Source organism: Sphingopyxis fribergensis (assembly GCF_000803645.1).
Classification (GTDB): Bacteria; Pseudomonadota; Alphaproteobacteria; order Sphingomonadales; family Sphingomonadaceae; genus Sphingopyxis; species Sphingopyxis fribergensis.
On sequence record NZ_CP009122.1, the window covers coordinates 448213 to 504785 of the forward strand.

Here is a 56573-nt window from a genome sequence, read left to right on the forward strand (position 1 = left end):
GGTGAACGGCTGGATATTGGCGCCGTTACGGCTGCCGCGATCGCGGAAATAGGTGTAGAACCCTTCGACATAGGCTTCGAGAGACGGCGACGCCTGCCACTGCAGCGCGCCGTTGAGCTGGTGGCGCTCGATATAGCCTTGCTGCGGGAAATTCTGGAGGATGCCGGGGATGACATAACCCGGCGTGTTGAATGGCGCCGTGTTGGTGCTGCGCCGCTGGAACAGCACTGTCGTTGCGCGATAATAATCCGACTTCGAATAGGTGCCGTTGATCAGCGCGCCGATTTCGCCGATCCCGGTGTCCCAGCGATCGGTCGCGAGCAGGCTGAACTGCGGATTGATCTTGTCGACGCGGTCGCCGTAATTGGCGCGCCCGCCCAGCACGACGGTCGGATCCTTGAAATTGAACGGACGGTTGAGCTGAAGGTCGATGACCCCCGCGAGCCCGCCTTCGGTCAGGTCGGCGGTCTGGGATTTGAAGACGTTGACGCGCGACAAGGCTTCGGCCGGCATGTCCTGCAAATCGAAATTGCGGCCGACCGTCGAAAACACCTCGCGTCCGTTCACGGTGGTCAGCACGTCGGGAAGGCCCCTCACGCGAACGTCGCCCAACTCGTTGTTGCGGTTGGTCGACACCTGCACACCGGGCACGCGCTGGAGCGCCGCTGCGGTCGTGGGGTCGGGAAGCTTGCCGATGTCCTGTGCGACGATCGCGTCGACTACCTGCACCGAATCGCGCTTGATATCGGCCGCGCGTTCAAGTGAACGGCGGATGCCCGTCACGACGATGGCCTCATCGGTATCCTGCGGCGCTTCTGCGGCCGACGCGCTCTGCGCCGGGCCGGTCGGATCTGCGGATTGCGCCCAAGCCGCCTGGCTCGCGACGATCGCGGACGCCGCGACGGACAGACCGATTTGCCTCTTCATGCCTTCCACTCCCACCTGTTCGGGCTCCAGGCATTTTTGCCCCGTTGGCCTCGTGGGAAGACGATGATTGGATGCTGTCACGAAGTCAATATATATATGATATATACGACTGCTGAATATTGGCCGTCGGCTTTCCGGCCACCGTTGTTCCGATGTCGCGCTTCATCGTGCCTCGGCGAGGACCTTCGATAGCTGGATGGGGTCGGCCTTTCAGCTTCGGTAGCGTCCTGTGCCGAACAGATGATGGAACCCGCCGGCCGGTCGGTACCATGCGCCGCGTGTCGTCTGGCGTCGCGTCCAGTGAAGCGGTCAGGTGGCCCATTCGGCAGGATCGGATTCCTCGCCGATCAGCGCGAGCCCGTGGGCGATCGAGGTCAGTTCGCCGCCGGTTGCGATGCGTTCTTCGCCGAAGCGGCGGTCGAACAGCGCGCGGATTGCAGGGATCAGCGACGAGCCGCCGGTCAGGAAGACGCGATCGATCTTTGCCGGCGTGACAGACGCCCGCGCGAGGGCCTGGTCCATCGCCGCCTCGATGCGGCGAAGATCGTCGGCAATCCATTGCTCGAAATCGGCGCGGCGCACTTCGGCGCCGATTTCGATGCCGCCGCCGGTGAAATGAAATGGCGCGTGCTTGCTGCTCGACAGCGCGCGCTTGAGCTTGCCCACGGCATCATAGAGCGGAAATCCCTGCTCATGTTCGATCAGCGCGATCATGCGGCCGATCAGATCGGGGCGCTCGGCATCGCGTTTCAGCCGTCGGATTTCGTCGAGGGTGCGCCGGTTGCGCATCATGGCCAGCCGCGACCAGTCGCCGAAATCGGCGAAATAGCCGCCCGGAATCTCCAACAGCTTATCGAACGAACGATATCGGCTTCCTTTGCCGAGCAAAGGCAACACCAGCCGGTCGACGATGCGATAGTCGAAACGGTCGCCCGCGATGCCGATCCCCGATGAGGCAAGCGGCACACAGCGGCGCGGCGCACCCGGTTCGGCGACACGGACGATCGAAAAGTCGGTCGTCCCACCGCCGAAATCGGCGACGAGGATCGTCGTGGGCTCAGTCAGGCGCGAGGCATAGCTGTGCGCGGCGCCGAGCGTTTCGTGGACATAATAGATTTCGGTACCGAAGGCCGCGAGCATCGCGTCATAGCGCTGGCGCGCGAGTTCGGGATCGGGCCGCGCGCCCGCATATTCGACCGGCCGGCCGACGATGATGCGGCGCGGCCGTTCGTCGAGCGCACCGCCGGCGTGGGCGACAAGTCGCTGAAGGAACAGCCGCCCCATATCTTCGAAGCGGAACGGCTTGTTGAATATCATAGCGCGCTCGAACAACGGGCTCGCGGCGACGCTCTTGAACGACTGGATGAAGCGGCTGTCGAGCGGCGATTGCAGATATTCGTCGATCGCCCATGGGCCCGCTTCGTGCGCAATACCGTTCCAGCCGCGCTCCTCTTCCCAGAAGCAGAGCGCCGAGCGGAACACCGCATCGCCCGCGTCGCCGAATGTGACGAGCCGGGTGCCGCCCTGCCCATCGGCTAGCGCGACGACGCTATTCGTCGTGCCGAAATCGAGCCCGAGCGCGCTCGCGGCCGCCTTGTCCATGACATGCTCCTGTGCTGGGGATCCCCGGTGGGGGCGGCGCCTATTGCACGGCAGGGCGGGCGGAGCAAGTTTGGGCAGGGCTCTTAGGCTTCGGGACCCCAGGCGCGATAGAAGGTGTCGACCGCGGAGTCGATTTCGTCCTGCAAGCGGCTGAGGTCGCGGCTTTCGGGAAGATTGAGGACTGCAAATTGATAAAGGCCCGACTGGAGCAGGCCAGAAAATTGCTGCATCGCGCGCATCGGATCGCCCATCCTGATCTCGCCGCGCACCATCTTTTCGGCGACCCAATCGGCCATGCGTGCCTTCCCGCGGCGCGGGCCGCGGTCATAGAAGGTCTCGGCGAGATGCGGGAAGCGATCGGCTTCACCGACGACGAGACGATAGAGCGACAGCAAGGGCTTCGCGGTCAGCTTGGTCATCAATATGTTGCCGAACCGGCGGAGGACGTCGGTCACGGGCTCGTCGAGCGGCAGCTCGATCGTCAGCGCGTCGCCATATTGTTCGACGATGCCGTCGACGACCGCGGCGAACAGATCCTCCTTCGACGGGAAATAGGTCCACAGCGTCGTTTTTGATCCGCCGACCTTGCTGGCGATCGACGACATTGTCGTCCCGGCATAGCCGTTGGCGAAGAACAACTCGCGCGCGGCATCGACAAAGGCTTTGCGGCGCATCGCCGTCGCATCGTCCAAGGCTGCCGTACTATCTGGTATCATTTCGATTGACAACGCATTCTCCGGGGCTCATTGGCGCATGATACCAGCTAGTATCGTGGGAAGCCATGCCCCGTTTGATTTTTGCCACAACCGCTGTTTTCGGCCTGCTCGCGGGCTGCGCAACCGTCCCCGACGTCGGGCCGAAGCCGGTTCCGGCGGCGGCCGAGTCGCTTGAATCGCGCACGACTTTCGTCGGGGCAGAGGGCCAATGGCCCGCCGAAGGCTGGTGGCGAGGCTTCGGCGATGCCCAGCTCGATACGCTGATCGCCGAGGGGCTGAAGGGCTCGCCCGGCGTCGTGATCGCCGCCGCGCGTGTCCGCGCCGCCGATGCGGTGGCACAGCAGGCGGGGGCCGCGCTGCTGCCGCGTGTCGGCGCCGAAGGCAGCGTCGGGGGAACCCAGCAGAGCAAGAATATGGGCATCCCGCCCGATTTCGTGCCCGATGGCATCCGAGACACCGGCCACATCGCCGCGACCTTCAGCTTCGATCTCGACCTATGGGGCCGTAACCGCGCGGCGCTCGCGGCGGCGACATCTGAGGCCGAGGCGGCGCGCGTCGACGAGGCGCAGGCGCGGCTGATGCTCACGACCGGGATCGCGTCGGCCTACGCCGATCTGGCGGGCTATTATCATGCGCGCGACGTCGCCAATGACGCGGTGCGCGTCCGCACCGCGAGCGCCGACCTGTCGGGCGAACGGGCGCGGGCGGGCATCGAGAATCAGGCGAGCCAGCGGCAGGCCGAAAGCCGCGCCGCGTCGGCGCGCGCCGACGTCGTCGCGCTCGAGGAAGCGATCGCGACGACGCGCAACCGGCTCGCCGCCCTCATCGGTGCCGGCCCCGATCGCGGCCTGTCGATCGCGCGCCCGCAGATGGCACGGCCGTTGCTCGGTCTGCCCGCAAATGCAGGAATCGACCTGATCGGCCGCCGGCCCGATATCGTCGCGGCGCGGCTGCGCTCCGAGGCTGCCGCCAAACGTATCGACGTCGCGCGCGCCGATTTTTACCCGAATATCAGCTTGTCGGCGCTCGTCGGGCTCCAGTCGCTCGGCCTGTCGAACCTGTTCAAATCGGGGTCCGAATATGGCAGTGGCGGCGCTGCGATCAGCCTCCCGATCTTCGAGGGTGGGCGGCTGCAAGGGCGTTATCGCGGATCGCGCGCTGACTATGATGTCGCGGTCGCAACCTATGACCGCACGCTGATCGGCGCACTGCGCGATGTCGCCGACATCGTCGCGCAACGCGCCGCGACCGAACGCCAGCTTGTCGGGCGGCGCGAGGCACTGACCGCCGCGGCCCAAGCTTCGAAGCTCGCCCGGCTGCGCTACCGTGCCGGGCTCTCGAACCAGATCGTCCAGCTCACCGCCGAGGACAGCATGGTCGCATTGAGCCGCGCCGTCGCCGACCTCGAAACGCGCCAGATGACACTCGATATCGCCCTGATCCGCGCGCTCGGCGGCGGATACCGGGCGAGCAATATGACAGGAGACGAATGATGGCCGACGAAACGGCTGCTGCCGAAACTGGCGCTCCCGAAGCAACTCCCGAAGCCAACGGCGCCAAGCGCAAGAAGCTGCTGCGCATCCTCGCGATCGTCGTGGTGACGGTCGCGGTCCTGTGGGGCCTCTGGTATTTCCTGACGCAGGCGGGGCGCGTCCACACCGACAACGCCTATGTCGGCGCCGACTCGGCGCAGGTCACCGCGCTGGTTTCCGGTCCCGTCAAAGAAGTCCGCGTCAGCGGCACGCAGGCGGTGAAGAAGGGCGACATCCTCGTCATCCTCGACGACGCCGACCAGCGCATCGCGGTCGCCGATGCCGAAGCCGCGCTGCGCCTAGCGCGCCAGCGTTACGGACAGGCGAGCGCGACCGCCGACGCCGCCCGCGCCCGCGTTTCGGCGCGCGGCGCCGACATCGCGCAAGCGCGTGCCCGGCTGCGCGACGCCAATGCGACGGTCGAGCGCGCCCGCGCCGAACTCGCGCGGCGCGAAAGCATTGCGGGCACCGGCGCCGTGTCGGGCGAAGAGCTGACCTCGGCGCGCGCAGCGCTCGCGTCGGCTTCGGCAGCGCGCGACCTTGCCGCCGCCGGCATCGCCTCGGCCGAAGCGACGCGCGGATCGGCGAGCGGCGATCTTGGCGCCGCCGAAGCCGTCGTGCGCGGCACGACGGTCGACACCGCCCCCGACGTCGCGGCCGCCGAGGCGCGGCTCGAAAAGGCGAAGCTCGACCTTGCGCGCACCGTGCTGCGCGCGCCCGTCGACGGCATCGTCACCAATCGGCAGGTGCAGGTCGGCCAGCGGATCGCCGCGGGCGCGCCGATCATGATACTCGTCCCGATCAGCACCGCCTATGTCGACGCCAATTTCAAGGAAAGCCAGTTTGAGGACATCCGCATCGGCCAGCCGGTCGAGCTGGTGTCCGACTATTATGGCGGCGACGTCGTCTTTCGCGGCAAGGTCGTCGGCGTCGCCGGCGGAACCGGCGCAGCCTTCTCGCTGATCCCCGCGCAGAATGCGACGGGCAATTGGGTCAAGGTCGTCCAGCGTCTGCCGGTGCGCATCGCGCTCGACCCGAAGCAGCTCAAGGAGCATCCGCTGCGCGTCGGGCTGTCGATGGAAGCCACGATCGACACGCGCGGCAACTGACCCATGGCCAGCGCCGCTCTCCCTCCATCCGCTATCTCGGCAGAACCGCAGCCACTGACCGGTGTTCGGCTGATCGTGGCGGCCTTCGCGCTCGCGCTCGCCAATTTCGTCGTCGTGCTCGATACCACGATCGCGAATGTGTCGGTGCCGCATATCGCGGGCGGGCTTGCGGTGTCGCCCACCCAGGGAACATGGGTGATCACCAGCTACGCGGTCGCCGACGCGATCAGCGTGCCGCTCACCGGCTGGCTCGCGATGCGCTTCGGCACGGTGCGCTGGTTCATGATCTCGATCATCGGCTTCGGCATCTTCTCCTTCCTCTGCGGCGTATCGCGCACGCTCGATGCGCTGGTGCTTTTCCGCGTGCTGCAGGGCCTCGCCGGCGGCCCGCTGATGCCGCTGTCGCAGATCCTGCTGCTGCGCATCTTTCCCAAGGAAAAGGCTGGGATCGGCCTCGCGATCTGGGCGATGACGACGACCACCGCGCCGATCCTCGGGCCGATCCTCGGCGGCACGATCAGCGACAACTGGACCTGGCCGTGGATCTTTTTCATCAACCTGCCCGTCGTTGCAATCTGCGCCTTTGGCGTGTTCACGTTGCTGACGCCGTTGGAGACGAAGCGCGCCAAGGCGCGGATCGACGTCATCGGCCTGATCCTGCTCGTCGTCTCGGTCGGCGCGTTCCAGATCATGCTCGACACCGGACGCGAGCATGACTGGTTCGGATCGGTGTGGATCATCGGGCTCGCGGTCGTCGCCGCGATCAGCTTTGCCGCCTTCGTAATCTGGGAACTGACCGAAGCCAATCCCGTGGTCAACCTGCGCATCTTCCGCTTTCGCGGCTTCACCTTCGCGACGATGGCGATCTCGCTCGGCTTCGGCGCCTTTTTTGCGCAGGTCGTGCTGACGCCCCTCTGGTTGCAGCAAGTCGCCGGCTATACCGCGACCGAGACAGGCTTCATCGTCGCCTGGCTGGGCGTCTTCGCGGTGCTGTTGTCGCCCGTCGCCGCGGGGCTGATTACGAAAATCGACGTCCGCATCACCATCTGCGCCGGGATCCTCTGGATGGCCTTCATGTCGATCCTGCGCGCGAGCTGGAACGCCGATGTCGGCTATTGGACGCTGGCGATGCCCCATATCCTGCAGGGGATCGGCATGCCGTTCTTCTTTGTGGGGCTCACCGCGCTTGCGCTGAGTTCGGTGCCGCCGCATCTGCAGACCTCGGCGGCCGGTTTGATGAGTTTCCTGCGTACCTTATGCGGAGCGATCGGCACCGCGGTGGCAACGACAGCGTGGGACGATGCCAGCCGGACCTCGCGATCCGAACTGGTGTCGGCGCTCAACAATCCCGAAGCGGCGATGACTTCGCTGCAAAGCGCCGGCCTCACGCTCGAACAGGCGCGCGCCGCGATCGAACGGCTGGTCGAGGTGCAGGCCTCGACATTGGGGGTGCTGCACTTGTTTCTCGCGTCGGGCGTGGTCTTCGTGATCGCCGCGATCTCGGTATGGTTCGCGCCGCGCCCGAAACAGATTTCGATGGGCGGCGGGCACTAGCCTTATTTGGCGAAGAGTTGTCCGAGGTCGGCGAACGCCTTGAACTCGAGCGCGTTGCCGGCGGGATCGCGGAAGAACATCGTCGACTGTTCGCCCGGCTGACCCGGAAAGCGCGTGTGCGGTTCGATCACGAACTCGGTGCCTGCGGCATTGAGTCGCTCGGCGAGCGCCCGCCATTCGGCGGGCGGCAGCACGACGCCGAAATGCGGCACCGGCACCGCATGGCCATCGACCGGATTATGCGCGGCGGCGGCGGGCGAAGAGTCGACGCGGTGCGCAACGATCTGATGCCCATAAAGGTTGAAGTCGATCCAGTCGGGATCGCTGCGTCCTTCGGGGCAGCCCAGGACGGTGCCGTAAAAATGTCGCGCGGCGTCCAGATCGTCGACGGGAAAGGCGATGTGAAAGGGGGCAAGACCGGTCATGCACCCTATTTGCCGTACCTGCGCGCGGAATGCCAGTCCGGGACTTGGGTTGTGCGCCGCAACATGCTAGGCGCGCGGCCATGCTGACGATCAACGGAATCACTGTACGCCTTGGCGGGCGCGCCATCCTCGAACGCGCCACCGCGAGCCTGCCGGCGAAAAGCCGCGTCGGGCTGATCGGGCGCAACGGCGCGGGCAAATCGACACTGATGAAGGTGATGATCGGCCAGCTCGAAGCCGACGAGGGCAGCATCGACATGCCGCGCAAGACGCGCGTCGGCTATATCGCGCAGGAAGCGCCGAACGGCACCGCGACGCCTTTCGATACCGTGCTCGCCGCCGATACCGAGCGGGCCGAATTGCTCGCCGCATCGGAGACCGAACAGGACCCCGACAAGCTTGGCGACATTCACGAGCGGCTGATCGCGATCGACGCCTATACCGCTCCCGCGCGCGCCGCGCGCATCCTGATCGGGCTGGGTTTCGACGAGGAAATGCAGGCTCAGCCGCTCGACAGCTTCTCGGGCGGGTGGAAGATGCGGGTCGCGCTCGCGGCGCTGCTGTTCTCTGAGCCCGACCTGCTGCTGCTCGACGAACCATCGAACCACCTTGACCTCGAAGCGACCTTGTGGCTCGAAAATTTCCTGCGCGCCTATCCGGGGCAGCTCGTCGTCATCAGCCACGAGCGCGACCTGCTCAACAATGTCGTCGACAATATCCTGCATCTTGAGGGCGGCAAGGTGATGCTCTATGCGGGCGGCTATGACGCGTTCGAACGCCAGCGCGCCGAACGCGCGGCGCAGCTCGCCGCGGCCAAGGCGTCGCAAGATGCACAGCGCGCCAAACTCCAGGACTATGTCGCGCGCAACAGCGCGCGCGCCTCGACCGCGAAACAGGCGCAGTCGCGCGCCAAGATGCTCGCGCGGATGCAGCCGATCGCCGCCCTCGCCGAGGACCAGACGCTCGCATTCGATTTTCCGAGCCCCGACGAACTCAAGCCGCCGCTGATCACGCTTGATTTGGCGAGCGTAGGTTACGCCGATAAGCCTGTGCTCCAGCGGCTCAACCTCCGCATCGATCCCGACGACCGGATCGCGCTGCTCGGCCGGAACGGCAATGGCAAGACGACGCTCGCACGCCTGCTCGCGGCGCAGCTCGCGCCGATGGCGGGTGCGATGGCAGCATCGGGCAAGATGCGCGTCGGCTATTTCACCCAATATCAGGTCGAGGAACTCGACGGCAGCGACACCCCGCTCGCGCATATGACGCGCGTGATGGAGGGCAAGACGCAGGGCGCCGTCCGTGCGCAACTCGGTCGCTTCGGCTTTTCGGGCAACAAGGCGGTGACGCAGGTCGCGAAACTGTCGGGCGGCGAACGCGCGCGGCTCGCGCTCGCGCTTATCACGCGCGACGCGCCGCATCTCCTCATCCTCGACGAACCGACGAACCATTTGGACGTCGATGCGCGCGAGGCTCTGGTGCAGGCGCTCAACGGCTTCGAGGGCGCGGTGGTTCTCGTCAGCCACGACCGCCACATGCTCGAACTCACTGCCGACCGGCTCGTGCTCGTCGATGACGGCACCGCGCGCGAATATGACGGCAGCATGGACGACTATGTCGACATGATCCTGGGCAAAGGGCCGCAGAAGGACCGCGTGTCGAAAGCCGACAAGAAGGAAGATCGCAAGGCCGCCGCCGCGGCGCGCGAGGCCGCCGCGAAGATCAAGAAGGACGTCTCGGACGCCGAGGCAGATCTCGCCAAATATGAGGTCGTCCTGTCCGCCATCGACCGCGCGATGTTCGACCCGCAGGGCGCCGCGAGCGAATACAAAGGCCTGACGATGAGCGAGCTGTCGCAGCGCCGCGGCAAGATCGTCGCCGCGCAGGAAGCCGCCGAAGCACGCTGGGTGGCAGCGAGCGAAGCGCTGGAGGCGTTTGAGAAAGCGGCGGCCTAGATTATCGGTCCTAGCTTCGTCACCCCGGACTTGATCCGGGGTCCAGACCTCCAAAGCGGCCAAGGATGCCGGATCAAGTCCGGCATGACCAAGTTGTTGTGGGCTCACCCGCATTGACTCCCACACTCCATTCCATCATAATAGTTTCAATTGAAACTAGATGGGAATGCGACATGGCCGACCTTTTCGATAATCCGCTGGGCCTCGACGGCTTTGAATTCGTCGAATTTTCGGCGCCCGAAAAGGGCATTCTCGAACCCGTGTTCGCAGCGATGGGCTTCACGCAAATCGCGCACCACCGTTCGAAGGACGTCCAGCTGTGGCGCCAGGGTGGGATCAACCTGATCGCCAATTACGAACCCAAATCGCCCGCAGCCTATTTCGCCGCCGAGCACGGCCCGTCGGCGTGCGGCATGGGCTGGCGCGTCCGCGACGCCGCGAAAGCCTATAGCGAAGCCATCGAGCGCGGCGCCGAGCCGGTCGAGGTAAATCCCGGCCCGATGGAGCTGCGGCTGCCCGCGATCCGCGGTATCGGCGGCTCGATCATCTACCTGATCGACCGTTACGGCGACGACCTCAGCATTTACGACATCGATTTCGTTTATGAGGATGGCGTCGATCGCCACCCGGTCGGCGCGGGGATGCAGCTGATCGATCACCTGACGCACAATGTCTATGGCGGCCGCATGGCGCATTGGGCAGCCTTTTATGAGCGGATCGCGGGTTTCCGCGAGATCCGCTATTTCGACATCAAGGGCGAATATACCGGCCTGACTTCGAAAGCGATGACCGCCCCCGACGGCAAGATCCGCATCCCGCTCAACGAAGAGGGCGCGGGCGGCAAGGGCCAGATCGAGGAATATCTGCGCGCCTATAATGGCGAGGGCATCCAGCATATCGCGTTCAGCTGCGACGATCTCTACGCCGCGTGGGACAAGCTCAAGGCACTCGGCAACCCCTTCGCCCCCGCACCGCCGGCGACCTATTATGAGATGCTCGAAGAGCGCCTCCCGGGCCATGGCGAGTCGGTCGAGGGCCTCCAGTCGCGCGGCATCCTGCTCGACGGTTCGACCACCGAAGGCGACCCGCGCCTGCTGCTCCAGATTTTCGGCCAGACCGTCATCGGCCCCGTCTTCTTCGAGTTCATCCAGCGCAAGAAGGATGAAGGCTTCGGCGAGGGCAATTTTACGGCGCTGTTCAAATCGATGGAAATGGACCAGATTCGCCGCGGAGCCTTGGAAATCAAAGAGAACGCTTGACCCCTTCACCGTTCGCCCTGAGCTTGTCGAAGGGCTGTCTTTTTCTTTGCGCGAGGGAAGAAGAACGGTGCTTCGACAAGCTCAGCACGAACGGAGTTTGGTAGAATGACCAGCCAATCCCCCATCAAACTCGGCGGCGTCCACCACGCCGCCTATCGCTGCAAGGATGCGAAGGAAACGGTCGATTGGTACGAGCGCATGCTCGGCATGACCTACACCACCGCCTTTGCCGAGGATCATGTGCCGTCGACCGGCGAATATGACCCCTATATGCACGTCTTCCTCGAGGCGGGCAACGGCAACATCCTCGCCTTTTTCGAGCTGCCGAACCAGCCCGTCATGGGCCGCGACGAGAATACCCCGGCGTGGGTCCAGCATCTCGCATTCAAGGTCGGCAGCTTCGACGAGCTCGTCGCGGCGAAGGCGCATCTGGAAAGCGAGGGCGTCGACGTGCTCGGCCCAACGCACCACGGCATCTTCAAGTCGATCTATTTCTTCGACCCCAACGGCCACCGCGTCGAACTGGCGTGCGACATCGGCACGGCGGCGCAATATGCCGAGCTGAAGCGCGTCGCGCCGCTGATGCTCGAAGAATGGAGCCAGACCAAAAAGGCCCCGCGCCACGCCGACTGGCTTCATACCGCGGCGAACGAGTAAAAGGCTGCGTGCCCCTGCGAAGGCAGGGGCCCATCTCCCGCCGTCAACTTTTTAAACCACCGTAGCTGAGAGCGTATAGCTCCGGTGATGGACCCCTGCCTTCGCAGGGGCACAAGTGGCTTGATTATTTCCTGTCGAGCCCGATGCTCTCCAGCGTCGCGCCGCTGCACTTATCGGCTTCCTTGCTCTTGCCGTCACCCGACAGCGCGCCGATCGCTAGGAAGCCCGCGACCACCGCGACCAGAAACGCGGCGGTGACCCAGATCAGATATTTGTCGATAAACGCCTTGATCGGTGCCCCGAACAGCCGGAACAAAATGCCGACGAGCATGAAGGAAAAGGCCCGGCTGGCAAGGCTCGCCCACAGGAAGGTCCAGAAATTCATGTGGATGAAGCCGGCGGTGATCGTCAGCAGCTTGAACGGGATTGGGGTCGCCCCCTTGATCAGGATGATCTCGGCGCCGAATTCGCGAAGATAGCAGGCGGCCGGCGGGAAGGCATCGGTAAGCCCGAGCACGCCGAGCAGCCACAGCCCGACGCTCTCGTACAGGAAGAAGCCGATTCCATAACCGAGCATCCCGCCCAATACCGAGGCGAGGGTGCAAATGATCGCATAGCGCACCGCCTTCTTCGGATTGGCCAAGCACATCAGCCCCAGCATCGGGTGCGGCGGGATCGGGAAAAAGCTTGCTTCGACGAAGGACACCAGCGCCAGCCAGAACTCGGCGTGCGGATGCGCGGATTTCTCCATGGTCCAGTTATACAGATTCTGGATCATGGATTTGTTACGCGGTGTGGCGGTCATGCTGGTCCTTGCGGTGGCGACGTCGACCTCCCTATGCCGCTCACGTCACGCGAAGTCGAGCCGAAGCCGGTCATGCCGTGATCAAAACGCCGAAGCCGCTCGCGAACGGCTCCGGCGTTGCTCCCATCAGAGACGGGAGCAAGGGACATCATCGTGTCCGCGCCATCCGCGGACCAGCGGGTTCAGCGCCGCGAGATCATGATCGCGCTGGCCAGCGTCAACGGCGCGCCGGTCCGTTGCGCCGCGACAATCTCCTTGCCGGCTTCGCGGCCCCTCGAAAGCGCACTCCGGAAGCAATGGCCGGTGGCTATTTCGCGCACGGTCGATTCGAATTCGGGGCGGACGTCGCACACCGAGCGCGCTGCGGCGCGCAGGCGGCTGTCGAGCCGCGCCCAGCCGGCATCGGTGTCGAGATTGAGGTCGGCATAGCTGACTTTTACGACCTCGATTTCACCTGCCGGTGCGGTCGCGACGATGGGCTGGGAAAAGGCGGGGGCTGCGCCGAGCAGCAACAGGGGAAGAGCCATGAAGATACGCATCGAATTACTCCCTTTCATCATGTTCCAGCCGAACGGCAGGCTGGGATGTGATGGGAGTAGCGGCGGCACATGCGGGCCGCCGTGATAAGAGCGTCAATTCTGTATTAAAAATACGTCAAAATACATAATGTTGAAATTTATTGTTCGTTGATCCGTCAAAAAGATGTTATTTCGGTCTTCGGGAAAAACATACGGCCGCTATCCCTCGACTCAGGAGGTCGCGCCGTGAATTCTGTATTCACCAAAAACGAGCGGTGGCCGGTCGCCGCCGCGATGCCGGTAGTACGGCTCCTCGGCGACTTCGCTGTCGAGCCGTCCGGCCTGTTCCCCACCGGCCGCAAAGCGCGCGCCCTTCTGGCCCGGCTCGTCCTTGCCGACGCACCGCTGGCGCGCGACCGGCTGAGCGCGCTGCTGTGGAGCCGCCGCCCCGACGCGCAGGCGCATGCCAGCCTGCGGCAATGTCTCGTCGAGCTGAAGCCCTGGACGCGCGCGATGCCGCCGTTGCTGCACGCCGATCGCGAAACCATCGCGCTCGATCGCACGCAAGTCGCCGACGATATTTCGCTACTTCACGCCGCCTGCGCGGTCGACGACGTCGCGGTGGTCCTGGACCGGCTGCCGGCCCATGACGTCGGGTTGCTGGCCGATCTCGACGGCATCGACGAGGCGTGGGACGACTGGCTGGCGGTCGAACGCACGCGTCAGGGCGAAGCGATCGTTCGCGAGGTGCTCGCCATGGCCGAAAGGCGGCTGCAGGCGGGCGATGCCGAACAGGCTCTCGCAGTGGCGGACAAGGTGACACGCTTCGATCCCTGCAGCGAACATGCCGCGCGGCTGGTGATGAGCGCGCGCTGGGCGGTGGGCGACAGCGATGGCGTCCGTCATGCCTGGCAGCGGATCGAAGATGCGCTCGCGCGCGGAATCGACGGCAGGCCTTCGGTCGAAACCGCCGAGCTGTATAAGCGCCTGTCTATCGGGCCCTGTCCGCTCGATCGTCACGCAGCCGCCGCGCCTTCCATGGCGGCCAGTCCAGCCGCCAGCCTGTCGCCGCGGCGCGCACTGTTCCTCGGCATAGCCGCGCTGGCCCTCGCGCTGACGGGCGCCGATGCGCCGCGGTCGCGATCTGCCGTTGCGGCCTTCGACGCGCCGATGGTCCGCGTCGAACCGATCGAGTTGCGGGGGAGCGATCCGGCCGAGGACCGTTTTGCCGATGCGCTGGCGGGCGATTTCGCGCGCTTTGCCAAGGCGTCGGGGGGTGCGGTCCGCGTCCTTGACGGGAAAGTGCCGGGACGCGTGGGCGATTTTGTCGTCCGTGTTGCGATCGAACGCGACGGCGGCCAGTTCATCAGCGAGTCGCGGATCGTGGACAGTTTGAACGGGGCGATCCTGTGGTCCAGCCGGTTCGCTGCGCCCGTCGACGATCTCAGCCGGCTGCGCGAACGGACCGCGCTCGCAGTGGCAGGGTTGGTCAATTGCGCCTTGACGCTGAACGGCCGGAACGACCTGTTGGCCGCCGATGCTGATCGGCGATCGCTGATCTTTGCGATCTGCGATGCGGATACGGCGTTTGACGGCCCCCGCGCGATCCGGTTGATGGAGGAGCTCGTTCGGCGCTGGCCGGGCGATGCTGACACGCTGGGATTGTTGGCGCAGGCCCGCGTCAAACATCTCTCGCACGATATGGATGCCGCCAAATTGCGGGTCGAGAGCGCGAGGGCGGTCGAAACGGCGCGCCGCGCGCTTGCGATCGATCCCGACAATGCCCCCGCCCTGACGGCCTTGTCGCAGACGAGCGGCGGCGAATTGTTCATGGTCGAGGCGCTGCCGCTGCTCGATCGCGCACTTGCGATCGACCCCGAATATCCGGCCGCATTGATGACGAGCGCGGTCGGGCTGTTCCAGGCCGGCTATGTTCATGCCGGTGTAGAACTGGCGGAACGAGCGGCACGCGCCGACCCGACGTCGATCTACAAGGCCTTGGGGGTCGTCCGGCGTTATGCGGCGGCGGGACAGATGCGCGAGGCGATGGAGCGGTTCGCAGAAGTGGAGGCGATCTGGCCGGGGCATCCCGACCTGGCCGAGCATCGCCAACGTCTCGCGGTTGAACTCGGCCGGGACGAGGCCGCCGAAGTCTATCGCATCGCGGCGCCCGAGGAGCAGCGCGAATTCGACATGCTGCTCGTCCATCAATTCGCCGACCCGTCGATCGGATCGCGCGAGGTCGACGCCGCCGCCGAAGCCGAGTTCGCGCGCTATCCGTCGATCGCCTACTTGATGGCCGCGCATTTTACCCGGCTCGGCGACCTGCCCAGGGCGCGCTCATGGTTGGCGCGCGCGCCGATCCGCAAAACTGACGGCCAATGGTCGCTTCTCTATTGGCCTTCGGTCGCCCCGCTCCGCCGCGACCCTCAGTTTTTTGCCAAGCTGGCGCGGATCGGGCTCGTTGATTTCTGGCGGCGCCAGGATCGCTGGCCCGATTTCTGCAACGAGCCCGGACTTCGGTACGACTGCAAAAGCGAGGCCGAACGGCTGGTCCGTCTCGGCCGCGCTGTCAGTGGCGGAAGTGTCGCATCCCGGTGAAGACCATCGCGAGGTTCGCTTCATTCGCTGCCGCGATCACCTCGTCGTCGCGGATCGATCCGCCCGGCTGGATCACACAGGTCGCGCCCGCCTCGACCGCCGCCAGCAGGCCGTCGGCGAAGGGGAAGAAGGCGTCGCTGGCGACTGCGCTCCCGACGGTGCGCGGCTGCGTCCAGCCGTGGTTCTCGGCAGCTTCGCGCGCCTTCACCGCGGCGATGCGCGCGCTGTCGCGGCGGTTCATCTGGCCGGCGCCGATGCCCGCGGTCGAACCGCCCTTGGCATAGACGATCGCGTTCGATTTCACATGCTTGGCGACCGTCCACGCGAACAGTGCGTCGGTCAGTTCTTCCTCGGTCGGCGCGCGGTCGGTCACGACCTTCAGGTCGGCGCGGGTGATGCGGCCATTGTCGCGGCTCTGCGCGAGCCAGCCGCCGGCGATCGTCTTCATCACCAGGCCGCCGCGCGCCGGATCGGGCAGCTCGCCGGTCAGCAGCAGGCGCAGGTTCTTCTTCTTCGCGAACACCGCGCGCGCATCGGCGTCGGCGTCGGGGGCACAGACGACTTCGGTAAAGATGCCGCTGATGAGTTCCGCCGTCGCGCCGTCGAGCGGCCGGTTGACCGCGATGATGCCGCCGAAGGCCGAGACATCGTCGCACTTTAGCGCCGCGTCATAGGCTTCGGCGATCGTCGCCGCGCTCGCGACGCCGCAGGGGTTGGCGTGCTTGACGATGACGCAGGTCGGATCGGCCTCGCGGAATTCGGACACCAGTTCCAGCGCGGCATCGGCGTCGTTGATATTGTTGTAGGAGAGTTCCTTGCCCTGCACCTGTTCAGCCTGCGCAATCCCGCGCGACGCGGGGCCGGCGGGCAGGTAGAGCGCTGCCTTCTGGTGCGGATTCTCGCCATAGCGCAGCTCGGTCGCCAGCTTCGCGGTCAGCGGCAGCGTGTCGGGGAACAGCTTGCCCTGGTCGGCAAAGGCGAACCAGCTTGCGATCATGCTGTCATAGGTCGCGGTGTGCGCGAAGGCGGTTGCGGCGAGGCGCTTGCGCAACGCCAGCGTGGTCGCGCCGCCATTGGCGTCCATCTCCGCGATCACCGCCGCATAATCCTCGGGCTCGGTGACGATGCCGACGAAGGCATGATTCTTCGCCGACGAGCGCACCATCGCCGGGCCGCCGATGTCGATATTCTCGATGATCTCATCACGCGCCGCGCCCTTGGCGACCGTCGCGGCGAAGGGGTAGAGGTTGACGACCACCAAATCGATCGCGCCAATGGCATGTTCCGCCATTGACGCGACATGCGCCGCATCGTCGCGCACCGCGAGGATGCCGCCGTGCACGGTCGGGTGCAGCGTCTTGACGCGGCCGTCCATCATCTCGGGAAAGCCCGTGAGGTCGGAGACGTCGAGGACCGTGTGCCCCGCTTCGCGTAGCGCCTTTGCGGTGCCGCCGGTCGATACCAGTTCGACGCCGTGGCGGACGAGCGCGGCGGCAAGCTCGGCGAGCCCCGCCTTGTCGCTGACGGACAGAAGGGCGCGGCGGACGGGAATCAGGTCGGTCATGGAGGAGGGCCTCGGCTGGCGATGGGATGACGCGGCCCCCCTAGGCGGGTGCGCGCGCTATCGCAAGCGGCGTCGAACCTTAAAAGCGCGGTGCACCCGCGAAGGCGGGTGCCCATCACCGGCCTGTGCAAAATAGAGCCGGCCGGAGATGTGTCCCCGCCTTCGCGGGGACACGATGCTCCAAATTTGCGCTCTATCTAAAGCCCCAGCGCCGCCGCGATCTGGTCCCAGCGCACCAGCTTGAAATTCTGCGCCTGCGCACCGTTGTCGCCGTCCTGCGCGAGGAAGAGGCCGTCGGGCCAGGCTGCGCCGAAATTGCCTGCGACGGCTTCGATCCCATCGGTCTCGCTGGTTGCACCGAAGGCGCCGGCGGCAACGGCAAAGCGTCCGACATAATCCATCGAGGGCAGCTTGAAGACTGCATAGGCATTGTCACCCTGGCTCGATACGAGCAGATAACGCTGGCCCTTGTGATCGATCGTCGCAAGGCCCTCGACATCGGCGACGAGGCGCTGGTTGTCGACCGGCGCGACCATGCGCGCGGTCGCGGTCTTGCCGTTCGGTTTCAATTCCCAGACGCCGGCATTTTCCTCGCCGACATAGAGCGTGTCGCCATCGAAGACGCAGCCTTCGGACTGGGTCGGGATCTTATATTCCCACTCGATGGCGAAGCTCGGCGTGCCGTCGACGGTCAGCGTGCCGACGCGCACCGTGCCGTCCTTGACGATCAGCGCCGCGGTGATTGGTTCGCCCGGCGCGGTCTTCTTGAGGCAGAGACCATAGGCCTCGCCAGTGCCCGCCGCCGCGCGGCCGAGTGCGACGATCGCCGGCTTGTCGGCGTCGAGGCGGAACACCGCGAGGTGCGCGTTCACCCCGTCGTTGCGATCGCTCGCGACGATGATGTTGCCCGCGACGTCGACATTGTTGACGAGGCCCGCCTGGGTAAAGGTGATATCCTTGCCGGTCAGGTCATAGACGTGCAGCCCGGCCTTCTTGTCGGTCGCGACGATCAGCGCGCGGTTCGGATTGGCGGGATCGATCCAGATTGCCGGATCGTCGGCGGCGTCGGCGCGGTTGGTGCCGACGGGCTGCGTTTCGCCGCTGGCGGTGACCTGCGTCGGCGGCAGGCCGGTGATGACCGGCTCGCTGGCCGCGCAGCCGGAAAGCATTGCGGCGAGTGCCGCAGCGGTGAGCAGTTTCGAAATGCGGTTCATCATTACCCCTTTTGACCTCTATTTGCCCCGGGCGACGCAACGCCCGCCATCGGGGCCGATTTCGCCCGAACAGCGCCTGGCGGCAATCGTCGGTTCGTCGATCTCGCTGAGCCTGTTGCCCTGCGCCGTTCGATCGAGATCGAAGCCGTCGTAGAGTTTGCCCGAGGCGGTAAATGTCCGGAATTTGATCCGCCGCGGCTCGACATCGACGATCTGATAGAGTTCGGTCGCCTCGGCGACCTTGTCGGGCTGCGTCGCCGCGCGGTCGTTGAGCGCATACATTTTCGACCCCGTCACCGACACGAGATAGACCGGGCCCTGCACCTTGCCGTCGGCGCGCGCCTTGGCGCTCGCCTCGCGCCCCGCGTCCGACGTCAGCCGGCTGTAACAATGGTCGTGGCCCTGCAGCACCAGATCGACCTTACGCTTTTCGAACACCGGCTTCCACGCCGCCTTGATTTCCTGGGTGTCGTTAGGCCGCGCGCAGGTGAACACGGGTTGGTGGAACAAGACGACGTTCCAGTTCGCCTTCGACGACGCGAGCGTCGCGTCGAGCCAGTCGGTTTGTGCCTTCATTGTCCCGAGGTCGATCGCGGCGGTGCCGTCGAGGACGATGAAACGCACGCCCTGATAATCGGTGTAATAGGTCGTCGCCTTGACCGGATCGGCACCGTTGGAGGGGAGTGCAAACTGCGCGGGCCAATAGGGACCGAGCTTGCGGCTTTCGCTGCCGTCCGCCTTCAGCACATCGACATATTCATGGTTGCCCGTCGCGGGCACCTGCGGGACGATCGCATAATTATAGCTGCCGGCCTGGTTCCACTCGCCCCATTCGTCATCATGGTCGAGGTCGTCGCGCTGGGCGACGAGATCGCCGGCATGGACGACAAGCCGGATATCGCCATTGGCGTGGAACGCCTGACGGATCACGCGGCTGGCGTAAGTGAGAATGCCATTCTGGATGTCGCCGAGGTAGAGGAAGCGGAAAGGCTTGGCCTCTGCCGCAGCGGTGCGGAACTGATACCATTCGCTCCAGCCCGCCGCACCCTTGACGCGATAGGCATAGACGGTGTCGGGGGCGAGGCCGGTGAAGCGGATCTGGTGATAGAGCGCCGGGCCATAGCTGCTGGCGACCGGCATCGCTTTGCCGGTGACCAGCACCGCCTTTTCCTCCAGCGTCGGCCCATCGACCGACACCGCGAGCTGGGCCTGGGACTCGGCCTGCGCGGTGTCGGTGCGATAGGCGACCGCCATCTCGCGCGCCGGGTCGGCCCCGGGCGAAAGGACAATGCGGTCGGGCAGATTTTTCGGCGCGTAGGGAAGGCCGGGCGAACGCGGGATGGGGCCGCTTTCTGCCTGTGCGTGCGCCGCAAGCGTGCCCGAAAGGGCCAGCCCTGCTGCCAACGGCAGCAGGGCGATCCGGTAACGCATCAGAACTTCACCCGCGCGCCGAACTTCATCGTCCATTTATATTGCTCGAACTGGAGAAGGTTTTGGCGGGCGCCAACATTGTTATAGGCGTAATATTTGGCGTTGTTGATGTTTACCCATTCGTAGAAGACCTGAACCTGCTTGGTGACATCATATTTGGCCGACAGGTCGAGCTGGAAGTGATTGTCGATGATCCGGTCTTCTTCCGCCGTATCGCCCAGCTCGTCGAGATATTTCGACCGATAAGTGCCGGCGAGGCGCAGCGAGATGGGGCCTTTTTCATAACCGAGCGCCGCATTGAACGTATGTTTCGACGCCGCCGGCAGGTTGATCTTCCGCAGGTCGGTGATGTCGCCGTCGGTCGGCACGTCGCCGGTCGCGTCGGTATAGGTGTAGTTCGCGTTCACAAGGAACCCGTCGAGCGGCGAAGGCAGGAAGCGCAGCGCCTGCGTATAACTGAGTTCGAGGCCCCAAATCTTGGCGCTGTCGCCGTTGATCGGGATCGTCGCCTCGTCGAACGCGATGCCATTATATTCGCCCGCATCCTCCAAATTGGTATCGACGATGAAATTCTTGATGTCCTTGTAGAAGATACCCGCGGACAGCGCGCCATTGTTCGGCAGATAATATTCGACCCCCGCGTCGAAATTCCACGCTTCATAGGGCTTGAGATCGGGGTTGCCGAATTCGCCTTCGCGCTCGCCGTCTTCATTCTGCTCGATGCTGAACCGCGGCGCCAGCTTCGACAGCTTGGGACGAACCAGGCTCTTCGATGTTGCGGCGCGCAGCACGAGGTTCTGCTGCGGCTCCCAGCGGATCGTCAGGCTCGGCAGCCAGTCGCCATAGCTGCGCTTGAACTGGTTGGGCACGATGCTGTCGACCGTGTCATCGTCGGCGATCGAACCATCGGACAATTCTCCATCCTCGGTCACGACCGTCACGGTATTGGCGCGGATGTCGTTCTTGGTGTGCTCGTAGCGCACGCCGCCGATGACGCGCAGCGTATCGCTGTCCCAGCGGCCGAGTAGATAGCCGGCCATGACGTCTTCGCTGACCGAATAATCTTCGACGTTCGAATCGAAGATCGAGTCGAATTCGTTGAGTTCAAAGCCGTCGCGGTTCGCGTTGAAAAAGGCGCGCACGCTCTTTTTGTCGGGAACCGGCGAAATATCGGTGAGCCGATAGGTCTGGGAACCCACGAAGTCCGCGAGCGTCAGATCGTCCATTTCCCAATATTGCGTTTCGAGGTTGTAGCTCTTGTCGCGCCAGCGGCCCTTGGCGCCGGCCTGGACGGTGAAAGTGCCATTGCTCATCGCGAATTCGCGCGCGAGGTCGAGCTTTGCGCCCCATTCCTCGTCCTGCGCGTCCGACAGGCCGGTGACCTGGATGCTGTCGAGTTCATAGGCGTCGGGGTCGGAGAAATCGGCAATCGCGCCGGCATCGCCGCCGACCGTGTAGAGCGGCCGCCGCGGATCGGCGAAATCGAGGCCGAGGAGCAGGCCATTGTCTTCAAAGCTCTGTTCGAAATTGGCGGGGTCGATGGACCCGTTCTCGCGCTCGGTCGACTTGGCGTAGCTGACCGAATATTTCGCGTGCCAGCCATCGCTGTCGGTCTCGCCGCCCAGCGTGAGGCTGCGGATACGCTGACGCTCGAAACGATCCTTGAGCGACCGCTGGACCTGCAATTCGCCGTCGGCGTCGCTGTAGACCAGGTCGGCGCCGTCGCCGGTGACCTCGCCCGCATCCTCGAGCTTGAGGCTCGTTTCGCGGCGATATTCCTGGTCGTCGAACTGGCTGTAGAGGCCGCGCGCATAGAGCTTGGTCGACGAACCAAGACGGAAATCGAAGTTCAAATTCGCCGAGAGACGCTTCCGTTCGACGTCATAGTCGCGGTAGTTGACCTCTTCGGTCGTGATCTGGCCGTCGTCTTCATTCCACCCGTCGGCTTCGACATTATCGGTTTCGAACTTGCGCTGATAATAGGAAATGCCGCCCGACACGCCGACATTGTCGCCAAGGCGCTGCGCGAAATCGATGCTGCCTTTGGGCGTCAGCTTTTCCGAATAATCATTGTAGCTGCCCTCGATCTTCGCGGTCAGCAAATTCTTGCGGCGTTCGAACGCGCTCGTCGTGTGGATCTCGATCGATGCGCCGATCGTATCGGCGTCCATGTCGGGGGTCAGCGATTTCTTGACCTCGATCGATTCGATGCTGTCGCTCGAAATCACGTCGAGCGCGACCGAGCGGACGTCGCTTTCGGGGGCGGGCAGGCGGACGCCGTTGACCGACGTCGCGTTGAGTTCGGGGTCGAGACCGCGGACCGAAACGAAGCGGCCCTCGCCCTGGTCGTTCAGGATGTTCACGCCGGGCAGGCGGCGCAGCGATTCGGCGACATTCTGGTCAGGGAACTGGCCCACTGCGTCGCGCGTCAGCACGCTTTCGACGCCGTCGGCGGCCTTTTGGCGTGACAGCGCGCTTGCCTGGTTCGCCGACTGGCCGATGACGAGGATGCTGTCGTCGGTGCCGAGGATGACCTTTGCGGTCACATTGCCGCTTTCGGGCACGGTGATCGTCTGGGTGCGCGGTTCGGCACCGACATAGCGGGCTTCGAGCGTATAGGTACCGGCGGGAACGTCGGCGAACCGGAAGGTGCCGTCGCGGTCGGCCTCAGCCACGCGGTTCAGCTCGACGATGCGCAGCTGAGCGCCCTGGAGCGCACGGGTGTCGGTGGCGTCGGTCACCGTGCCGGTGAGGTCGCCGGCATAGGCCGCGGTCGGAACGGCGGCGGCGAGCGAGAGGCAGGTGCCGATCAGGATGCGCGAACGGACGGTACGAAGTCGGTGCATGGAAGTCCCCCGAGGAGTGCGAGAAAATCGCCGGGTCCTCTTGGCTCCCGGCGAGTCGAGGGCGCACTGGCAGCGGTCTGTGACCGCTGTGTTACGGAGGTGTCACACTATTGAAACAGAAGGAAAACGGTGTCGGTCAAGCCCAAGGGATTGCACCGGAACTTGTGTCGAAACTGTAATCGTAAATTTTTCTGACGATCGAGCCGTCGCGGCCATCAGCCGATATGCTTGAAAATCCACCCGATGCTCGCCCCGCCCGCAGGCGTGGTGCCGGTGACGACGAGTTGTTCGGTCGGGTGCGGGCGGCCCTCGCCGTCGACCCACAGGCTCTGCTCGATGTCGAGCCCGCCCTCGGAGGTGCGGAACTGCCATAGCGGGCCGCCGCCCACGCGCAGCAGCGCGCCCAATTTGTCGGCGGTCAGGCTCGCCGAGATATGCGGGCCGAGGTGGAAACGCAGCGCAAAGCCCTTGTCGCCCTTGCGCCGCGTGCGCGGGGCGGGAAGCAACATGTCCTCGCCGCGCAGCTCGCGCCCGTTGGGTGACAGAATCAGCAGGCGGCGGTGGATCAGCCCGTGGCGCCGCGCATAGCCGTCGTGGCTCATCTCCAGCCGACTTCCCTGCGGCGTCTCGCGTCGGTCGAGCTCGACCTCGGTCACACCCTTGCCCAGCGATCCGTTCGACAGGATGGCGGTCGAATTGCTGTCGGCGAGGATCAAAGTCGAATGCGCGGCGGTGGTGCGGAGCCCGCGCGCGAGATCGGCGGGGATCGTCGCGCCGGCCAGCGCGGCGCCGCCGCAATTGACGACGATCCGCTCGGCGCCATCGCTGAGTTCGAAGGCGAGGGTCGACGCGCAGCCCGCTTCGGTCACCCGGGCGATCGGCGGCGGTGCGGCGTCGGCGAGCAGCACGACCTTGTTCGCGACGAGCCGTTGATAGCCCCAGTCGCGCGCCTGCTTGAGCGGCCGCGTGCGCACGCCGCTGGCATCGACGATCGCCTGCACATAAGCGGCCGACGTCGCGCCGCTGCCCTGCCAGCTGCCCATGCCGCCGTCGCTGTGGATGAGGCCGAGTAGCGCCGGAACCGCGCGCGCCAGGACTTCCTGGATGAAGGGCGGCACCTCCATGCGGCGCATGTCGTATATTTTAACGAGCATCGACAGCGCCATGACGGCGTCGAGCTGTGCCTGCGGCGAGCGCGAGATATTGCCGCCGTCGGCGTAGAAGCTGGTTTCGAGGACTTTGCGGAGGCCGGCTTCGCCGAAGACCTGCCGCGGCTCGCCGCCGGGCATCAGCAGCGACGCGGCGACGATGCCGACCCATGCGACCATCTGGCCGGTGCCGGGGCGCGTCTTGTCGGCGACGCGGTCGAGGTGGCGCGCCGCGCGCGCGAGGTGGTTGAGCACCGCCGAGCGATAGACAAGGTCGCTCGACGACAGGATCAGCGGCGCGTGGCTCGCCCAGAACAGGATGCGCCACGCCGTATTGTCGGCTTTCCATGCGGGTTCGTTGACCGTCTCGCCATGCGTGCCGAGCCAGTGGCGGACGACGGCCTCGGCGATCGGGGTGCTGTCGGCGCGCGAGCCGGTCGCGGCGAGGTCGCGCAGCCAGGCAAAGCTGTGCAGATAGTCGGCAAAGGTCGGCGCGACATTGAGCGCGGCGAAGTCGAGCTCGCCGAGCGGCAGCTTTAACCCGCGGTGCAGGAAATGGCCCGCGCGGATCGCGGTGCCGGCGCGCGCGTCGCCCGGAACGGGATCGGTCGGAACACCTAGCAGCTTGAGCGGGAAGCGTCCCTTCAGCCGCAATGCGTGGAGCGGCGTGCGCCAGGTCAGCCGCGTGATCGCGTTGGCGACCCGGTCGCCGAGCGAGAGGCCCTTGTCGGCAGGGAGACGGATCAGGCGCTTGCCGGGCTCGATCGTGTCGTCGAGCGTCGCGGCATCGTCACCGGGATCGAGCGGCGGGTCGGCAGGGGCAGCGGTCAACGGTCTCCCCTTCATCGATCAGGCGCCGCGCAGCCGCCGGATATTGTCGGCGTAAGCGTCGGGTCCGCCCTTGAAGGTCGCGGTGCCCGCAACGAGCACATCGGCGCCCGCAGCGATCGCCAGCGGGGCGGTGCCCGCGTCGATGCCGCCATCGACCTCCAGCCGGATATCGCGGCCGGTCTTGTCGATCATCTTGCGGACCGCCTCGATCTTGCGCAGCTGGCTGGTGATGAAGCTCTGACCGCCGAAACCCGGATTGACGCTCATGATCAGCACCAGGTCGATGTCGTCGATCAGATAGTCGAGCATCTTCGCCGGCGTCGCCGGGTTGAGCGACACGCCCGCCTGTTTGCCCAGCGACTTGATGTGCTGGACGGTGCGGTGGATATGCGGCCCGGCTTCGGGATGGACGGTGATGATGTCGGCGCCCGCTGCGGCAAAGGCGTCGAGGAAATGATCGACCGGCGAGATCATCAGATGCACGTCGAAGGGCAGGGTCGAGTGTGGGCGCAAGGCCTTCACCACCGCCGGGCCGATCGTCAGATTGGGGACATAATGGCCGTCCATCACGTCGATATGGACCCAGTCGGCGCCCGCAGTCTCGATCGCGCGCACTTCCTCGCCCAGCTTCGCGAAATCGGCGCTCAGGATCGAAGGGGCGATACGGACGGGAGATGGCGCGGCGGTCATGGACCGGCCTTAACCATCAAGCGAGTCGGGGGCAAGCGGGGCGGAGGCGCTATTTATGCCTTCGCTGCGAATTATAAACTGCCGTGTCGCCGCGAAGGCGGGGACCCATCTTCTGCCCGTGCTCAATTGCGCCTTCCGGAGATGGGCCCCCGCCTTCGCGGGGGTGCGCCTATGTAGGGTTGGATAAGCTATCGCCAGCGCCAGCCGCCCTCGGTCTTGGCGCGATAGATCGGCATCGGGGCGAGCGCCCCGAGTATAACCGCGATCGTCATCGCCACCGGCCGACCCTGAAGCGCGACGGCCAGCCCGGCGATCATCGCGATGTGCAGCGCCAGGAAAAACCAGCCTTCCCAGACGAACGGCAGGCCGGTCCCATAACCGCGGCGCTTGGCGCGAAACCAGGAACTCTTTCGCATGAACAGGTGCAGCATATCAGCCTTCCTCTTTCGGTGGCCGACCGCGCTTCGCGGGAACCGGTGTTTTGACGCTTACGCCGCGCCGCCCCAGCGCCTCGCGCAACAACATCTCGATCTCGGCATTGGCGCTGCGCAGTTCCGCGGCCGCCATCCGCTCGATCGCCGCATAGAGCGCGGGATCGAGACGGAGGGCAAAGGCTTTTTTCGACGATGCAGCCACCGGGCGAACTCAGTAAAGCGACCCGGCGTTCACCACCGGCTGCGTGTCGCGCTCGCCGCACAGCACGACCATCAGGTTCGACACCATCGCCGCCTTGCGCTCGTCGTCGAGCTCGACGACGCCCTTTTCGGACAGCAGGTTCAGTGCCATCTCGACCATCGTCACCGCGCCCTCGACCAGCTTCTTGCGCGCCGAAATCACCGCCTCGGCCTGCTGGCGGCGGAGCATCGCACCGGCGATTTCCTGCGCATAGGCAAGGTGCGTCAGCCCGCATTCGTCGACGGTGATCCCCGCTACGCTCAGCCGTTCGATCAGCGCCTTGCGCAGTTCGACCCCGACCTCGTCATGGTTGCCGCGCAGCGTGATTTCCTGATGCTCGATATCGTCATAGGGATAGCGCGAGCCGATCGAGCGCACCGCGGCCTCGATCTGCGCCATCACGAATTCCTTGTAATCGTCGACGTCGAACAGCGCCTGCGCGGTGTCGGTGACGCGCCACACGACCTGCGCCGCCATCTCGATCGGGTTGCCGCGCAGGTCGTTGACCTTGATCTTGTCGGAAATGACGTTGTTCGCGCGCACCGCGATCTTCTTGCGCGACAGCCACGGCAGCACCCAGCGCAGCCCGCTTTCACGGTCGGTACCCTTATAAGCGCCGAACAGCTGGATCGCCGCGGCCTCATTGGGGTTGATCAGGTAGAAGCCGCAAAGGATCAGCGAGCCGGCCACCGCGCTCCCCGCCACGACGGCCCATTTCCACGCGACCTGAATGTCGGCATTGGCGTTGGTAATCGCCGCCCACGCGGCAACCCCCAGCAGCAGCAGCCAGATGAACAGCATCAAATAACCGCTCTGCGTCAGTGCCCGCGTCTCCCGGCTGCGGTTCAGCGCCGGTGTTGCTCCCTCGACCATGTTGCCCTCCGAATCATTTGATATAAAGATGATACCATATTTATATCGAATCGGGCGGCGGTCAATCGGGATTTCGTGGCGATTGCGGAGGACGGCTTAGGGGTGGGAAGCTGCCACCCCCATTTTCGTCATCCCCGCGAAAGCGGGGACCCAGAGCGTCCGTCGGCTGGCCTAGCCTTGGGTTCCCGCTTTCGCGGGAATGACGAAGTATTAGAAGCGGGCGTCCGCTTCCGGCCGTTCCCAGCCCTTCGTCATCCCGGACTTGATCCGGGATCCACTGCAGTGCTGAGGTCATGGACCCCGGATCAAGTCCGGCGTGACGATAATGGGCATATCCTCCCTGTCGCGAAGCGATGGGGAGGGGGACCGCCGCCGCAGGCGGGGGTGGAGGGGCCGCGGCGGTCGCGTCATCGTCCCTCCGTCAGCGCGGCGCCAAAGGCGCAGTTTATCCTGAGCGCCTGCAAGGCAGTCGAAGGGCGCTGCCACCTCCCCATGGCTGCGCCACAGGGAGGATCAATGACCGAAATCGGCCGTTCCCAGCCCTTCGTCATCCCGGACTTGATCCGGGATCCATCGCGGCGCCGAAGTCATGGACCCCGGATCAAGTCCGGGATGACGATGTACGGATGATCCGCCCTGTTGCGGACGACAGCCGATTTCGGTTGAAGTGCGAAACCGCGCAGCTAGTTTCGAACGCCCATGACAAATCTTCTTCTGCTTGCTCTATCGGCCGCCGCCGCGGTTGCCCCCGCGGACAATGGCGGTGCGCCGCAGCAAGGGCTGCTCCCGTCATCGCCTTGGAATGTCGACTATGCCGAGGCCGAATGCAGGCTTTCCAGGACATTCGGTGCCGGCGCCGACGGCTACACCCTTCGGATCATCCGGGGAGCGAATTTGAAGGGCGTGCAATATGTCGTCGCGGGACAGTCGCTTAAAATAAGAGACTGGAATCATAGCGGCACGCTCGGACTTCGGCCCGGCGAGCGCGCGTATAAATTAATGGTGGCGTGGTATCGTCTTCCTACAGGCGAATCGGCATTTCAGCTCTTGGCGGACGATGCGCTCAGGCCCGATGAAATCGCGTCGACGCGTGGGCTTGTCATGGAATTTGATGGCGCAGAACCGCTGGTGTTCGCCGTCGGCAATCTCGAAAAACCGCTCGCTGCGCTTGCTTCTTGCTACGATGACCTGTTGACTGGCTGGGGTATCGACCCTGCCGATATTCGCAATCTCAAGACCGCACCCGACCCCCTCGATCTTCACACCTGGCATTTATACGATGATGCTTGGATCGGAAAAGCGGAGAAAGGCAAAATCTGGATGTCCGTCCGTTTGGACGTGAGCGAGACCGGTAAAGCCGTTGGGTGCCATACGTTAAGTCCAAGCGGGTCCGCCGAAGTGGACACAAAGGTCTGCGTGCTGTCTGTCAAAAACGCGCGTTTTAAACCCGCAATCTCAACGGCCGGGGACAAGGTCAAAGCACCATTCATCCTGAAAATACAGATACGTGAGCAGCCCGCCACGCGTTAGCGGCGCGCGCTGATCCCCTCCCGGGATCGCAACCGCTTCCAAAACAAAGGGGGCGAAATCGCCCCCTTTGCCTCCCCGGTGGATTGCGCCTTACTCCGTCGGAAAACCGCGCTTCTTAAGCAGCGCCTTCACATCGGGATCGCGGCCGCGGAAGGCGCGATACGCCTCGGCGCGGTCGGTTTCGTTGCCGGTCATCAACAGGATCGTGCGGAACTTGTCGGCGACCGTGCGATCCCACGGCCCGCCTGCTTCGGTGAACGCCGCCCAGGTGTCGGCGTCCATCGTTTCGGACCACAGATAGCTGTAATAGCCCGCCGAATAGGCGTCGCTGCTGAACAGGTGGCCGAACTGCGGCAGGCGGTGGCGCATGACGATTTCCTTCGGCATGCCCATTTCGGCGAGCGTCTCGCGCTCGAACTTGTCGACGTCGGTCACTGGCACCTTGCGGTCGTGGATCTTCATGTCGACGATCGCGCTCGACAGATATTCGACCGTCTCGAACCCCTGGTTGAACTTGTTCGACGCGAGGATCTTGTCGACCAGCGCTTGGGGCATCGGCTCACCCGTCTTGTAGTGCGTCGCATATTTCGACAGCACTTCGGGGGTCATCAGCCAATTCTCGTTCACCTGGCTCGGGAATTCGACGAAATCGCGCGGCACCCCGGCGAGCGCGGGATAGTTGATGTGCTGCAGCAGATAATGGATGCCGTGGCCGAATTCGTGGAACAAGGTCGTCGCGTCGTCGAGGCTGATCAGCGTCGGCTCGCCCTTCGCCGCTTCGGTGAAATTATTGTTGTTCGAGGCGAGCACGTTGCGTTCGCCGCCCAGCGTCTGCTGGCTGCGATAGGTCGTCATCCACGCGCCCGAACGTTTGCCGTCGCGCGCGAAATTGTCGAGATAGATCAGCCCGACATTCTCGTTCGTCTTGAGGTTATAGACTTCGAAGGTCTTCACCTTGGGATCGAAAACCGGGACAGTGCCGGTGTTTTCGCGGAAACCCAGGTCATAAAGCTGGCCTGCTGACCAGAACATCGCCTGCGTCAGCTTGTCGAGCTGAAGATAGGGCTTCACTTCGCTTTCATCGAGGTCGTATTTCGCCTTGCGGACCTTCTCCGAATAATAGCGGTAATCCCAGGGTTCGATCGTCAGCTTCGGACCCTTGCCGGCCTTCGCTTCGGCGTCGGCGATCGCCTGCATGTCGGCGACCTCTTCCTTCGCGCGCGCGACCGCCGCGGGCCAGACCTTCATCATCAGGCCCATCGCATTTTCCGGCGTTTTCGCCATCGTGTCGGCCATGCGATAATTGGCGTGCGTCGCGAAGCCGAGCAATTCGGCGCGCTGCTGACGCAGTTTCAATATCTCGGCGATCGTCGCGTTCGTGTCGTTGGCGTCGCCATTGTCGCCGCGGCTGACGAAGGCCTTCCAAACTTTTTCGCGCAGGGCGCGGTTGGTGGCGTTCTGCAGCACCGGCTGCGCCGACGAGCGGGTGTTCTTGATCGCCCATTGGCCGGGCTTGCCATTGGCTTCGGCGGCCGCGGCGAGCGAGGCGACGAAGCCGGCTTCGAGCCCGGCAAGCTCGGCCTTGTCGGTGACGAAGGTATAGAGCTTTTCGTCGCCGAGCAGCTTCGACGAGAAGCTCGAGAACAGGCCTTCCAGCTTGGCGTTCATCGCGACCAGCTTCGCCTTGTTTTCGGGCGACAGATTCGCGCCGTCGCGCACCATCTCGTCATAGCTGCGCTCGACGATGCGGATCTGCTGCGCGTTGAGCCCGCTCGAATTGCGCTTGTCGTACACCGCCTTGTAGCGCGCGAAGAGCTTCGGCTCGAGGAACAGCTCGGTATAGAAGGTGGAGATTTTTGGGCTCCACTCGGCATCGATCGCCTCGACGCGGTCGTTCGACTTGTTCGACGACTGCACGCCCCACAAGGCGAACAGCCGGTCGGCGGTGTCGCCTGCGAGCATCATCGGGACATGCGTATTCTCGAACGTCGGGGCTTGCGGGTTATCGATCACCGCCTGCACCTGCGCCTTGGTCTCGGCCATCGCCTTGGCAAAGGCGTCGGGGAACAGCTCGGGGTCCATCTTGTCCCACGGCGGCACCCCTTCGAACGGGCCGGTCCAGGGCGCGAGCATCGGGTTCTCGCCCGCGGGGGCGGCGGCGGCGGTCGGTTCGGCGGCGGTTGCGGTCATCTGGCTATAACCCATCATCATCGCAGTGGATGCAAGCAGGATCGACAAAGGACGGACAAAAGGGTGCGCGGTGCGCGACATCGACAAATCTCCCTGGGGAAAAGGTTTCGGACGAAACCTTGTTGGGAGCGGTTTAATCAGATGTGACAGCGCGGTGCAAGCCGCTTAGGCGCCAAAATCCTGCTGGATCAGGCCAGGCACATCTACGCGGAAGCTGAAGATACCGCCCGCGTGCGGCTGGCCCAAGCGCTCGTCGTCGGTCAGATTCTTGCCCGCGCTGGTGACGAAGGCGGTCTTCAGGTCCGGCCCGCCGAACGCGATCATCGTCGGGCGCTGCACCGGCAGCTCGACCGTCTGGATGAGTTCGCCCGCGGGGGAGAAGCGTACGATGCGCCAGCCGTCCCACATCGCCGACCAGTAGCAGCCCTCGGCATCGACCGCGGCGCCGTCGGGGCGGCCGTTTCCGAACTCGAACTGGTGGAAGGTCCGTTTGCCGCTGAGCGTGCCCGACGCGGGATCGGCGTCGTACGCGTCGATGCGGTGCGTCGGCGTGTCGGCATGGTAAAAGGTACGGCCGTCGGGGCTGAAGGCGGCGCCATTGCTCGTCATCAGTCCGCCGATCATCGGCGTCAGCGTCGCATCGTGATCGACGCGATAGAGGGTGGCGTGCGGATTGGCCTTGTCGGCGGTCAGGCTGCCGATCCAGAGCCGGCCCGCGGCATCGACGCAGCCGTCGTTGAAGCGTTGATCGGGCAGACCCGCCAGCACGGGTTCGCCAAAGGGGCGCGGTGCGGCGCCCCAGGCGTCGATCAGCACGCAGCCGGTCTTGAGCGCGGCGATCAGTCCGCCGCCCGCGCGCGGGGCGACGCAGCCGACCGGGCCGTCGAGCTGCATAACCTCGTCGGTGCCGGTCGCGGGGTCGGTGCGGTGGATGCGGTGGGCATCGATATCGACCCAGTAAAGGCGGGACTCGGAGGCGCTCCAGCGCGGCGATTCGCCGAGCAGGGCTCCGGCATCGAGAAGAAGGTCGACCATCGCCCGCGCTTAGCCCGGCTTGCCCGCGTCGCGCCAGCGCCGAATTGCGGCCTTTCGTGCCGTAGCGGCATTTCTGCTTGACGTGCACGTAAACGTAAGGTCAGGTGCTTGGCGAAGCCGACGCGAAAGCGCGCGGCATTTTGGTGCGGCCGGCTCCCCGTTTGCGTTCGGCCGCGCACCGGGAAAAGGAATGTCTATGTCGCTCGATAATCTGTCGCGCTCCGCCTACTCCGAAGACCATGAGGCGTTTCGCGCCACGGTGCGCCAGTTCCTCGAAAAGGAAATCGCGCCGAACGCGGCAAAATGGGCCGAGGACGGCATCGTGCCGAAGGATATCTGGCCGAAGGCGGGCGAGCTTGGCATGCTGTGCCCGACGGTGCCCGAGGAATATGGCGGGCTCGGGCTCGATTTCGGCTACAACGCGATCGTCGATGAAGAGAGCGCCTATTATGGCCGCGCGACGACGGGCTTCTCGCTCCAGTCGGATATCGTCACCTCCTATATCGTCAAATATGGCAGCGAAGAGCAGAAGAAGTACTGGCTGCCCAAGATGGTCGCGGGCGAAGTGATCACCGCGATCGCGATGACCGAACCCGGCACCGGCAGCGACCTTCAGGGGATGCGCACGACCGCGAAAAAGGATGGCAATCATTATGTCATCAACGGCTCGAAAACCTATATCACCAACGGCCAGAACGCCGACCTGATCCTCGTCTGCGTCAAGACCGACACCGAGGTTCAGCCGGCGTGGAAGGGCGTGTCGATCGTTCTCGTCGAGGCCGACCGCGAAGGCTATGAGCGCGGGCGCAACCTCGACAAGATCGGGCAGGACGAGGCCGATACGTCGGAAATGTTCTTCAACGACGTCCGGGTGCCGATCACCAACTGCCTTGGCGAAGAGGGCAAGGGCTTTATCTATCTGATGAGCGAGCTGCCGCAGGAACGCCTCTCGATTGCGGTGTCGGCGCAAGCGTCGGCGCAGCGCGCGTTCGACGACACGGTCGAGTTCACCCGCGATCGCAAGGCTTTCGGCAAGCCGATCCTCGATTTCCAGAATACGCGTTTCGTGCTCGCTGATTTGAAGACCAAGCTGCAGGTCGGCTGGGCGCATCTCGACTGGGCGCTGGCGCGGCATTTGAAGAAAGAACTGACCCCCGAGGAGGGCGCTGCGGCGAAGCTGTGGCACACCGAACTGCAATGGGAAGTGATGGACAAATGCCTCCAGCTGCACGGCGGCGCAGGCTATATGAACGAATATCCGATCGCCCGCGCCTGGCGCGCCGCGCGCGTGACCCGCATCTTTGGCGGCACGAACGAGATCATGAAGGAACTGATCGGGCGGAAGCTCTGATCGTTTGAAATCGCAGGAAAGGAATTCTCCCATGCCTACTGCTTATATCGTCGACGCCGTCCGCACCGCGGGCGGCAAGCGTGGCGGCCGGCTTGCCGGTGTCCACCCCGTCGACCTCGGCGCCGCGGTGTTCGACGCGATCGCCGATCGTAACGACTTCGACACGAAGGCGATCGACGACGTCATCACCGGCTGTGTCAGCCAGGGCGGACAGCAGACGATGGACGTCGGCCGCAACGCGGTGCTCGCTTCGAAACTGCCCGACTCGATCCCAGCGGTAACGATCGACCGCCAGTGCGGCTCGTCGCAGCAGGCGATCCAGTTCGCCGCGCAGGCGGTGATGTCGGGCACGCAGGACATCGTCCTGGCGAGCGGTATCGAAAGCATGACGCGCGTCCCGATGGGCAGCGTCGCGACCTTGTTCATGAAGGAGGGCCTCGGCCATTATAAGTCCGAGCGGCTCGAGGAAAAATATCCCGGCATCATGTTCAGCCAGTTTATGGGCGCCGAGATGATCGTCAAGAAATACGGCCTGACCAAGGGCGACCTCGACGCCTATGCGCTCGAGAGCCATCGCCGCGGCAAGGCGGCAACCGAGGCGGGCCATTTCCAGCGCGAGATCGTCGGCGTCGAGATCGACACGCCCGACGGCCGTCAGACCCATCTGGTCGACGAAGGCATCCGCTTCGACGCGACGCTCGAAGGCATCGCCGGGGTCAAGATCCTGCAGGAAGGCGGCTCGATCACTGCGGCGACATCGAGCCAGATCTGCGACGGTGCCTCGGCGGCGCTCGTTGTGTCGGAACAGGCGCTCAAGGATCATGGCCTGACCCCGCGCGCGCGCATTCATCATGTCTCGGTGACCGCGGGCGACCCGGTGATCATGCTCGAAGAGCCGCTGTTCGCGACCGAACGCGCGCTGAAGCGTGCGGGCATGAAGATCGAGGACATTGACGCCTATGAGGTCAACGAGGCGTTCGCGCCCGTGCCCCTGGCTTGGCTCAAATATCTCGGTGCCGACCATGCCCGGCTCAACCAGCATGGCGGCGCGATCGCGCTCGGCCACCCGCTCGGCGCCAGCGGCACCAAGCTGATGGCGACCCTGCTCGGCGTGCTCGACGCCACGGGCGGCAAATATGGCCTTCAGACGATGTGCGAAGGCGGCGGCCAGGCCAACGTCACGATCATCGAGCGGCTTTAATTTTTCTCCCCTCCCGCTTGCGGGAGGGGTCGGGGGAGGGCCTGTTGGTAGCCCAGCCCCTAACATGCCCCACTCAAACCCTCCCCTGAAGGGGAGGGCCTAAACGGAGAAAACCATGAAACTCGATTCCACCGTATCCGCCGTCGTCACCGGCGGCGCCTCGGGCCTCGGCGCGGCGACCGCGCGGGCGCTCGCCGCGAAGGGTGTCAAGGTCGCGATCTTCGACCTGCAGGAAGAAAAGGGCCTCGCGATCGCGGCCGAACTCGGCGGCGTTTTCTGCGAATGTAATGTGACCGACGACGCCAGCGTCGATGCCGCCTTTGCCAAGGCGCGCGAAGCGCATGGGCAGGAGCGCATCCTCGTCAACTGCGCGGGCACCGGCAACGCGATCAAGACCGCGAGCCGCAGCAAGGAAGACGGTAGCATCAAGCATTTCCCGCTCGATGCGTTCAACTGGATCATCCAGATCAATCTCGTCGGCACCTTCCGCTGCATAGCCAAGTCGGCGGCGGGCATGCTGACGCTCGACCCGATGGAGGATGGCGAGCGCGGCGCGATCGTCAACACCGCGAGCGTCGCGGCCGAGGACGGCCAGATCGGCCAAGCGGCGTACTCAGCGTCGAAGGGCGGCGTCGTCGGCATGACGCTCCCGATCGCGCGCGACCTCGGCAACGAGAATATCCGCGTCAACACGATCCTGCCCGGCATCTTCGACACCCCGCTGCTCGCCGGCGCGCCGCAGCCGGTGCGCGACGCGCTCGGCGCCTCGGTGCTCAACCCCAAGCGCCTCGGCATCCCCGACGAATATGCCAATCTCGCGATGTGCATGATCGAGAATGGCTATTTCAACGGCGAGGATGTCCGCCTCGACGGCGGCATCCGCATGGCGCCGCGCTGATATGCCCAAACCGGAAAGCTGGCGGCTCGACGCCGCCAGCTACCCCGTCGTGGCCGAGTTCCAGACACGTTTTCAGGACATGGACATCAACGGCCACCTCAACAATGTGGCCTTTGCCGCGCTGTTCGAGAGCGGCCGGGTGCTGCTGAACCGGCAGGTGCGTCCGCTCGACGAACGCCCTTCGAACGAGCGCACGATGGTCGCGGCGGTAGAGATCAACTATCTCGCCGAGGGCAATTTCCCCGATCCGGTCGAGATCGCGACCGGCATCGGCCGGCTCGGCACGTCGAGCTGGACGATCGTGCAGGCGATGTTCCAGAACGGACGCTGCATAGCCGCCTGCGATACCGTAGTCGTGTGCCGCACCGATGGTCAGGCGAAGCCGCTCCGCGCCGCGATGGTTGCCGAACTCGAAGAAAAACTCGTTAAACCCGCTTAGAGGTTCTTGTCCGCGTCGGGGACCGAACGGATCAGGTCGCGCGCGAAGCCGATCAGGCCGATCTGGCGGCGGCGTTTCAGCCGTTCGGCGCGCAGGATCGCGCAGACCTCGTCGAAACAGCCTTCGACATTGTCGTTGATCAGCACATAGTCGTAGCCGTCCCAGTGGCTGATCTCGTTCGCGGCGCGTTCCATGCGCGCGGCGATCACCTCGTCGCTGTCGGTCTTGCGCGAGCGCAGGCGGCGTTCGAGTTCTTCCATCGTCGGCGGCAGGACAAAGACGCGCACGACGTCGGGGCCCGCCTCCTGATAAAGCTGCTGCGCGCCCTGCCAGTCGATGTCGAACAGCACGTCTTTGCCCGCATCGAGCAGTTCGTCGACCCTCGCGCGGGGCGTGCCATAGCGGTGGCCAAATACATGCGCCCATTCGAGAAACTCGCCGTCGGCAGCCATTTTCTTGAAGGTGTCGGTGTCGACGAAATGATAATGGACACCGTCGATTTCGCCGGGGCGCGGTGGCCGCGTCGTCGCCGATATCGACAGCGCGATATCCTTGTCGGCCTCGAGCATCATGCGCGAAATGGTGGTCTTGCCTGCGCCCGAGGGCGAGGAGAGGACGAACAACACGCCGCGGCGGTTCAGGTGGACGCTTTCAGCCATGGGCGCTATTCGCCAAAGCTGCGCCAGTGGTCAAGCGTCGTATGCAGGTTCCACGTCCGTGGAACAGGGGGGAGCGGAGCATGGCAGGAATTTCACGAACGGGCTGGCTGGTCGCCGCGGGGCTGCTCGCGGTCTTTGCCGCGATCCTCTTCGAGATGGGGCGCCCGCCGATCTGTCCGTGCGGGACAATCAGCCTGTGGCACGGCGTCGTGCAGTCGAACCAGAACAGCCAGCAGATTTCGGACTGGTACAGCTTCAGCCATGTCATTCACGGCTTCATTTTCTATGGCGTGCTGCGCTGGATCCTGCCGCACCGCCCTCTCTGGGTGCCGCTTGCTATCGCGATCGGGATCGAGGCCGCGTGGGAAATCCTCGAAAATTCGCCGATCATCATCGACCGCTACCGCGAAGTGACGATGGCCTATGGCTATTCGGGCGATTCGATCCTCAATTCGGTGAGCGATGCCATCTTCATGATGATCGGCTTCATCGCTGCCAGCCGGATGCGCTGGTGGGTCACGGTCGCGATCGCGATCATATTTGAGCTGTTCACCCTATGGGCGATCCGTGACAATCTGACGCTCAACGTCCTGATGCTGGTTTCGCCCGTCGAGGCGGTGAAGGAGTGGCAATCCGGCGGCTAGTGGATCGCGCTGCTGCGCCCGTTTTCTTCCAGCGGAATCGCTGGCGGCAACGCGTCGCCGATCGTCTGTCCATCGGTTGGCAGCTCCGCCGTTCCGGTATAGGTGTCGACCACGCCCGCATTTGCGAGTTCGGGGTCGATTGCATGCGCCTCTTCCGCCGCCTTGCGCGCCTCGGCGCGTTCGGCCCATTTTTTGGTGAGATAGCCCGCCGCCGCCCACGCCGCGAGCGCGGCATAGCGTTGCGGGAAAAGGCGCCGCGCCGCGAACAGAGCGCCCGCGCCGATCACAGCGCCCGCGACCGGGTGATTGCCCTTTTCTTTTCCGACGGCGCTGCCAAGGACGCCGCCTACGATCCTGCCTATCATGCAAAAATCTCCTTCCCCGTATCAATCCGCCGGGGCGCTACGGGTTCCCGCTCAATGTTCCGGTCCCAACATCGTGCGCGGATCGACGACGCGGTCGAAGGTCGCGGCGTCGACATAGCCGAGATCGAGCGCGGCTTCCTTCAGCGTGCTGCCCGTTTCGTGCGCGTGCTTGGCGATCTTCGCGGCCTTGTCATAACCGATTTCGGGTGCAAGCGCGGTGACGAGCATCAGCGAGCGGTTCATCAACTCGTCGATGCGGGCAAGATTAGGTTCGATCCCGACGACGCAATGTTCGGTGAAGCCCGCCATGCCGATCGCGAGCAATTCGATCGAGCGCAGCACATTCGAGCCGATCAGCGGCTTGAACACATTGAGTTCGAGATGGCCCTGAAGGCCCCCAACCGTCACCGCCTGATGATTGCCGATCACCTGCGCGGCGACCATTGTCAGCATCTCGCACTGCGTCGGATTGACCTTGCCCGGCATGATCGAGCTGCCGGGTTCGTTCGCGGGCAGGTCGAGTTCGCCCAGACCCGCGCGCGGGCCCGAACCGAGCAGGCGGATATCGTTGGCGATCTTGGTCAGCGCGACCGCGAGCGTATTGAGCGCGCCCGAGAAGAAGACGAGCCCGTCGTTCGACGCCAGCGCCTCGAATTTGTTGGCCGCGGACTCGAATGCGATGCCGGTGCTATTCGACAGCTCGGCGGCGATCGCGACGTCGAATCCGGCGGGCGCATTGAGTCCGGTGCCGACCGCCGTACCGCCCTGCGCGAGCTTGCAGATGTTATGGGCCAGCGCCCCCTCGATCCGCGCGCGGCACGCGATCAATTGCGCGACATAGCCTGAAAATTCCTGGCCGAGCGTCAGCGGAGTCGCGTCCTGCAAATGGGTGCGGCCGATCTTGACGATATCGTTCCATGCCCGCGCCTTGGCTTCGAGCGCGTCGGTCAGCAGGGTCAGCGACGGTAGCAGCCGTTCCGTCGTCTCGACCGCGACCGCGACGTGCAGCGCGGTCGGAAAGCTGTCGTTGGATGACTGGCCCATGTTGACATGGTCGTTGGGATGGACGGGCGATTTGCCGCCGCGCGTGCCCGCGATCACCTCGTTTGCGATACCCGCGATCACCTCGTTCGCGTTCATGTTCGACTGGGTGCCGCTGCCCGTCTGCCAGATCGCGAGCGGGAACTGGTCGTCGTAGCGGCCGGCGATCACCGCGTCGGCGGCGGCGGCAATCGCGTCGGCCAGACCGGCATCGAGCCCGTGCGCGCGATTGACCCGCGCCGCCGCGCCCTTGATCCGCGCCAGCGCGTGGACGATCGGCATCGGCATGCGTTCGTGCGCTGGAAAAGCGAAATTGTGCCGGCTGCGCTCGGTCTGCGCGCCCCAATAGGCGTCGTCCGCAACCTCGATCTCGCCGATGCTGTCGCTTTCAATTCGCGTGCTCATGTCACCAGCATCCTCGTCACCAGCACCGACCCGGCCCAGATCATCGCCACCAGGCCGAGCAACTGCCAATAGCCGCCTTCGCCGACACGCCGACGCAGCCATGCGGCGGCGAGCCACACGATGACGAGCGCGGGGGTCAGGATCAGCACAGTAAAGCGAAGCAGCCCGTCGGCGATCTGTCCGCGCGGCGCATTGCCCTGTGCCAGGGCATAGCCCTCGACCCCCCACCAGAAGGCCGCGGTGAGCACGACCATGCCCGCGAGCGACCAATATTGCCAGAAACGGCTCGGGGGCCAGAGCGGGCCCGCCATCTTATCGCTTCTTGCCGAAATCCACGGTCACGACGTTCGATCCATCCTCGCTGATGACTTCGGGACGGTCGTTGTCGGCTTCGTCGTGCGGCTCGGGCTGCGTGTCGTCGTCGTCGCTGACCTGGAACTGCAGTCCGAAATCGACCGACGGGTCTACGAAGGCAGTGATCGACGCATAGGGGATGGTCAGGATCGACGGTGTCTGGTTGAACGACAGGCCGACGCTGAAATGATCCTGCTCGACCTTCAAATCCCAGAAGCGGTTTTGCAGCACGATCGTCATTTCATCGGGGAATTTGGCGATCAGATGCGCCGGAATATCGACGCCAACGGCCTGCGTCTTGAAGGTGATGTAGAAATGATGCTCGCCGGGCAGGCTGTCATAACCGACGATCTGGCTGAGCACGCGGCCGACCACGGCGCGCAGCGCATCCTGCACGATTTCGTCATAGGGAATCAGGCTGTCGCGTACATCGTCACTCATGGGGCGAGGGGATGAACGCGCGCCGCACGCCGGTCAAGGGGGGAGAGTTACCTTGCAACGCGAAAAGTCGCTGCTATGGCGCATCCCATGCGAACCGCCAATGTCCAGCGCACGACCAAGGAAACGGATATCGCGATCGCCGTCAATCTCGACGGAACGGGCGAATATTCGGTGTCCACCGGTATCGGTTTTCTCGACCATATGGTCGAGCAATTGTCGCGCCACTCGCTGATCGACATTTCGATGCAGGTGAAGGGCGATCTTCATATCGATCAGCATCACACGGTCGAGGACAGCGCGCTCGCGCTCGGCGAGGCGGTCGCGAAGGCGCTCGGCGACAAGCGCGGCATCGCGCGCTATGGCGAGGCGCATGCGCCGATGGACGAGACGCTGACGCGCTGCGTGCTCGACATTTCGGGGCGCCCGCACTGCGTATATAAGTCCAGCTTCTCGCAGCCGCGGCTCGGCGAGATGGACACCGAGATGTTCCCGCACTGGTTCCACAGCTTTGCGCAGACCGCGGGCATCACGCTGCACATCGAGATGCTGTATGGCGAGAACAACCATCACATCGCCGAGAGCATGTACAAGGCGCTTGCCAGGGCGCTGCGTCAGGCGGTCGAGATCGACCCGCGCAAGGGCGATGCCATTCCCTCGACCAAGGGTGTCCTCTAGGGCCGGAAAATGAGCAGCATTGCCCTGATCGACTATGGCGCGGGCAATCTTCGCTCGGTGCATAATGCGCTCGTTGCCGCGGGCGCCGACAATGTCGCCGTGACCGCCGATCCCGATGTCGTCGCGAAATCCGACCGGATCGTGCTGCCCGGCGTCGGGGCGTTCGCCGCGTGCATGAACGGGCTGTCGGCGATCGACGGACTGATTGCGGCGATGGAGCAGCGCGTGCGCGGCGAGGGCGCGCCTTTCCTTGGTATCTGCGTCGGCATGCAATTGCTCGCCGACGCGGGTGAGGAGCATGGGCGACACGCCGGCCTCGGCTGGATCGCCGGCACGGTGCGGGCGTTCGATCCGGCGCCGGGCCTGCGCATCCCGCATATGGGTTGGAACGACGTTATCCCCGCTGCGCCGCACCCGGTGATCGCGGCGGGTGAGGCCTATTATCTGCACAGCTATCATTTTGCCGATGCGATCGATGTCGCCGCCACCAGCAGCCATGGCGCGACCTTCACCGCCGCAGTGGCCAAGGACAATATCGTCGGCGTCCAATATCATCCCGAAAAAAGCCAGGCTTACGGCCTCGCGACGCTCGAAAGGTTTCTCGCATGGCGGCCTTGACCATCTTCCCCGCGATCGACCTCAAGGGTGGGCAGGTGGTCCGGCTCGCCGAGGGCGATATGGCGCGCGCGACTGTCTATGGCGACGATCCGGCGGCGCAGGCGCGGCTGTTCGCTGAGGCGGGCGCATCGCACCTGCATGTCGTCGATCTCGACGGGGCCTTCGCGGGGGCGAGCGTCAACGGCGCGGCGGTCGAGAGCATCATCGCCGCCTTTCCGGGCAAGGTGCAGGTCGGCGGCGGCATCCGCGATCGCGCCGGGGTCGACCGCTGGCTAGGGCTCGGCGTCGAGCGCGTGATCATCGGCACCGCGGCGCTGAAGGATCCCGAGTTCGTAAAATCGGCCGCGCGGGATCTGCCCGGCCGGATCGTCGTCGGGGTCGATGCCCGCGACGGCATGGTCGCGACCGAGGGTTGGGCCGACGTCTCCGACGTCCGCGTCAAAGACCTCGCGCGCCGGTTCGAGGATGCCGGGGTTGCGGCGCTGCTGTTCACCGACGTCGGCCGCGACGGGCTGCTCAAGGGCTGCAATGTCGAGGCGACGGTCGCTCTGGCGCAGGCGGTTGCCATTCCGGTGATCGCGTCCGGCGGCGTAGCGGACATCGGGGACATCTACGCGCTCCGTCTGCATGTGGCGGACGGGATCGAAGGCGTGATTACCGGTCGTGCGCTCTACGACGGCCGGCTCGATCTCGCCGAAGCGATTGCGGCGGGGGCGGCGTGACCGTCCGCGTCCGCGTCATCCCCTGCCTCGACGTCGCCGACGGGCGCGTCGTGAAGGGCGTGAATTTTGTCGATCTGCGCGATGCCGGCGACCCCGTCGAGGCCGCGCGCGCCTATGACGCCGCGGGCGCCGACGAGCTTTGCTTCCTCGATATCAGCGCGAGCCATCAGGGGCGCGGCACCTTGCTCGACATGGTTAGCCGCACCGCCGAAGTCTGCTTCATGCCGCTCACCGTCGGCGGCGGGGTGCGCAGCGCCGACGATGCGCGCGCGCTGCTGCTTGCCGGCGCCGACAAGGTTGCGGTGAACAGCGCCGCGGTCGCGCGTCCCGAACTCGTCGCCGACATCGCCGACCGTTTCGGCAGCCAGTGCGCGGTCGGCAGCATCGATGCGCGCCGCGTCGAAGACGGACGTTGGGAAATCTTCACTCATGGCGGGCGCAAGCCGACCGGGATCGACGCACTTGAACACGCCGTCCGCCTCGCCACCCTCGGCGCGGGCGAATTGCTCGTCACAAGCATGGACCGGGATGGCACGAAGGACGGCTATGACCTCGCGCTCACCCAAGCGATCGCCGACGCGGTCAGTGTGCCGGTGATCGCCTCGGGCGGGGTCGGCAATCTCGACCATCTCGTCGCGGGTGTGCTCGAAGGCGGCGCCAGTGCGGTACTCGCCGCGAGCATCTTCCACTTCGGCGAGGCGACGATCGCCGAAGCCCATGCGCGGCTCGCTGCCGCCGGATTGCCTGTCCGCGCGCACTAAAATTCCGGCTTGGGGTGGCCACGCGGGGAGGGGGCTGCAATAGAAGCTGCATGACTTCAAGATTGCGCATCGCCGACCGCACCCACGACCTCTTTCCCGTCCTCGGCTTCCTTGCCGCAATGGCGAGCCTCGCGATGCCGCTCAATCCCTGGCTGGTCGCGTTCATTCTGATGGGCGCGATCATCGCGGCGGTTCACCATGCCGAGGTGATTGCGCACCGCGTCGGCGAGCCGTTCGGCACGCTGATCCTCGCGCTCGCGGTCACGGTGATCGAGGTCGGGCTGATCCTGACGTTGATGCAGGCCGAACCCGAAAAGGCGCAGACGCTGGCACGCGACACGGTGTTCGCAGCGGTGATGGTGATCCTCAACTTGCTGATGGGTCTGTGTCTGCTCAGCGGCGCGATCCGCCATCACGAACAGCGGTTCCAGCGCACCGGGATCGGCGCCGCACTCGCGACGCTGACCGTGTTGACGGTGGTGACGCTGGTGCTGCCGAATTACACCTCCAGCGCGCCGGGATCCTTCTATTCGGCCACGCAACTGGCTTTCGTCGCGCTCGTATCGCTTATCCTCTACGCCACCTTTGCGCTGGTGCAGACGGTGCGCCACCGCGACTATTTCCTGCCCGATGAGGATGTCGATGCCGATGGCGACGGCGAGCCCGACAACCACGCTGCGCCGCCGACCGTCCAGCGCACCGCGATCTCGGGCGCGCTGCTGCTCGCCAGCCTGTTTGCGGTCGTCCTGCTCGCCAAGAATCTGTCGCCGGTCATGGGCGCTCTGCTCTCGGACTGGGGCGCGCCGCCGGCGGTACTCGGCGTGTTGATCGCGGCATTGATCCTCGCGCCCGAAGGCCTGGCAGCGGTCCGCGCCGCAAAAGCCGATCGCCTCCAGACCAGCCTCAACCTCGCGCTCGGATCGGCGCTCGCGACGATCGGCCTCACCATTCCGGCGGTCGCGATCCTGTCGATCATGACCGACATGCCGATCAGCCTGGGGCTTGATGCCAAGTCGACCGTGCTGCTCTTTCTGTCGCTGATCGTGTCGGTGCAGACGCTGGCGAACGGACGCACCACGGTGCTGCAGGGCGTGATTCACCTGATGCTGTTCGCGATCTACCTGTTCACGACGTTCGTGCCGTGACCTCGCCAACGCCGGGGTTCAATAAATAGGGACAGTCCCTATTTATTGCTCCCGCGGCCAGGTTGGGGTCACGTCTTCCGCACGAACACCGTCCCTGCGCTATAGCCCGCGCCGAACGAACAGATCAGCCCGGTATCGCCCGCGACCATATCTTCATGGTTCAGGTGAAAGGCGATGATCGACCCCGCGCTCGACGTATTGCCATAGGTGTCGAGCACCGTCGGGCTTTCATCCTCGCTCGCCTCATGCCCCAGCACGCGCTGAGCGATCAGCCGGTTCATGTTGGTGTTTGCCTGATGTAGCCACAGACGGCGCATGTCGCTGCCTTTAAGGTTCAGCACCTCCATCTGTTCGACGATCAGATGGGCGACCCACGGCACGACTTCCTTGAACACCTTGCGCCCTTCCTGGACGAACAGCTTGTCGCTCTTCGGTCCCGACTGGTCGATCCCGCCATGTCCGCGGTTGAGGAAGCCGAAATTGTTGCGGATGTTATTGCTGAACTGCGTCTTCAGCTTGGTGCCGAGGATATCCCAATGCCCGGCCGGCGCGATATGCTTGTCCTCGACGAGGATCGCGGTCGCGACGTCGCCGAAGATGAAATGGCTGTCGCGGTCGCGCCAGTTGAGGTGCCCCGAACAGATTTCGGGGTTCACCACCAGCACGCTCTTCGCATGCCCCGCGCGGATATAGTCCGCGGCGGTCTGGATGCCGAAGGTCGCCGACGAGCAGGCGACATTCATGTCGAAACCGAAGCCGTCGATGCCGAGCGCGTCCTGAATTTCGACCGCCATCGCGGGATAGGGGCGCTGCATATTCGACGCGGCGCATAGCACGGCGTCGACCTCGCCCGCATCGCGCCCTGCGCGCGCGAGCGCATCCTTCGCTGCCAAAACGCCGATTTCGGCAAGGATCGACAGCTCCTCATTGCTCCGCTCCGCGATGCGCGGCGCCATATGCTCGGGGTCGAGGATGCCCGCCTTGTCGACGACGAAGCGCGACCCGATGCCGCTCGCCTTTTCGATAAACTCGACGCTCGATTCCGCGAGTTCGGCAATTTCGCCCGCCGCGATGGCGTCTGCATTTTTCCTATTGTGCAGCGCAACATAAGCGTTAAAACTGGCGACAAGTTCTTCGTTGGAGATGCGTTCGGCGGGGGTGAAGAGGCCGGTCGACGAAATGACCGGCTGCGGTGAATGCGACATGGTGGCTCTCATGTGTCTTACAGTTTCAAGACACGCTGATTAGGCTCCGTCGCGGCGCTGCGCAACGCCCCACAGCTTGCTGAACAATGTCCGACACCATGGTTAACCCGCCACTAACCATTTTGGTGGCAGACTGTTTGATGCAGGCCTCCGGGGGGATGGCTCCTCGGGCGCCGTGCGGGAGCATGACCATGGCGACGCGTTCGGGACCGGCAGCAGGCGATCTGTCGATATCGGAAATCAAGGAATTCGCGGGCTTTCCTGCCTCGACGCAGCGGTACATCCGCCGCTCGCTCGACATCGGGCTCGAACGCGACGATGCCATTTCGCGCTGGTCGCGCGACATGGTCGAGGAAACCGCGATCCGCGTCCAGGCGCGCGTCTATCAGCGGCTCGTCGAAATCCGCGGGCATATTCCCGACGACAGCGGGCTCGACGCGCTCGAACATTTCATGGCGCCGCTGATCGCGGTTTCGGCGTTCGACCTCGGGCAGGACCGGCTGCATGCCTTTGCCCCTTACCGCTTCCTCTATGAACGGCTGCTCGGCGCGCATGCGCGGCCTTGGCTGCCCGGCGCCTTCTGTGCCGCAGCGTCGCTGCCGCACTTGCATCCCGACAAGCGCAAGCTGCTCCTCCAGACGATCAGCGAAGCCGCGGCGACCGCGCCGGGCTGGTCGGCACGCGAGCCAAGCTTCTATCCCGAGTGGGTCGACAAGATCGACGAGACCCGACCCGCGAATTGAATCGTCCGCTTTGGGGTGGGAAGCCGACGTTCGCTGACTGTCTTTCGTCATCCCGGACTTGATCCGGGATCCATGACGACGGTGCAGCTGTGGATCCCGGATTAAGTCCGGGATGACGATGATGGGTAGGTCCGCAACCGGTCGTAACCTGCCTTCAGGCCAATATTACACCAGCGCCCGATACAGCCCGAACGCGCTGGTCGCGGTCAGCACGATGCCGACCATGACCAACATCACTTTCGGCGAGAAGCGCTTGGCCATCATGGCGCCGAGCGGTGCGGCCGCCACACCGCCGATGATCAGCCCCAGCGTGGGCCCCAAGATCTCGGCAAAGCCGAGGTTCCAGATGAACGCAGCCGACACCGCGAGGGCGAGGAAGAATTCGACGCTGTTGACCGTGCCGATCACCTTGCGCGGTTCGCCGCCTTGGACGAGCAGGTTCGAGGTCACGACCGGACCCCAGCCGCCGCCGCCCGCCGCGTCGAGGAAGCCGCCGACGACCGCGAGGGGCGCGACGATCTTGGGTTTTGCTATCTTGGGGGGATAGAGCAGGCCGCGAATGAGCAGCCACACGCCGATCAGCACCAGATAGCCGAGGACAAAAGGCTTCACGACGTCGGCGTGAAGCGACGAGAGGACATAGGCGCCCAGAACGCCGCCGATGACCCCCGGGATCAACAGCCGCCAAAACAGCGGCCAGTCGATGTTGCGATGGAATAAATGGCTGAGCCCCGATGCGCCGGTGGTGAAGATTTCGACGACATGGATGCGCGCCGACGCCGTTGCGGGCGGGACGCCCAGTACGGCGACGAGCAGGGTGTTGCAGATAACGCCGAACGCCATGCCGAGCGCGCCATCGACCAGCTGCGCCGCGAAGCCGATGAGGATGAAAGGCATCAACGCCGTAAAATCGATAGACGCGAAATCGATCATCTCTTCATCCCAACCGGTTCAGTTGACAACGCGCTGCCGCGTTTTCCGGGGATTCGCCAGCGCAATTTTTCTGCTGGCGTCAGAGGGATTTGTTTCCGCGCTCAATCGAACGCTCGATGCCCACCTAGCCCGTCACGTCGTCGGGCAGGTAATCGCGCACATAGTCTATGAAAGCGCGCAATTTAGGCATCACCTGCTTGCGGCTGGGATAATAAAGGAACAGACCCGAGGTCGAGCAGGCAAAATCCCCCAGCACCAGTTCGAGCGCGCCCGCGGCGACCTGTGCCTTGACCACCGGCTCGGCGGTCATGCCCATCGCGACGCCGGCGTGAACGGCGACCATCATCGCGGTAAAGTCGTTGACGATCACCGGACCCGTCACCCCGACCTCGATCTCGCGATTCCCCTTCTCGAACGTCCAGGGCATCAGCGCGCCGCTTCCCAGGCGCATGCGCACGCAGCGATGGTTGCGCAGTTCGTCGGGGCTTTCCGGACGCCCGTGCTTTTCCAGATAGCCCGGGGTCGCGACGGCGACGAAGCGGAACGGGCCGGTCAGGCGGACGGCGATCACATCGGCGTCGAGCGATTCGCCCATCCGCACCCCGGCGTCGAAACCGCCGGCGCTAAGGTCGGCGAGCGCATCCTCGGCATAGATTTCGAGTTCGATCTCGGGATAGGTTTCGCAAAAGCCGGCGATGATCGGTTCGAACAAGGGCTGCACCGCGCCGCGCATCAGGTTGATGCGGAGCCGCCCTGCGGGCCGGTTGCCGAGATTGCGCGCGGCTTCGTAGGCGTCGCCGAGGCCCGCATAGGCAGGCGCGGCGCGCTCGAGGAACATTTCGCCCGCCTGCGTCAGCCCGACGCTGCGCGTGGTTCGCATGAACAACGGCGCGCCGACGCGCGCTTCCAGCCCCTTTATGATCTGGCTGATCGCGGACGGAGAAACGCCAAGGTCGACCGCGGCGGCGGAAAAGCTCCGCCGTTCCGCGACACGCAGGAAAGCTTCGATCCCGTCGAGCACCCCATGGGGGATTGTTAAATCCTGCTTCAAAGCACTTGCAGATTATAGAGGATTATCTATGTGCGCAACCGCGACTAAAAAGGTTGCACAACGAAACGAAAGGAACCTCTCCCATGGCCTATCAGCTCTCCTCATTCCGCCGCTTTCCTGCTGCCTTTGCAATAGTCGCCGCTTCGACGCTTGCATTCGCCGGCCTGATGGCAACGGCAACCCCCGCTTACGCCCAGTCGGCCAGCGACTATCGCTGCTCGGGCCTCGCCGAGCAGGCGCATGTCGCCGCCGGCGGCGTCGAAGGCGGCAAGCAGGCCAGCGCCAAACGCTTCGTCTCGACCGGCAAGAAATTGTGCGAAGCGGGCAATGAACGCGCCGCCGCCAAGCAGTTCCGCGCCGCGCTGAAGATCGCCGGCGTCGCCGAAGTCGACACCGACAGCCAGATGGCCTCCCGTTAAGGCGGGGCGCTAAGACGTACCGATACACCAATCTCCGGACCGTCCTCTCCCTCTCCCCGACGGATCCACATAACTGGGGCGGCTCCTGAACGGGCCGCCCCTCTTATTTTGTGCCGCCGCGCCCCGGAACTCCAGGCACGCAGCGCATGTCACCAAAACGACCATGAAATGCGCGACCCTGCCTTGCCGAAGGGCCAGGCTCTTAAACCTATGGATGATTTAAGCCGCCGCGTCCGAGGCCGAAAGCGGGTATCGCTATTACAGCATCCCATTCGCCCCGCAACGAAAGGCAGTGACATGAGCTTCATCAAAACCACCGACGGCACCGAAATCTTCTACAAGGATTGGGGCCCGAAGGACGCCACCCCCATCGTCTTCCACCACGGCTGGCCGCTTTCGGCCGACGATTGGGATAACCAGATGATGTTCTTCCTCGAAAAGGGCTTTCGCGTCATCGCGCACGACCGCCGCGGCCACGGCCGATCGAGCCAAACCTGGACCGGCAACGACATGGACACCTATGCAGCCGATGTCGCCGAACTGACCGACGCGCTCGACCTCAAGGACGCGATTCACATCGGCCATTCGACCGGCGGCGGTGAGGCCGTCCATTATGTCGCGCGCGCCAAGCCGGGCCGCGTCGCCAAGGCGGTGATTATCGGTGCGGTGCCGCCGGTGATGGTCCAGTCCGACAAAAATCCCGGCGGCCTGCCGATCACAGCCTTCGACGAGCTGCGCGCCGCACAGAATGCCAACCGGTCGCAATTCTTTCACGATCTCGCTGCTGGCCCCTTTTACGGTTACAACCGCCCGGGCGCCAAGATTTCGGAGGCCACGATTCACAACTGGTGGCGTCAGGGCATGATGGGCGGTGCCAAGGCGCACTACGACTGCATTAAGGCCTTTTCGGAAACCGACTTCACCGACGATCTGAAAGCCATCGACGTGCCCGTGCTGGTGATGCACGGCACCGACGACCAGATCGTCCCCTATGCCGATTCGGGCCCGCTTTCGGCCAAGCTGCTGAAGAACGGCACGCTCAAAAGCTATGACGGCTTCCCGCACGGCATGTGCACGACGCATCCCGAAGTCATCAATCCCGACATCCTCGCCTTTATCCAGGGCTGACCGGACCGCTAATCGAGGCCGCCATCGCACGTTCGCGCGCGATGGCGGCCTTGGCCGCCCATTTGTTTGCGCGCGGCGCATGGTTAGGGCGCTGCCCATTATGTCCGGCAAAAAACCCCGCCGCGAAACGCCCCCCGATCGGCCGGCCGCCAAGGTCGCGGTCCCGCTGTGCCGGTACGTAGAGCTGACGATGCGCGAAAATCGCTTGCGGGAAGCGAACGCCGCAAAGCGCGAGGGGGCCGACTAGATCCGCCGGTAGCGGAAATACCAGACTTCATGTCCAAGCGTGCGCGCCTTGGCTTCGTAGCGCGTTTCGGGCCAGCCGCCGGGGCGGAGCTGGAAATCCCTCGAATCCTGCGCCAGCCATTCGAACTGATGGCGGTGGCGGCGCATGACCATTAGCGCGTGCTGAAGGTAGATCGGGTGGTCGGTGCCGAAACGGAATTCGCCGCCGGGTTTCAGTTTTGCCGCAATCAGGTCGAGCGGCCCGTCGTTCATCATCCGGCGCTTGGCATGGCGCGCCTTGGGCCAGGGGTCGGGGTGGAGCAGATAGGCGAAGCTCAGCGCCCCGTCGGGGATGCGCCGCAGCACCTCCAGCGCATCGCCGAAATATATGCGGACATTGCCCAGCGGCAGCCGCTCGCCATGATCGCCCGCGACATGGACCAGCGCCTGCGCAACCCCGTTGAGGAAAGGTTCGGCGCCGATGAAGCCATGGTCGGGCAGCATGTCGGCGCGCCCTGCCATATGCTCGCCGCCGCCAAAGCCGATCTCGAAATGCAGCGGCCGGTCGTAACCGAACAGCGCTTCGGCGGTGACCTCGCCTTCGGCGGGCACCGCGATTTGCGGCAGCAAGGTATCGACCAGATCCTGCTGGCCCGCGCGCAAAGGCTTGCCCTTCGAACGGCCATAGAGGCGGTTGATCGTGGTCGGGTCGCCGGGTTTGTAAGCAGTCATGGCGCGCGCCCTAGCCGCGCAGCGCGGAGGCCGCAAGCGCACGGCGGTCAAAGGCGGGCGCGCCAAGCGCGCCCGCGACACGGATTAATCGGCGAGCGCAGCCTTGAGCTTGTCGACGAGGTCGGTGCGTTCCCACGGAAAGCTGTCGCCTTCCGAGGTGCGGCCGAAATGGCCGTACGCCGCGGTCTGCTTGTAGATCGGCTTGTTGAGGCCGAGGTGGGTGCGGATGCCTTTTGGCGTCAGGCGCACGAGCTGCGGAATGACCGCCTCGATCTTGCCTTCATCGACGGTGCCGGTGCCGTGCAGGTCGACATAGATCGACAGCGGCTCGGCGACGCCGATCGCGTAGCTCAGCTGGATCGTGCAGCGGCGCGCAAGGCCCGCGGCGACGATATTCTTGGCGAGATAGCGCGTGATATAGGCCGCCGAACGGTCGACCTTCGTCGGATCCTTGCCGCTGAACGCGCCGCCGCCGTGCGGGCTGGCGCCGCCATAGGTATCGACGATGATCTTGCGGCCGGTCAGCCCGGCGTCGCCGTCGGGGCCACCGATCTCGAAACGCCCGGTCGGGTTGATGTGATAGACAGTGTTCGCGGTCAGCAGCTCGGCGGGCAGCACGTCGGCGATCACGCCGAGGACATATTTGCGCAGCTCGGTATATTTCGCTTCGTCGCCTTCACCATTGTGGAAATAATAGCCCGGCGCATGCTGGGTCGATACGACGATCGCGGTCGCCTCGACCGGGCGCTCGTTGGCGTAACGCAGCGTGACCTGGCTCTTGGTGTCGGGTTCGAGGAAGGGCGCGATGCCAGCCTTGCGGTCGGCCGCCATGCGCTCGAGGATCTTGTGGCTGTAATCGAGCGTCGCGGGCATCAGATCGGGCGTTTCGTCCGACGCATAGCCGAACATGATGCCCTGGTCGCCCGCGCCTTCGTCCTTGTCGCCGCTTTCGTCGACGCCCTGCGCGATATGTGCCGACTGGCCGTGGAGGTTGTTTTCAAAGCGGAAGCTCTTCCAGTGAAAGCCTTCCTGCTCATAGCCGATCTCGCGCACCGTGTTGCGCACGGTCGCTTCGATTTCCTCGAGCGCGCCGGGAGCCCATTCGTCATTCTCGAACACGCCCTTGCAGCGGATTTCACCGGCGAGCACGACGAGTTGGGTCGTGGTCAGCGTCTCGCACGCGATACGGGCTTCGGGGTCCTTCGACAGGAACAGGTCGACGATCGAATCGCTGATCTGGTCCGACACCTTATCGGGATGTCCTTCGGACACGCTTTCGGAGGTGAAGAGGAAGCTGTTGCGCATGGGAGACCTTCTTGAACGGGTAAGAGGGGAATCGGATATAAAGAAAGCTTTATGTGGGCGCGCTGTTAACGCCCGCGGCGGCGAAAGGCAATGGCCAGCACGAGCAGCAGCAACGCAAAACCGACGGGCAGAATATTGCCATATCGGGCGAACAGAGTCGGCGCATGGGCGCGCGGGAGCGTGGTGTCGATCCGGCCCGCGCTATGCATCGGCAGCGATTCGAGGATGCGGCCGTCGGCGTCGATCACCGCGCTGATCCCCGTCGGGGTGGCGCGGACGACGGGCAGCCCTTCCTCGATCGCGCGCAGCCGTGCCTGCGCCAGATGCTGCGGCGGACCCCAGCCGCCGAACCAGGCGTCGTTCGACGGGTTGAAGATGAAATCGGGGCGGTGCGCGCGGTCGACGACCTGTCCCGAAAAGATGATCTCGTAACAGATTTGCAGCCCCGCCCGGCCAAAGGCGCCAAGGTCGAGGGTGCGGGCGCCGGGTCCGGGCCAGAAATCGATGTCGCCGGGGGCAAGCCGCGACAGGCCGATCGCCGACAGGATCGGGCGCATCGGCAGATATTCGCCATAAGGGACAAGATGCGCCTTGTCGTAACGCGGGCCGAGCGTGGCGTCGGCGTGGACAGTCATCACCGCGTTGCGCGCACCGACGACGTCGCCCGTCTTGTCGAGCTCGAGCTTGAGCGCGCCGAGCAGCATCAGGTCGTCGCGGTTCATCAGCTTGATCAGCCGCAAGCGCGCCTCGACGGGCGAGCGGTCGTAATAGGGCGCCGGATAGCCCGCCTCGAGATAATCGGGCACCGCCGCCTCGGGCCAGAGGATCAGGCGCGGCGTGTCGTCCTTCGGTGTCGTCAGCCGCGCGAGCTTGGCGAAATTGGCGTCGGCCTTGCTGCCCTCCCACTTGTCTTCCTGCCCGACATTCGGCTGGACGACGGTGATGGGGATGCGTTGCGTGCCTTTGGACCGGACGGCGCTATCGGCGCCGCCGCCGATTTGCGACAGATATGCTGCGCCCCACAAGACGAACAGGCTGCCGAATAGCGCGGTGGCGGCGATGCGGCGGTGGAACCACGCCAGCATCAGGACGGCTGCGAGCAGGCAGACGATCGCGCTCATGCCATAGGTGCCAATCCAGCGGGCAGGCGCGGCAATGTGCGGGACCGCGATCGCCCCCAGGGGATTCCACGCGAAGCCGGTGAAAATCCAGCTGCGCAGCCATTCGGTGAGCGCCCAAAGGCTGGCGAAGGCGAGCAGGTAGGACGGTGCGGCAAAATGCGCTCCGCCTATGGGCCTCATGGTCCAGGCCCCCCACGCCGCGAGCGCCGGATAGATCGCGAGATACAGCGACAGGAGCACGACCGCGATCCATCCGAGCCACGCCGGCATCGCCGCCTGATAGGTGAAAGCCGTCGCGATCCAGTTGAGGCCGGCGACGAATTGGCCGACGCCGAAAGCCCAGCCGAGCCCGAACGCGCGCCAGCCTTTCGGACTCTGCGCAACGAGCGCCATCCATCCCGCCAGCGCAAGCAACGTCAGCGGCCATAGGTTCAGCGGCGCGAAGCCGGTGGCCGAAACGGCACCGAGCAACAGGGCGACAAGCTTTGGCCAGCGGTCGGCGAAAGCGGCGATGCGGGGAGAGGTCGCGGTCACGCGCGCTCTATTAGCTGTCCGTCGCCACGCCCACTAGAGCATATATTTCATCTTGATCGATTGGCGCATGTCGCCTGCGACCGCAAAGCTCGCCGATTTGAAGCTTGGCGGGCCGACGGTGATCGTCGGGTTGCGAGAAAAACCGAAGCCTTCCTTCGGCAGGAAGATCGCGGTGTCCATCTTGTTGTTGCTATTCTCGTCATGGACGACCGCGATGGCATAGGTGCCGATAGCGGGGGCGTGGACCGTGAAATTTCCTGCGTCAGCCGCTTTTACGGCCATACGCACCGAGTCCGCATCCTTGCTGCAGTCGGGGAAGGCCTTGCGGTTCGGGGTCAGGCAGACGAGGATCTGCCCCTTCGCGCTGCGCAGTCCGGTGACGCTGACCTCAACGGTCGGAGCAGGCGTCGGCGGCATGCTCGCGGCGCCGATGAGCAGCGGAAAAATCGCCAAGGCCGATATCAGTGCCGCACGCCTTGTCCCAAAAGCGGAAATAAAGCCCATAATTCCCCCGGTAGGCGGCGTGATGCTGCTCATGATGCGTCGCGGTTATCAGCCATCGCCCTGCCGGTCCATGAACAAGCGCGCGCGGGAACATCTCCCACCCCATATGATTGCCGACGCCCATCACGGTCATGATCGCCAAAACCAGCCCCAGAACGGCGACATGGATCGGGATCAGGAACACCAGCGCAGGGATGACGACCGCGCCGGTGACCGCCTCGACGGGGTGAAAACTCATCGCGGCCCAGGCGGTCGGCGGGCGGCTTTCGTGGTGGACGCTGTGTGCGATGCGGAACAGCTGTGGCCGGTGCATCCAACGGTGGGTCCAGTAGAACCATGTGTCGTGAGTGAGTAGATAGGCGAGGAGGCTAAGCGGAAGATACCAAAGTGGAAAGGCGTCCCAGTTGGTATAGATGCGCGTCCAGCCATGCGCCTGCCATCCCCATGCGACGATGCCTGCGGGAATTCCGTAAATCGCGGCGCTCGCAAGGCTCCACCCCACCTCCCGGCGCATCTGCCTTTCGAGGCCGCGATAGAGGCGAGGGTGCTTCAGCTTTGTTGCAAAGGCAAAGGCGCCGCTGGTAATCAGATAGCGCACGCCGACGATCGCGGTCATCGCGAGTGCGGAAAAAAGGATCGGCCAGCCGGTCATCGCGCGAGGCTAGTCGCTCGGCTCCGCGTTGCAATGGCTTTGCGTGCGCGCGCTTGCTTGGCTAAGGCGGGGGGATGGTGGGGCCGAACATCGATAAATGCGATATCGCAATCGTCGGCGGCGGGCTCGCCGGCGGCCTCGCTGCGCTAGCGCTCGCGGCGAAGCGGCCCGATCTCGACGTGCGGCTGGTCGAGCCGGGGCCGATCGGCGGTAACCATGTCTGGTCGTTTTTCGACAGCGACATCGCGAAGAGGGACCGCTGGCTTGTTGCGCCGCTCGTCCGCCATCATTGGCCGCGCTACGACGTCCGCTTCCCCTCGCACGACCGGACGCTGCGCATGGGGTACAAGAGCATCACCGGCGAAGCGCTTGCCGAAGCGGTCGCGGCGGCGCTGCCAGCGGGGCACGTCATCGTCGACCGCGCGAAGCATGTCGCGCCCGACCATCTGCTCCTCGCGCGCGGCGGGCGGCTGTCGGCGAAGCATGTCATCGACGCGCGCGGCGCTGGAAAATTCCCGGCGCTGACCAACGGCTGGCAAAAATTCGTCGGGCAGGCGCTGAGGGTCAAGGGAGGCCACGGCGTCGAACAGCCTGTCGTGATGGATGCGACGGTCGAGCAGGTGGACGGCTATCGTTTCGTCTATCTGCTGCCGTTCGATGCCGAGACATTGTTCGTCGAGGACACCTATTATAGCGACGATGCCACCCTCGACGCGGCCGCCGTGCGCGAGCGCATCGCCGCCTATGCCGCGGCACAGGGGTGGGAGGCCGACGCGACCACGCGCGAGGAAAGCGGTGTGCTGCCGGTGGTCATCGCGGGCGATTTCGACCGGCTTTGGCTCGCCTCCGATCACACCGCGCGGATCGGCGCGCGCGCGGGAATGGCGCACGCGATGACCGGCTATTCGCTCCCCGCCGCCGTTCGCACCGCGTCGGCGCTGCCCGGCCTTGTCGATCGCGCCGACCTTCCCGCCATCCTTCGCGGCCGCGCGGCGGCGTCGTGGCGGCGCCAGCGTTTCTATCGCATGCTCGGCGCGATGCTGTTCCGCGCTTCGGAGCCTGAGACCCGCTATCGCATCTTTGAACGCTTCTATCGCTTGTCGCCGGGCCTGATCGCGCGCTTCTATGCCGGTCGGTCGACGGCGGCGGACAAGTTGCGCCTCCTTACCGGCAAGCCGCCCGTGCCCATCGGCCGGGCGATCGCAGCGCTATCGAAACTGGACTGGAAATGACGCGCACCGCAATCGTCATCGGCGCCGGTTTCGGCGGCCTCGCCCTCGCTATCCGGTTGCAATCGGCGGGTGTCGAAACGACCGTCGTGGAGGCGCGCGACAAGCCCGGCGGGCGCGCATATCACTGGCAAAAGGACGGCTTCACCTTCGATGCCGGACCGACCGTGATCACCGATCCGCCGTGTCTCGAAGAGCTTTGGGCGCTGAGCGGGCAGGATATGGCCGCCGACGTCGACCTGATGCCGGTGATGCCGTTCTACCGCCTCAACTGGCCCGACGGGACGAACTTCGACTATTCGAACGACGAGGCCGCGCTGCGCGCCGAAATCGCAAAGCTCCATCCCGCCGATGTCGAAGGCTACGACCGCTTCCTTACCTATTCGAAGGGCGTGTACGAGCAGGGCTATGTGAAGCTCGGCACGGTCGCCTTCCTCGACTTCGCCGCGATGATCAAGGCGGCGCCCGCGCTGATGAAATATCAGGCGTGGCGCAGCGTTTATTCAATCGTCTCCTCTTATGTGCAGGATGAGCGGCTACGACAGGCTTTGTCGTTCCATACGCTGCTCGTTGGCGGCAACCCGATGACGACGAGCGCCATCTATGCGCTGATCCACACGATCGAGAAGGACGGCGGCGTCTGGTTCGCGCGCGGCGGCACCAACAAGCTCGTCGGCGGCCTGGCGCGGCTGTTCGAGCGATTGGGGGGCACGCTCCGTCTCGGCGATCCGGTGACAAAAATCGACACCGCGGGCGACCGCGCCACGGGCGTTACGACGCAAAGCGGCTGGCACGGCGACGCCGATATGGTCGCGTGCAACGGCGACCTCATGCACAGCTACCGGACGCTCCTCGCCGACCATCCGCGCGGGGCAAAGGTTGCCAAGGGCCTGTCGCGCAAACGCTGGTCGCCATCGCTGTTCGTCGTCCATTTCGGCGCGAAGGGCATTTATCCCGACGTCGCGCATCACAGCATCCTCTTCGGCCCGCGCTACAAGGGGCTGCTCGACGATATCTATGGCGGCGTCGTGCCCGAAGATTTCTCGCTCTACCTCCACCATCCCAGCATCACCGACCCCGGCATGGCGCCCTCCGGCCATTCGACCTTCTACGCGCTCGCCCCCGTCGCGCATCTCGGCAAGGCCAAGGCCGACTGGGACGGCGAATTCGGCGAGCGCTTTGCCGATGCGATCCTGGGCGAAGTCGAGCGCCGTGTCGCCCCTGGGCTCCGCGCCAACCTCGTCACGCGCTTCCACTACACCCCCGCCGACTTCGGCCGCGACCTGTCGGCGCATCTCGGCAGCGCTTTCAGCCTTGAGCCCGTGCTGTGGCAAAGCGCGTGGTTTCGCGCGCACAATCGCGACGACGTGATTTCGAATCTCTATT

At 64.7% G+C, this 56573-nt stretch carries 53 protein-coding genes (2 of these 53 only partly in view); 23 read left to right on the forward strand and 30 right to left on the reverse strand.

The window, feature by feature from the left end; translation table 11 throughout:
* From SKP52_RS01970 to SKP52_RS01980, 3 genes are all read right to left on the reverse strand, one after another.
* Positions 1-927: the beginning of a TonB-dependent receptor gene (locus SKP52_RS01970; protein WP_039571077.1), read on the reverse strand. 1893 nt of this gene lie to the left of the window's left edge; only the first 927 of its 2820 coding nucleotides appear in the window; the start codon lies at positions 925-927; its stop codon lies off the left edge, out of view.
* A gap of 309 nt (positions 928-1236) precedes the next feature.
* On the reverse strand, positions 1237-2529 hold the full coding sequence (locus SKP52_RS01975) for an Hsp70 family protein (RefSeq protein ID WP_039571094.1): 1293 nt from the start codon (positions 2527-2529) through the stop codon (positions 1237-1239).
* A gap of 83 nt (positions 2530-2612) precedes the next feature.
* The gene (locus tag SKP52_RS01980; protein ID WP_039571109.1) at positions 2613-3221 is read right to left on the reverse strand and encodes a TetR/AcrR family transcriptional regulator; all 609 of its coding nucleotides are present in this window, start codon (positions 3219-3221) and stop codon (positions 2613-2615) included.
* Between the two features lie 89 nt (positions 3222-3310).
* On the opposite strand from SKP52_RS01980, the gene SKP52_RS01985 reads away from it, so the two are divergent.
* Genes SKP52_RS01985 through SKP52_RS01995 form a run of 3 tightly spaced genes read left to right on the forward strand, consistent with a single transcriptional unit; the run spans position 3311 to position 7440 of the window.
* Positions 3311-4738 (forward strand): efflux transporter outer membrane subunit, encoded by a 1428-nt coding sequence (locus SKP52_RS01985; RefSeq protein WP_039571112.1) that lies wholly within the window; start codon positions 3311-3313, stop codon positions 4736-4738.
* Positions 4738-5886, forward strand: a complete 1149-nt coding sequence (locus tag SKP52_RS01990; protein ID WP_039571115.1) for an HlyD family secretion protein — start codon at positions 4738-4740, stop codon at positions 5884-5886. Before SKP52_RS01985 ends, SKP52_RS01990 begins: the two co-directional genes overlap by 1 nt.
* A gap of 3 nt (positions 5887-5889) precedes the next feature.
* Positions 5890-7440: a DHA2 family efflux MFS transporter permease subunit gene (locus SKP52_RS01995; protein ID WP_039571120.1), complete on the forward strand. Its 1551-nt coding sequence runs from the start codon at positions 5890-5892 to the stop codon at positions 7438-7440.
* Between the two features lie 2 nt (positions 7441-7442).
* On the opposite strand, the gene SKP52_RS02000 is transcribed toward SKP52_RS01995, so the two are convergent.
* Positions 7443-7865, reverse strand: coding sequence for a VOC family protein (locus SKP52_RS02000; RefSeq protein ID WP_039571123.1), 423 nt, complete (start codon positions 7863-7865; stop codon positions 7443-7445).
* Positions 7866-7945: 80 nt separating this feature from the next.
* Here SKP52_RS02000 and SKP52_RS02005 point away from each other — a divergent pair, with 80 nt between their 5' ends.
* The 3 genes from SKP52_RS02005 to SKP52_RS02015 all read left to right on the forward strand — a co-directional run bounded on the left by SKP52_RS02005 (position 7946) and on the right by SKP52_RS02015 (position 11736).
* Entirely contained in the window at positions 7946-9820 is a 1875-nt protein-coding gene (locus SKP52_RS02005; RefSeq protein ID WP_039571125.1) for an ABC-F family ATP-binding cassette domain-containing protein, read from the forward strand.
* Positions 9821-9993: 173 nt separating this feature from the next.
* A complete protein-coding gene (hppD, locus tag SKP52_RS02010; protein WP_039571128.1) occupies positions 9994-11079 on the forward strand; it encodes a 4-hydroxyphenylpyruvate dioxygenase in 1086 nt (361 codons plus the stop codon).
* Between the two features lie 105 nt (positions 11080-11184).
* Positions 11185-11736, forward strand: coding sequence for a VOC family protein (locus SKP52_RS02015; RefSeq protein WP_039571130.1), 552 nt, complete (start codon positions 11185-11187; stop codon positions 11734-11736).
* 124 nt (positions 11737-11860) lie between these two features.
* Here the strand turns inward: SKP52_RS02015 and SKP52_RS02020 are convergent, their stop codons facing one another.
* Complete coding sequence (locus SKP52_RS02020; RefSeq protein WP_039571132.1) at positions 11861-12514, reverse strand: YqaA family protein; 654 nt, start codon at positions 12512-12514, stop codon at positions 11861-11863.
* 209 nt (positions 12515-12723) lie between these two features.
* Positions 12724-13080 (reverse strand): UrcA family protein, encoded by a 357-nt coding sequence (locus SKP52_RS02025; protein WP_039571135.1) that lies wholly within the window; start codon positions 13078-13080, stop codon positions 12724-12726.
* 225 nt (positions 13081-13305) lie between these two features.
* Here SKP52_RS02025 and SKP52_RS02030 point away from each other — a divergent pair, with 225 nt between their 5' ends.
* Positions 13306-15660, forward strand: coding sequence for a BTAD domain-containing putative transcriptional regulator (locus tag SKP52_RS02030; protein WP_039571137.1), 2355 nt, complete (start codon positions 13306-13308; stop codon positions 15658-15660).
* Here the strand turns inward: SKP52_RS02030 and purH are convergent.
* From purH to SKP52_RS02075, 9 genes are all read right to left on the reverse strand, one after another.
* Positions 15632-17224 (reverse strand): bifunctional phosphoribosylaminoimidazolecarboxamide formyltransferase/IMP cyclohydrolase, encoded by a 1593-nt coding sequence (gene purH / locus SKP52_RS02035; protein WP_039571148.1) that lies wholly within the window; start codon positions 17222-17224, stop codon positions 15632-15634. The genes SKP52_RS02030 and purH overlap by 29 nt on opposite strands.
* Positions 17225-17421: 197 nt before the next feature.
* Positions 17422-18438: a phytase gene (locus SKP52_RS02040; RefSeq protein WP_052208821.1), complete on the reverse strand. Its 1017-nt coding sequence runs from the start codon at positions 18436-18438 to the stop codon at positions 17422-17424.
* Between the two features lie 18 nt (positions 18439-18456).
* Positions 18457-19905, reverse strand: a complete 1449-nt coding sequence (locus SKP52_RS02045) for a purple acid phosphatase family protein (protein WP_228383795.1) — start codon at positions 19903-19905, stop codon at positions 18457-18459.
* Positions 19869-22715, reverse strand: a complete 2847-nt coding sequence (locus SKP52_RS02050; protein WP_039571153.1) for a TonB-dependent receptor — start codon at positions 22713-22715, stop codon at positions 19869-19871. The genes SKP52_RS02045 and SKP52_RS02050 overlap by 37 nt, the downstream gene beginning before the upstream one ends.
* Positions 22716-22930: 215 nt before the next feature.
* Positions 22931-24709, reverse strand: coding sequence for a heparinase II/III family protein (locus tag SKP52_RS02055; protein ID WP_039571158.1), 1779 nt, complete (start codon positions 24707-24709; stop codon positions 22931-22933).
* A 3-nt stretch (positions 24710-24712) separates the two neighbouring features.
* Positions 24713-25384: a ribulose-phosphate 3-epimerase gene (gene rpe / locus SKP52_RS02060; protein WP_039571168.1), complete on the reverse strand. Its 672-nt coding sequence runs from the start codon at positions 25382-25384 to the stop codon at positions 24713-24715.
* A gap of 188 nt (positions 25385-25572) precedes the next feature.
* Entirely contained in the window at positions 25573-25815 is a 243-nt protein-coding gene (locus tag SKP52_RS02065; RefSeq protein WP_039571170.1) for a hypothetical protein, read from the reverse strand.
* Position 25816: 1 nt separating this feature from the next.
* Positions 25817-26020 carry a hypothetical protein gene (locus SKP52_RS02070; RefSeq protein WP_039571172.1) on the reverse strand — a complete coding sequence of 68 codons (204 nt, stop codon included), beginning with the start codon at positions 26018-26020 and terminating at the stop codon, positions 25817-25819.
* A 9-nt stretch (positions 26021-26029) separates the two neighbouring features.
* Positions 26030-26932 carry an SPFH domain-containing protein gene (locus tag SKP52_RS02075; RefSeq protein WP_039571174.1) on the reverse strand — a complete coding sequence of 301 codons (903 nt, stop codon included), beginning with the start codon at positions 26930-26932 and terminating at the stop codon, positions 26030-26032.
* Between the two features lie 699 nt (positions 26933-27631).
* Between SKP52_RS02075 and SKP52_RS02080 the strand changes: the two genes are divergently transcribed.
* A complete protein-coding gene (locus SKP52_RS02080; protein ID WP_039571181.1) occupies positions 27632-28462 on the forward strand; it encodes an energy transducer TonB in 831 nt (276 codons plus the stop codon).
* Between the two features lie 90 nt (positions 28463-28552).
* Here SKP52_RS02080 and SKP52_RS02085 read toward each other — a convergent pair whose 3' ends face one another.
* Positions 28553-30733, reverse strand: coding sequence for a M3 family metallopeptidase (locus SKP52_RS02085; RefSeq protein ID WP_039571184.1), 2181 nt, complete (start codon positions 30731-30733; stop codon positions 28553-28555).
* 84 nt (positions 30734-30817) lie between these two features.
* The gene (locus SKP52_RS02090) at positions 30818-31687 is read right to left on the reverse strand and encodes an SMP-30/gluconolactonase/LRE family protein (protein ID WP_039571187.1); all 870 of its coding nucleotides are present in this window, start codon (positions 31685-31687) and stop codon (positions 30818-30820) included.
* A 196-nt stretch (positions 31688-31883) separates the two neighbouring features.
* Between SKP52_RS02090 and SKP52_RS02095 the strand changes: the two genes are divergently transcribed.
* From SKP52_RS02095 to SKP52_RS02110, 4 genes are all read left to right on the forward strand, one after another.
* Entirely contained in the window at positions 31884-33038 is a 1155-nt protein-coding gene (locus SKP52_RS02095; protein ID WP_039571191.1) for an acyl-CoA dehydrogenase family protein, read from the forward strand.
* Positions 33039-33069: 31 nt separating this feature from the next.
* The gene (locus tag SKP52_RS02100; RefSeq protein ID WP_039571194.1) at positions 33070-34239 is read left to right on the forward strand and encodes an acetyl-CoA C-acetyltransferase; all 1170 of its coding nucleotides are present in this window, start codon (positions 33070-33072) and stop codon (positions 34237-34239) included.
* A gap of 115 nt (positions 34240-34354) precedes the next feature.
* Positions 34355-35137 (forward strand): SDR family NAD(P)-dependent oxidoreductase, encoded by a 783-nt coding sequence (locus SKP52_RS02105; protein ID WP_039571196.1) that lies wholly within the window; start codon positions 34355-34357, stop codon positions 35135-35137.
* A 1-nt stretch (position 35138) separates the two neighbouring features.
* A complete protein-coding gene (locus tag SKP52_RS02110; RefSeq protein ID WP_039579430.1) occupies positions 35139-35576 on the forward strand; it encodes an acyl-CoA thioesterase in 438 nt (145 codons plus the stop codon).
* On the opposite strand, the gene gmk is transcribed toward SKP52_RS02110, so the two are convergent.
* Positions 35573-36235 carry a guanylate kinase gene (gmk, locus tag SKP52_RS02115; RefSeq protein WP_039571199.1) on the reverse strand — a complete coding sequence of 221 codons (663 nt, stop codon included), beginning with the start codon at positions 36233-36235 and terminating at the stop codon, positions 35573-35575. The two genes, SKP52_RS02110 and gmk, sit on opposite strands and share 4 nt — an antisense overlap.
* Positions 36236-36315: 80 nt before the next feature.
* Between gmk and SKP52_RS02120 the strand changes: the two genes are divergently transcribed.
* Entirely contained in the window at positions 36316-36879 is a 564-nt protein-coding gene (locus SKP52_RS02120; RefSeq protein WP_039571201.1) for a DUF2585 domain-containing protein, read from the forward strand.
* Here the strand turns inward: SKP52_RS02120 and SKP52_RS02125 are convergent.
* Genes SKP52_RS02125 through SKP52_RS02140 form a run of 4 tightly spaced genes read right to left on the reverse strand, consistent with a single transcriptional unit; the run spans position 36876 to position 39485 of the window.
* Positions 36876-37244, reverse strand: coding sequence for a hypothetical protein (locus SKP52_RS02125; RefSeq protein ID WP_039571203.1), 369 nt, complete (start codon positions 37242-37244; stop codon positions 36876-36878). The two genes, SKP52_RS02120 and SKP52_RS02125, sit on opposite strands and share 4 nt — an antisense overlap.
* A gap of 51 nt (positions 37245-37295) precedes the next feature.
* A complete protein-coding gene (fumC, locus tag SKP52_RS02130; protein WP_039571210.1) occupies positions 37296-38690 on the reverse strand; it encodes a class II fumarate hydratase in 1395 nt (464 codons plus the stop codon).
* The gene (locus SKP52_RS02135; RefSeq protein ID WP_039571212.1) at positions 38687-39001 is read right to left on the reverse strand and encodes a hypothetical protein; all 315 of its coding nucleotides are present in this window, start codon (positions 38999-39001) and stop codon (positions 38687-38689) included. Before SKP52_RS02135 ends, fumC begins: the two co-directional genes overlap by 4 nt.
* 1 nt (position 39002) lies before the next feature.
* On the reverse strand, positions 39003-39485 hold the full coding sequence (locus tag SKP52_RS02140) for an SspB family protein (RefSeq protein ID WP_039571214.1): 483 nt from the start codon (positions 39483-39485) through the stop codon (positions 39003-39005).
* Between the two features lie 87 nt (positions 39486-39572).
* On the opposite strand from SKP52_RS02140, the gene hisB reads away from it, so the two are divergent.
* The 5 genes from hisB to SKP52_RS02165 are packed head-to-tail and all read left to right on the forward strand — an operon-like array spanning position 39573 to position 43406.
* Entirely contained in the window at positions 39573-40160 is a 588-nt protein-coding gene (gene hisB / locus SKP52_RS02145; protein WP_039579433.1) for an imidazoleglycerol-phosphate dehydratase HisB, read from the forward strand.
* 9 nt (positions 40161-40169) lie between these two features.
* Complete coding sequence (gene hisH, locus SKP52_RS02150) at positions 40170-40778, forward strand: imidazole glycerol phosphate synthase subunit HisH (protein ID WP_039571218.1); 609 nt, start codon at positions 40170-40172, stop codon at positions 40776-40778.
* Positions 40766-41500 (forward strand): 1-(5-phosphoribosyl)-5-[(5-phosphoribosylamino)methylideneamino]imidazole-4-carboxamide isomerase, encoded by a 735-nt coding sequence (hisA, locus tag SKP52_RS02155; protein WP_039571221.1) that lies wholly within the window; start codon positions 40766-40768, stop codon positions 41498-41500. Before hisH ends, hisA begins: the two co-directional genes overlap by 13 nt.
* The gene (gene hisF / locus SKP52_RS02160; protein WP_039571224.1) at positions 41497-42261 is read left to right on the forward strand and encodes an imidazole glycerol phosphate synthase subunit HisF; all 765 of its coding nucleotides are present in this window, start codon (positions 41497-41499) and stop codon (positions 42259-42261) included. The genes hisA and hisF overlap by 4 nt, the downstream gene beginning before the upstream one ends.
* A 50-nt stretch (positions 42262-42311) precedes the next feature.
* Positions 42312-43406, forward strand: a complete 1095-nt coding sequence (locus tag SKP52_RS02165; protein WP_039571226.1) for a calcium:proton antiporter — start codon at positions 42312-42314, stop codon at positions 43404-43406.
* 68 nt (positions 43407-43474) lie between these two features.
* On the opposite strand, the gene SKP52_RS02170 is transcribed toward SKP52_RS02165, so the two are convergent.
* A complete protein-coding gene (locus SKP52_RS02170) occupies positions 43475-44611 on the reverse strand; it encodes a beta-ketoacyl-ACP synthase III (protein WP_039571228.1) in 1137 nt (378 codons plus the stop codon).
* Between the two features lie 191 nt (positions 44612-44802).
* Between SKP52_RS02170 and SKP52_RS02175 the strand changes: the two genes are divergently transcribed.
* The gene (locus SKP52_RS02175; RefSeq protein ID WP_039579436.1) at positions 44803-45354 is read left to right on the forward strand and encodes a hypothetical protein; all 552 of its coding nucleotides are present in this window, start codon (positions 44803-44805) and stop codon (positions 45352-45354) included.
* Positions 45355-45519: 165 nt separating this feature from the next.
* On the opposite strand, the gene SKP52_RS02180 is transcribed toward SKP52_RS02175, so the two are convergent.
* Entirely contained in the window at positions 45520-46287 is a 768-nt protein-coding gene (locus SKP52_RS02180; RefSeq protein ID WP_039571229.1) for a sulfite exporter TauE/SafE family protein, read from the reverse strand.
* Positions 46288-46411: 124 nt separating this feature from the next.
* A complete protein-coding gene (locus SKP52_RS02185) occupies positions 46412-47338 on the reverse strand; it encodes a LysR family transcriptional regulator (protein WP_039571233.1) in 927 nt (308 codons plus the stop codon).
* A gap of 83 nt (positions 47339-47421) precedes the next feature.
* On the opposite strand from SKP52_RS02185, the gene SKP52_RS02190 reads away from it, so the two are divergent.
* Positions 47422-47757 (forward strand): hypothetical protein, encoded by a 336-nt coding sequence (locus SKP52_RS02190; RefSeq protein WP_039571235.1) that lies wholly within the window; start codon positions 47422-47424, stop codon positions 47755-47757.
* Between the two features lie 297 nt (positions 47758-48054).
* Positions 48055-48885, forward strand: coding sequence for an alpha/beta fold hydrolase (locus tag SKP52_RS02195; protein WP_039571237.1), 831 nt, complete (start codon positions 48055-48057; stop codon positions 48883-48885).
* A 243-nt stretch (positions 48886-49128) separates the two neighbouring features.
* Here SKP52_RS02195 and trmB read toward each other — a convergent pair whose 3' ends face one another.
* The 5 genes from trmB to SKP52_RS02220 form a co-directional block, all read right to left on the reverse strand.
* On the reverse strand, positions 49129-49842 hold the full coding sequence (gene trmB / locus SKP52_RS02200) for a tRNA (guanine(46)-N(7))-methyltransferase TrmB (RefSeq protein WP_039571242.1): 714 nt from the start codon (positions 49840-49842) through the stop codon (positions 49129-49131).
* An 84-nt stretch (positions 49843-49926) separates the two neighbouring features.
* Positions 49927-51147: a methionine adenosyltransferase gene (metK, locus tag SKP52_RS02205; RefSeq protein WP_039571244.1), complete on the reverse strand. Its 1221-nt coding sequence runs from the start codon at positions 51145-51147 to the stop codon at positions 49927-49929.
* Between the two features lie 65 nt (positions 51148-51212).
* Positions 51213-52802 carry an apolipoprotein N-acyltransferase gene (lnt, locus tag SKP52_RS02210; RefSeq protein ID WP_081997171.1) on the reverse strand — a complete coding sequence of 530 codons (1590 nt, stop codon included), beginning with the start codon at positions 52800-52802 and terminating at the stop codon, positions 51213-51215.
* 33 nt (positions 52803-52835) lie between these two features.
* On the reverse strand, positions 52836-53219 hold the full coding sequence (locus tag SKP52_RS25125) for a DUF2141 domain-containing protein (RefSeq protein WP_081997172.1): 384 nt from the start codon (positions 53217-53219) through the stop codon (positions 52836-52838).
* The gene (locus SKP52_RS02220; protein ID WP_039571248.1) at positions 53191-53958 is read right to left on the reverse strand and encodes a sterol desaturase family protein; all 768 of its coding nucleotides are present in this window, start codon (positions 53956-53958) and stop codon (positions 53191-53193) included. The genes SKP52_RS25125 and SKP52_RS02220 overlap by 29 nt, the downstream gene beginning before the upstream one ends.
* A 74-nt stretch (positions 53959-54032) precedes the next feature.
* Here SKP52_RS02220 and crtY point away from each other — a divergent pair, with 74 nt between their 5' ends.
* Both crtY and SKP52_RS02230 read left to right on the forward strand, forming a co-directional pair.
* Positions 54033-55190: a lycopene beta-cyclase CrtY gene (gene crtY, locus SKP52_RS02225; protein ID WP_039571251.1), complete on the forward strand. Its 1158-nt coding sequence runs from the start codon at positions 54033-54035 to the stop codon at positions 55188-55190.
* Positions 55187-56573, forward strand: the 5' portion of a protein-coding gene (locus SKP52_RS02230) for a phytoene desaturase (RefSeq protein WP_039571255.1). 86 nt of this gene lie beyond the right edge of the window; only the first 1387 of its 1473 coding nucleotides appear in the window; it begins with the start codon at positions 55187-55189; its stop codon lies beyond the right edge, outside the window. Before crtY ends, SKP52_RS02230 begins: the two co-directional genes overlap by 4 nt.

Coding starts and splice junctions, on each gene's coding strand:
- SKP52_RS01975 (WP_039571094.1), bottom strand. CDS start 2,529: ATGGACAAGGCGGCCGCGAGCGCGCTCGGGCTCGATTTCGGCACGACG.
- SKP52_RS01985 (WP_039571112.1), top strand. CDS start 3,311: ATGCCCCGTTTGATTTTTGCCACAACCGCTGTTTTCGGCCTGCTCGCG.
- SKP52_RS01990 (WP_039571115.1), top strand. CDS start 4,738: ATGGCCGACGAAACGGCTGCTGCCGAAACTGGCGCTCCCGAAGCAACT.
- SKP52_RS01995 (WP_039571120.1), top strand. CDS start 5,890: ATGGCCAGCGCCGCTCTCCCTCCATCCGCTATCTCGGCAGAACCGCAG.
- SKP52_RS02000 (WP_039571123.1), bottom strand. CDS start 7,865: ATGACCGGTCTTGCCCCCTTTCACATCGCCTTTCCCGTCGACGATCTG.
- SKP52_RS02005 (WP_039571125.1), top strand. CDS start 7,946: ATGCTGACGATCAACGGAATCACTGTACGCCTTGGCGGGCGCGCCATC.
- hppD (WP_039571128.1), top strand. CDS start 9,994: ATGGCCGACCTTTTCGATAATCCGCTGGGCCTCGACGGCTTTGAATTC.
- SKP52_RS02015 (WP_039571130.1), top strand. CDS start 11,185: ATGACCAGCCAATCCCCCATCAAACTCGGCGGCGTCCACCACGCCGCC.
- SKP52_RS02020 (WP_039571132.1), bottom strand. CDS start 12,514: ATGATCCAGAATCTGTATAACTGGACCATGGAGAAATCCGCGCATCCG.
- SKP52_RS02025 (WP_039571135.1), bottom strand. CDS start 13,080: ATGCGTATCTTCATGGCTCTTCCCCTGTTGCTGCTCGGCGCAGCCCCC.
- purH (WP_039571148.1), bottom strand. CDS start 17,224: ATGACCGACCTGATTCCCGTCCGCCGCGCCCTTCTGTCCGTCAGCGAC.
- SKP52_RS02040 (WP_052208821.1), bottom strand. CDS start 18,438: ATGAACCGCATTTCGAAACTGCTCACCGCTGCGGCACTCGCCGCAATG.
- SKP52_RS02045 (WP_228383795.1), bottom strand. CDS start 19,905: ATGGACGATGAAGTTCGGCGCGCGGGTGAAGTTCTGATGCGTTACCGG.
- SKP52_RS02050 (WP_039571153.1), bottom strand. CDS start 22,715: ATGCACCGACTTCGTACCGTCCGTTCGCGCATCCTGATCGGCACCTGC.
- SKP52_RS02055 (WP_039571158.1), bottom strand. CDS start 24,709: ATGAAGGGGAGACCGTTGACCGCTGCCCCTGCCGACCCGCCGCTCGAT.
- rpe (WP_039571168.1), bottom strand. CDS start 25,384: ATGACCGCCGCGCCATCTCCCGTCCGTATCGCCCCTTCGATCCTGAGC.
- SKP52_RS02065 (WP_039571170.1), bottom strand. CDS start 25,815: ATGCTGCACCTGTTCATGCGAAAGAGTTCCTGGTTTCGCGCCAAGCGC.
- SKP52_RS02075 (WP_039571174.1), bottom strand. CDS start 26,932: ATGGTCGAGGGAGCAACACCGGCGCTGAACCGCAGCCGGGAGACGCGG.
- SKP52_RS02080 (WP_039571181.1), top strand. CDS start 27,632: ATGACAAATCTTCTTCTGCTTGCTCTATCGGCCGCCGCCGCGGTTGCC.
- SKP52_RS02085 (WP_039571184.1), bottom strand. CDS start 30,733: ATGTCGCGCACCGCGCACCCTTTTGTCCGTCCTTTGTCGATCCTGCTT.
- SKP52_RS02090 (WP_039571187.1), bottom strand. CDS start 31,687: ATGGTCGACCTTCTTCTCGATGCCGGAGCCCTGCTCGGCGAATCGCCG.
- SKP52_RS02095 (WP_039571191.1), top strand. CDS start 31,884: ATGTCGCTCGATAATCTGTCGCGCTCCGCCTACTCCGAAGACCATGAG.
- SKP52_RS02100 (WP_039571194.1), top strand. CDS start 33,070: ATGCCTACTGCTTATATCGTCGACGCCGTCCGCACCGCGGGCGGCAAG.
- SKP52_RS02105 (WP_039571196.1), top strand. CDS start 34,355: ATGAAACTCGATTCCACCGTATCCGCCGTCGTCACCGGCGGCGCCTCG.
- SKP52_RS02110 (WP_039579430.1), top strand. CDS start 35,139: ATGCCCAAACCGGAAAGCTGGCGGCTCGACGCCGCCAGCTACCCCGTC.
- gmk (WP_039571199.1), bottom strand. CDS start 36,235: ATGGCTGAAAGCGTCCACCTGAACCGCCGCGGCGTGTTGTTCGTCCTC.
- SKP52_RS02120 (WP_039571201.1), top strand. CDS start 36,316: ATGGCAGGAATTTCACGAACGGGCTGGCTGGTCGCCGCGGGGCTGCTC.
- SKP52_RS02125 (WP_039571203.1), bottom strand. CDS start 37,244: ATGATAGGCAGGATCGTAGGCGGCGTCCTTGGCAGCGCCGTCGGAAAA.
- fumC (WP_039571210.1), bottom strand. CDS start 38,690: ATGAGCACGCGAATTGAAAGCGACAGCATCGGCGAGATCGAGGTTGCG.
- SKP52_RS02135 (WP_039571212.1), bottom strand. CDS start 39,001: ATGGCGGGCCCGCTCTGGCCCCCGAGCCGTTTCTGGCAATATTGGTCG.
- SKP52_RS02140 (WP_039571214.1), bottom strand. CDS start 39,485: ATGAGTGACGATGTACGCGACAGCCTGATTCCCTATGACGAAATCGTG.
- hisB (WP_039579433.1), top strand. CDS start 39,573: ATGCGAACCGCCAATGTCCAGCGCACGACCAAGGAAACGGATATCGCG.
- hisH (WP_039571218.1), top strand. CDS start 40,170: ATGAGCAGCATTGCCCTGATCGACTATGGCGCGGGCAATCTTCGCTCG.
- hisA (WP_039571221.1), top strand. CDS start 40,766: ATGGCGGCCTTGACCATCTTCCCCGCGATCGACCTCAAGGGTGGGCAG.
- SKP52_RS02165 (WP_039571226.1), top strand. CDS start 42,312: ATGACTTCAAGATTGCGCATCGCCGACCGCACCCACGACCTCTTTCCC.
- SKP52_RS02170 (WP_039571228.1), bottom strand. CDS start 44,611: ATGTCGCATTCACCGCAGCCGGTCATTTCGTCGACCGGCCTCTTCACC.
- SKP52_RS02175 (WP_039579436.1), top strand. CDS start 44,803: ATGGCGACGCGTTCGGGACCGGCAGCAGGCGATCTGTCGATATCGGAA.
- SKP52_RS02180 (WP_039571229.1), bottom strand. CDS start 46,287: ATGATCGATTTCGCGTCTATCGATTTTACGGCGTTGATGCCTTTCATC.
- SKP52_RS02190 (WP_039571235.1), top strand. CDS start 47,422: ATGGCCTATCAGCTCTCCTCATTCCGCCGCTTTCCTGCTGCCTTTGCA.
- SKP52_RS02195 (WP_039571237.1), top strand. CDS start 48,055: ATGAGCTTCATCAAAACCACCGACGGCACCGAAATCTTCTACAAGGAT.
- trmB (WP_039571242.1), bottom strand. CDS start 49,842: ATGACTGCTTACAAACCCGGCGACCCGACCACGATCAACCGCCTCTAT.
- metK (WP_039571244.1), bottom strand. CDS start 51,147: ATGCGCAACAGCTTCCTCTTCACCTCCGAAAGCGTGTCCGAAGGACAT.
- SKP52_RS25125 (WP_081997172.1), bottom strand. CDS start 53,219: ATGCCGCCGACGCCTGCTCCGACCGTTGAGGTCAGCGTCACCGGACTG.
- SKP52_RS02220 (WP_039571248.1), bottom strand. CDS start 53,958: ATGACCGGCTGGCCGATCCTTTTTTCCGCACTCGCGATGACCGCGATC.
- crtY (WP_039571251.1), top strand. CDS start 54,033: ATGGTGGGGCCGAACATCGATAAATGCGATATCGCAATCGTCGGCGGC.